Here is a 54673-nt window from a genome sequence, read left to right on the forward strand (position 1 = left end):
CCCGTGGTGCAGTGCATGGCCTGGATGTCGATCATCGTGAAGCTGTCGTCGATCGACACGCCGGAGCCCTTGTTCTTCGGCAGGTGGTGGTCCGGGTGGGCCTGGCCGATGGTGAAGGTCTTCCACATGCTGCCCTTGCGGTCATACGACACGGTGCGCGGCACGGTGAAGGTCTGCGCATCCATGTAGTGCACGCGCTTGGACAGTGGGTGGCTGCCGTCCACCGGCACCGATTCCACCTCGTAGACCTTGCGCAGCTGCCAGGTGATGTTGGGGAAACAGCCGCCCTGACCGCCGAACGCCACCACCTGGTAACCGTCGCTGTCCTTGTGCGTTTCGCTGTCCAGCGTCAGGTCGTTGTGGTTGTAGAACGGCATCAGCATGAAGCGGGTGCCCTTGTAGCTCCACTGCATGTCGGAAATACGCCCGTTGTAGCCCTCGAAGTCCTCGATCATCAAGTCGGAGCCGAGGAAGGCATCGGTCACCTGGCCGGTGGCCAGGCGCCGCACGCGGCGCTGGAAGCCCAGGTACAACCAGGAGTTGTCGCGCTTGAGGTCGTCCTCGGCGCGATGGATCAGCAGCTGGGTGTTGCGCACGTCATAGGGCTCCTGCGCCTTGACGTAGATGCCGCGGAACAGCTGCGACGGGTTGGGGGTGATCGCCGGCGTGGGCTCTTGGTTGACCCGGCGGGTGAAGTTGAGGAAGTGGAAGTCGAACTTGATGGTGCGTTCCAGCTTGCCCGTGTTCATGTCGCGGAACTTCCAGTAGAACGGCGAGATGGCGGCGCTGTCGCCCCAGTTGTAGCCGTACTTGTAGTTCCAGGCGAGCTTCTCGCCGGCGCGCGGGTCGTTCGCGTCCGGCTCCTGGGGGAACGGCCGGCCGGCCACGGCGCCACTGATCTCGCCGGGCTTCGCGCCGAGTTTGACCGTGTCCATGTGCTGGCGGGTAGCCTCGACATAGTTGGGGTGCAGGTCGAAGGAGGTGGTGTCGCCGACCTTCAGCTCCACCCAACCTTTCTCGATAAAGCCGTAGAAGGCCGGGTCGAGAATCTCCTTGAACTGGGCGACGTTGCCCTTGTTGATGGTCATGCCGGCGCTCAGACCGGCGAAGCTCGGCTTGTCGTTCTGGTAGGGGTAGAAGGACTGCTGGATCACCGCCTCGTCGGCGGCGTGCACGCCGCTGGTCGCGCCCAGCGTCAACAGGGCCAGCGCCAGGGCGCGGCTCTGCCGGGATTTCTTGTTGTTCATGGCTATTCCTCGTGATTGATCAGAAGCTGTAACGCAGGGTCAGTTGCAGTTCGTCTTCCTTCTGCGCCATGCCGATGGGGCCGGCGCGGAAGCGGCCCAGCGGCTCGTAGCCGCTCAGACCGGCGGTTACGCCCTCCGGCAGGCCAAAGCTGGTGAAGGGGTCCCAGGGGTTGCAGCTACGGCAGTCGTCGAACTCGCGAGCACCACGGCCGACCTTGAAGTTGGCGCCGGCGATGATCTTCAGGTTGTCGCTGAACAGGTACTGCACGCTCGGCGCGATGGCCGTGGCATGGGCCTTGAGGTCGTGGGCCACTAGCACCTGCGGGCTCAGCCGGTCGTTCATCCACCAGCCCTTGACCAGCAGGGTGCCGATCCAGTTCTGCTCCCAGTCCGGCATGCCGGCCTTGCCCAGTGGGCGATCCTCAAGCTGGTGCTCGCGGATGTGCTGGCCGAACAACTGGCCGGAGAAGAGGAAGGCGCGGCCGGGGTTGAGGAAGGGGATGAAGATGTTCTTGTCCGCACCGATCACGTAACGGGTGACGTCGGACTCGGAGAACAGCCGTGATTGCAGGGTGTTGGCAAACTCCTCGCCCTCGGTGTGCGCGACTTCGACGCGGAACACCGTGTCGATCGCTTGCGAGTAGTAGTCCATCGAACCGCCGATCAGGTTGACCCGCGGGAAATGGATATCGAAGGCGATCAGGGCCGGCCATACCGCGGTTTCACCGGTGAAGGGGTTCTGCGCCGGGATGCCGCCACGCAGCGAGGGCAGTTGCGAGCGGTAGGTCAGGGCGTTCAGCGAGAAGCCGAAATCGCCATAGACGCCTTCCAGCTTGATGCCGAACTGGCTGTTGGACAGGCTCCAGGACGGCATGTGCGCCTTGCGGATACCGATCTGGCCGGGGCCGAAGTCGGTGGCGATGTTGCCGCCGGCGAAGTTGGCCACGGTGCTGCCGTTTTCCCACAGGTTGTTCATGCCGCGGAAGAAACAGCCGGCATCCAGGGCCGAGTTCGGCGTGCCGCACTGGCCGAGGTTGTGCGGGCGGAACTTGTCGAAGTTCCACACGAACGACAGGTTGAGGTCGTCGAACACCTCGTTGGCGCCCATGCGCCAGTCGGCCTTGGCGATCCACATCGGGATGCGGATGTCCTCCAGTTCGTCGTAGATGTTGTTGCGCGAGAAGTCGATCGGGTTGATCACGTCGAGCACGCGGAACAGGTCGGTGCGGCCCCAGATCACCTGCTGCTTGCCCAGGCGCCAGCTCAGGATGTCGCCGTTGGGCAGCTCGTTGTCGAAGTCGACGTAGAGCTCGCGGATGAAGTCCAGGCGTTCGTTGAACTCGGGGTAGCGCAGGTCGTTGCTGCTGTAGTCGAGGTAGTCGTCGATGCAGCCGCGGCTGTCCTTGTCGCAGGGCCGTACCGGCACGCCGAAGGCCGCGCCGCCACGGGTTTTGTGCAGGTTTTCGCCGAGCACGATCATCCCCTCGTTGGGGTTGCGCGCGTCGTTGACGCCAAAGAAGGTGCCTGGCGGACGCATGCCGCCGCCGTGCGGCACAGTCGAGCCCGCGCCGGCGATGTTGTTCTCCAGGTTGACCGCGCCGCCCGCGCCACTGCCGTACTCGCTGCTGTTGAGGTCGTAGACCCCGTCGTAGGTAGCGCGGAATGTGCCGTGGAAGGCCACGTTGTTGAAGTTCAGCTGGCCCAGGGTGCCGAATTTCTTGTCCGCGTTGACCTGCACGGTGTTGCGGAATTTCGACAATCCGGCGCTATCGCGAACGAAGGTGGCATTCTCGTAGAAACCGGTGAACTGCATTTCTTCCTCGGCCATGACCGAAGTCAGTGGCGTCAGAGCAAGGCTTGAGCCGCCCAGCAGGGCCAGACTCCAGTGTCGCAGGCCCATTTTTGTTGTTGTCGGCATGACAGGTCCTCGTGCGGTTTAAGTGTGGGAAGGCATCCGGTTCAGGCCGGATGGCGTTCCCCTTGCGGCAGCCCGCCGGTCGCCACGCTGGGCGCGACCGGCAGGGATTCGGCAGAGGCGGGCACGGCAGCGTCGGCGTGCAGAATGCCGTCTGCGTCGGCATAGGCCCCGGTGATGAACTTCGGTTTGAACACCAGCACCCAGGCGGGTACCAGCAACATGGCGGCGATGGCGTTGATGACGATCATCACGCACAGCAGCAGGGCGGCATCGGACTGGAAACGCAGGTCCGAGAGGATCACCCACATGATGATCCCGGCCATCAGGGTCAGTGCGGTGAAGCTGATGGCCATGCCGGTGGTGGCGATGGCCTGGCGCACCGCGTCGGTGAGACGGCCAAACTTGACCATTTCCTCGCGGATGCGATCCATCATGTAGATTGAGTAGTCGATGCCCACGCCAATGCCGACGGCGATCACCGGCACCGTGTTGATGTCGATACCCATGCCGGCCAGGCCCATATAGGCGTAGGTCAGCGCGGTGGCGAAGGCCATCGCCAGGAGCATCATCAAGCCGGCATGCCAGGAGGTGTAGAACAGCATGACGAAGACGAAGATCAGCAGGAACACCAGCGGCAGCACCACCAGGTTGGTCTCGAATGCCGACTCGTTCATCGCCGCGGCCACGCCGAGGGTACCGCCAGCCAGGCGGATGCTCAGCCCCGGCACTGCATCGCCGTGCTGCTCGATCCACTGCTTGGCCATGTGGATGGCGCGGCGGATGGTTTCGCCCTGACGATCCTTGTAATAGAACACCAGGTTGGCGACGCGGTCGTCGGTGTCGGTGTACTCGTTGAGCGCCCCGGGGATCGGGCTGGAGGCCATGTAGGTGAACATCAGCCCGCCGACGTAATTGGCGTCGTGGGGAATCTGCAGCCAGCGCGGATCGTCGTTGTGCATCAGCCGGTTGACCTGGGTGATCAGGTCCGGCAAGCCCTTGCTGCCGCCGACCGAGGGGTCGCTGAGCATGTGGTTTTGCAGCGATTGCAGGGCGCGCAGCACCTCGGGTTTCTTGATTCCGCCTTTCTCGGCATGCTCGGCGACGATGTACAGCTCTTCCGAGCCGGGGAAGCGCTGGTTGATCTCCTTGGACGAGACGTTGTAGTCGTGTTCCGGGTAGAGGATCGGCGAACCGGGCTCGGAGTCGCCGATGCGCACCTGGGAGGAGACCCACAGGCTGGCGAGGATGGCCAGCGCGGCCAGGCCCAGCGCCTTGCGCGCGGCGCTCGGGTTGGCCACCGTCCGCGCACAGATCGCGCCGATGTGGCGCAGCGCGGTCTCGCGCATCTCCGGGTTCTTCGGCTTGGGCAGGATCGACAGCAGCAGCGGCACGCCGATCAGCACGCTGAAGATCACCGTGGTCGCCCACAGCGAGGCATAGATGCCCAGCTTGGTGTTCAGGGCGATTGAGCCGATGGCGATCAGCAGCAGGCCGATGGCGTCCGAGACAATGCCCAGGGTGCCGGGGCGGAACAGGCTGTCGAAGGTGGCGCGCGCGGCCAGCGGGCCGTCGCCGAGCAGTTTGACCTCGGCGTAATAGCGTTCGACCAGTTGCACTCCGTGGCTCATGGCCCGGGCGGCGATCAGGAAGGGAATCACCAGGCCCAACGGGTCGAGGTTGTAGCCCAGCAGGCTGATGATGCCGAGGCCCCAGATGGTCGATATCATTACCCCGCCGAGTGGGATCAGCACGCCATAGGCCTTGCGGAAATGCATCACCAGCAGCGCCAGCATGATCAGCACGGTGCAGATGAAGATCTGCAAAATCTGGCTCATGTAGGTGTAGGCCCAGCCCACCAGCACCGGCTGGCCGGTGGCGTAGAGGGTCACCCCGTCGATCTTCTCGGCATCGCGCAGCGCCTGGATCTGCGCGAAGGTTTTGGCGTAGTCGAGCTGGCCCTCGATCAGTTGCGCCTTGACCAGCGCCACTTGCAGGTCCGGCGACACCAATGGGCCATAGACCCGCGGGTTGGCCACCACGTCGGCTTTCATCGCGTCCAACTGCGCGGCGGAGAGCTGGCCAAACTCGGGTTGGTAGTAAGGCTCGGAGTTGATGCTGCCGACCTCGGTCAGCCAGACCTTGCGCGAGTTGCGGTGGGTCAGGCTGCTGACCAGGTTGTGGTTGACTCCGGGTAGGCTGTCCACCGCCTGGGTGACCCGATCGATCAAGGCCAGGCGCTCGTTGCTGAACAGGTCGCCTTTGTCGAAGGCCACGCCGATGACCAGCACGTTGGCGCCGCCGAAGCTGTCCTTGATGCTGTTGTGCAGCTGGATGTACGGGTGTTCCTGCGGCAGCAGATCGGAGAAGTCGGTGTAGACCTTCAGCCCGGGAATGCGCAGGGCGAAGAACAGGGTCAGCACCGCGATGATCGCCAGCACGGTGCGCGGGTGGTCGAACAGCCAGACCTTGGCCTGAGCCAACTTATGGCTAAACGGATGCAGTATCGGCATGGTGACGGGTCTCAGTCGGTCGTGGTGGCAACGGCGGGCGTAGCGCTGGGCGCAGTGTCGAGGGTCAGCAGCAGGCCGCGGCCGCCGGCAACGATCAGGCGTTGCGCGCTATCCGCGGTGATGGCGCGCAAGTAGACCGGCGCATCGGGCGTCGGCAGCGTTTGCCACTGTTCACCGGCCAGTTGCAGCACGCTGCTGTGGTCGCCGACGGCGAACAGGCCGTTGTCGCTCGCTAGAAAGCCGAAGATCGGCGCGCTGCTCGGCGTGCTCTGGCGTTGCCAGCTCTGCCCGGCATCCGTGGTGTGGTAGATGAAGCCGTTGAGGCCACCGACCCAGCCCTCCTCGAGGCTGCGGAAGTAGCTGGCGTGCGGGTAGAACTCGTCCGGCAGGGTGCCGGCCAGCTGCCAATTGGCGCCGCCGTCCTGGCTGGCGAAGAGCATGCCGAACTCAGCCACGGCCACCGCATGATCGCGGTCGATGAACTGCAGGTTGGTCAGCATGGCGTCTTCGTCGAGGCTGGTTTCCTGCCAGTTGGCCCCCAGGTCAGTGCTGCCGAGCAACGTGCTTAGGCCGCCGGCGACCCACCAGGCTCCGCTTGGCGAACAGGCCGCCGTTAGCATCTGCTCTTGGGTCGGCAACTGGATCTCGCGCCAGCTCTTGCCCTGATCGTGGCTATGCCACAGATAGTTGTCGAAACTGAGCGCGATGAAGCTGCCATCGGCGCAGGCATCCAGATCAATCAGGCTGCGACCATTTGCGATGATCTGACGCGACCAGTTCTTGCCCTGATCGAGACTGCTCAACAGCACGCCATTGTTACCGGCCAGCAGAGTGACGCCTGGTGTACTGGCCATGGCCTGGTAAAAATCGGTGCGCTGAACGGCCTTGGAGCTGCTGGCCTCTACGCCAGAGAGATTTAGCTGCGCTTCGCAACCAACCAAGAAAGCAGGTAGGAGTATTGCGCTAAGCAAACAGGGTGCACGGCGGTAGGCACTCAACGGCCAACGGCCATCGAGAGAGTTTCGCGTTTTCATCACGTCTCACCACTTGTGATTGTTGTTGTCTTGAAGCGGTTGATGACGCTAAAGCAACGCCTGTGCCAGCAGTTAATCTGCGGCTTTAATCACGATATAAACCGTTGATATATATTGATTTTTATTGCCTCACCGATACTCCACCGAAGGGCTCGCACCTCAGTTCGTAGGCGGTAGAGTTGAGCAAATAATCAAACCGATGAAAGGGTTGTCCATTTGGTGAAGTACAGACGCAAGGATCCGCCAGCGAATGGATTTTGAAGGGCCCCAGGTCAGCCATGGCATGCGCTCAATGGCCAGCACTGCTCCCAACGGACACGGCTGGGATCCTGAACAGCCATCCGATTCAAAAAACCTCAGCCCTACATAACCGCAATGACATCACCACCAAGCAAAGCACGGCCGACACCACCGAAGTTGGGATCGAGCGGCGCCAGATAGCGGTCGTTCTTGTGCCGGTAGCGGCCACCGGCGTTGGCCTGCCACATTTCCACCAGGGTGTGCGGGATCGGCTTGCCGTACTGATCCATCACCCGCCCGGAAACGATGATGCGCTCGCCGATGGGCAGGCCACCGTTGTTGAAGTTGAGCAGCAGGTCGTTGTCGTGCTCACCACGCTTGAGGTGCGAGAAGTCCGGGCCGGTGGTTTCGGAAATCGACTGCGGGATGCTTACCAACGCCTGACGCGGCGAGCGGGCGATGGAGGTCTTGTAATCGGGCGTCAGGGCTTTGGGGTGCCAGTTGCGGTCACGAATGACGAAACGGCGATTGTCCTCGGCAGGCATGGTGCGCTCCTGTTGTGAGTATTGTGGAGTCGACCTGGGATCAGGCTGAAACACAGTTTCCGACAAAGCAGACGCGGGGAATATTGAAAAGACGCCGCCTATCCATAACCAAATGGTTATTAAAAAAGCCCTTCGCGGTAGGCTTCGGCCACCTCACGCAGCGCCGCGCAGAATTGCTCGGCGGCCAGCGGCAGGGCCAGCGCGCTGTTGCGGCAGATACCCACCGAGCCACCCGGTTCCTGCACACCCAACTGCAGCTCGACCAGCTCGCCACGCTGTACGTCCAGGCACACCGCGTCCTGCGGCGCCACCCACAGCGCATCGCCGGACAGCACGTAGCGCCGACTCAGCGCCGGCGACAGGGTTTCCAGGCGCTGCCGCGAGGGCGTCACCCCGCACTGCACGAACAGGCTGTCGGCATGCTTGCGGATGGTGGTACCTGCCGTCGGCAGCACCAGCGGGTAATCGCCAAGCTGTCCCAGCGCGGCGGCGCCGGCGGCCAGTAGCGGGTGACCGGGGCGCACCACCAGGCTCATCGACTCGCTGTACAGGTGCTCGAAGGTCAGGCCCTGGATGTCCGGGCTGTCGGTCATGCGCCCGACCACCAGGTCCAGCTCGCCAACGCGCAACTGACCAAGCAGGTAGGCGCCCGGCCCGGTAGCAACACTGACCACCAGCGCCGAGTGGCGCTGATGCAGGCGCCGCACCACCTCGGGAATCAGCAGGCTCTCGACGGTAGAGAGCACGCCCACGCGCACCTGCCCAGCCTCGTGCTCGCCTTCGCGCAGGCTATTCACGCCATCCCGCAGCGCCTGCACGCAGGGGTCGGCGTAACGCATGAAGGCCACCCCAGCAGCGGTCAGACTCACCCCGTTCCTGCCCCGCTCGAACAGGCTGGCCTCGAGGATCTCCTCCAGCTCCTTGAGCGTCTTGGAGATCGCCGGCTGGCTGACCGCAAGGGCATCGGCTGCCTTGGCGAAACTGCGCTGGCGGGCGATCTCGAGAAAGCACAGCAGGTGACGGAATTTGATACGGGTGTCGATGTTCATCGCGGGTACCGAATACAGGTGCTGCGATGATGCCGCAAAGCATAGGCCTGGCACAGACGACAATTGGCAGGTTCGTCACTTTAGTCGCACTTGGCTGACCGTTGGGTCAGCTCTATGCTGCACCTTTTTTGTGCGAGCCTGCCCGATGTCCCTGCCTGATCTGCTGCTGTTGGCCCTCGCCGGTTTCGCCGCTGGGGGCATGAATGCCCTGGCTGGCGGCGGTACCTTCTTTTCCTTCCCCGCCCTGCTCGCCGCCGGCCTGCCGCCGGTGACGGCCAACGCCACCAACGCCGTGGCATTGTGGCCGGCCAGCCTGGCTGGTGCCTGGGCAGCGCGCGCCTCGTTGCGGCCGCTGGGTCGTTATCTGCTTCCACTGCTGCTGGCCGGCCTGGCCGGCGGCCTGCTCGGCGGTCTGTTGCTGCTGGCAGGCGGCGACGATGTGTTCCGCGTGCTGATCCCGTGGCTGTTGCTGGCCGCCACCGCGCTGTTCGCCGCCAGCCCCTGGCTGGGGCGCGCTCTGGCCGCGCGGCGCAAGGCCGCCGGGCATCCGCCGCACACGCCGTTGTCGCTGGGTGCACACATCGGCGTGTCGATCTACGGCGGCTACTTCGGCGCCGGTATGGGCATCCTGCAGCTGGCCGCGTTTTCCATCGAAGGCCACCCGCTGGCCCGCGCCAACGCACTGAAAAACCTGATCTCGGCAGTGATCTACAGCATCGCCACGCTGACCTTCGTGATCGCCGGCCGGGTCAGCTGGTACGAGCTAGCGATCCTGCTCACCGGTGCCACCATCGGCGGTTATGCCGGTGGTGCACTGGGCGAGAAGCTGCCGCCGGCACTGCTGCGCAGCTTCGTCATCCTGGTCGGCAGCACGATGACCCTGTACTACTTCTGGAGCACCTACTTCTCCGCGTAAAAACCAGCCCTGCGAAAAATAGACCGGACAGTGTCCGAGCACGCCTGATGCCACTCAGTCAGGCGTCAACGTATCGAATGTGTAGGAGCGGCGCCCCGCCGCGAATCAAGGCGCCGCGCATTTGAAAAGCTTCGCCCCGAGGCGGGGCTCCTACGAACGATCGCGTTGAATCGACATTCCCCAGGCGCGCGGCTCTGCGCCTCCAAAACCCGCTGATTTGCCCGAGAAGCGCGGCTCTGCTAGTGTCGCGCCCGATTCTACGCTTCCCGAGACCAGCCACCATGGCCCGCAAGAAAGCCGCCCCCGACTTCGAACACTCCCTCGCCGAACTGCAGACGCTGGTCGAGCGCCTGGAGAGCGGCGAGCTGTCGCTGGAAGACTCGCTGACTGCTTTCGAGCAGGGCATCGGCCTGACCCGTGAATGTCAGGCCGCCCTGGCCCAGGCCGAGCAGAAGGTGCAGATTCTGCTCGAGCGCGACGGTGAGTTGCAGCCCGCCCCCTTCGACACGGACGAGCCCGCATGATTGCGGCGTATCAGAAGCGCTGCCAGAGTCGCGTCGACACTGCACTGGAAGCGCTGTTTCAAGCTCCGCGCTCGGAGCTCGAGCGCCTCTACCAGGCCATGCGCTACAGCGTGATGAACGGCGGCAAGCGCGTGCGCCCGCTGCTGGTCTATGCCGCTTGCGAGGCTCTCGAAGGTGATCTCGAACGTGCCGATGGCGCTGCCTGTGCGGTGGAGCTGATCCATGCCTACTCGCTGGTGCACGACGATCTGCCGGCGATGGACGATGACGACCTGCGTCGCGGTCAGCCGACCACCCACAAGGCCTTCGACGAAGCCAGTGCCATCCTTGCTGGCGATGGTCTGCAAAGCCTGGCCTTCGAAGTGCTCGCCGACCACCGGCGCAATCCGCAGGATGCCGAGACGCGCCTGCAGATGATCGAGTTGCTGAGCCAGGCTGCAGGCCCGGCCGGCATGGTCGGCGGTCAGGCCATCGACCTTGGCTCGGTCGGCCGGAGGCTCGACCAGCAGGCGCTGGAAGTGATGCACCGGCACAAGACCGGCGCGCTGATCGAAGCCAGCGTGGCGCTCGGCGCCCTGGCCAGTGGCAACATCGACGAGCTCGCGCACAAGGCCCTGTTGCAATACGCCCGCGCCATCGGCCTGGCCTTCCAGGTACAGGACGACATCCTCGACGTGGAGAGCGATACCGCCACCCTGGGCAAGACCCAGGGCAAGGACGAAGCCCACGACAAGCCCACCTACCCCGCCCTGCTTGGCCTCGACGCGGCCAAGGACTACGCACTGGAGCTGCGCGACCAGGCCCTGCACGTGCTGCGCCCGTTCGGCAACAGCGCCGAACCGCTGCGCGAGCTGGCGCGCTACATCGTCGAGCGACGCAGCTAGGCCGCTCTTGAGGGAGCGGCTTCAGCCGCGAAAGCCACGCGCTATCATCATTTGCATCTATGTCGGCATGATCGCCGCATAAGGCTTGCTTTACCCCTGCGGCCAGCCTCCTAAGATGGCTCCATAACGACATGACGTCCGGAGCCGCCATGCCATTCCCCGCCCTGCTGATCGCCAACCGCGGCGAGATCGCCATCCGTATCGCCCAGGCCTGCGCCGACCTCGGTATTCGCAGCGTGGCGGTATATGCCGAAGATGACGGAACCTGCCTGCACACACGCAAGGCCGACCAGGCCGTTGCGCTGGCTGGACGCGGCCTCAATGCGGCGCCGCGTCCGACCCGGCGCGACGGTAAGAAACGTCCCTTCGTCGACACCTGGTAAGGAATTGGCTATATCCGCGTTAGCTGTTGCCAAGCAGTTCCGGGGAAGGTTCGGAGCCTTGTAGGGAGCGCCGCCCGGCCCACCCTACGGCCCTTTACCCCCCCCCAACACTTAACTCAGACATAGCCAAGGAATTATCCATGCACATCGACCATCGCCTGCTCGCCGTTAACGGCATCGAACTGAGCCTGTACAGCGCCGGGCTCGAGCACGGCAAGCCGGTGTGGCTGCTGCATGGTTTCCCGGAATGCTGGTACGCCTGGCATCCACAGATCGAGGCTCTGGCCGCCGCTGGCTATCGCGTGTTCGCCCCGGAAATGCGTGGCTACGGCGCCAGCAGCGCGCCGGCTGATCCGGCGGCCTATGACCTGCTCACCCTGTGCGGCGATATCCAGGCGGCGATGGACAAGCTCGACCAGCGCGAGGTAGCGGTGGTCGGCCACGACTGGGGCGCACCGGTGGCCTGGCATCTGGCACTGCTGGAGCCGCAGCGGGTCAAGGCGCTCGGCGCACTGTCGGTGCCCTTCGGCGGCCGGCCGAAACGCCCGGCCATCGAGATAATGCGCGAGGCCTATGCCGGGCGCTTCCACTACATCCTGTATTTCCAGCAACCGGGCGTGGCCGAGGCCGAGCTGGACGAAGACATCGGCCGCAGCCTGCGCCTGCTGCTCGGCGGCCTCGGCGATGCCCTGCTGGCAACGGACAAACCAGCCGATGCGCGACTGTTCGACGGCATGCCGGATGACCTGCCACTGCCGCCCTGGTGCAACGAGGCGATGTTCGCCCACTACCTGCGCACCTTCGAGCGCCACGGCTTTCGCGGCGCGCTGAACTGGTACCGCAACTTCGAACGCAACTGGCAACGTACCGAGGCCCTGGCCGGGCTTCAGGTGGAGCAGCCGACGCTGTTCCTGCTCGGAGAAAATGACCCGGTCGGCCGCTTCGAGGCACCGACGCTGAAACGCATGGGCGACAAGGTGCCGCACCTGGAGCACCACGACCTGCCCGGCGCGGGCCACTGGCTACAAGCCGAATGCGGCGAACAGGTCAGCGCCCTGCTGCTGGATTTCCTGCTTAGGCACTACCGGTAACGGCGATATGGACAGCGGATTGGGCTGTTTTCCTGGCATCAGGTAAACTGCCGCATCTTTTACACCTATAACGATTCGCCTGATGCCGACCACTTTCCACGAGATCCCCCGCGAGCGCCCGTTGACGCCGCTGCTCGACAGCGCCAACACGCCCGACGAACTGCGCCGCCTGGCCGAAGCGGACCTGGAAACCCTCGCCGACGAACTGCGCCAATACCTGCTCTATAGCGTTGGCCAGAGCGGCGGGCACTTCGGTGCCGGGCTCGGCGTGATCGAGCTGACCATCGCCCTGCATTACGTCTTCGACACCCCCGATGACCGCCTGGTGTGGGACGTCGGCCATCAGGCCTACCCGCACAAGATCCTCACCGGTCGCCGCGAGCGCATGGGAAGCCTGCGCCAGAAGGACGGCCTGGCCGCCTTCCCGCGCCGTAGCGAGAGCGAGTACGACACCTTCGGCGTCGGCCACTCCAGCACCAGCATCAGCGCGGCGCTGGGCATGGCCATCGCCGCCCGCCTGAAGGGCGAGAAGCGCAAGAGCGTGGCGGTGATCGGTGACGGCGCACTGACCGCCGGCATGGCCTTCGAGGCGCTGAATCACGCCACCGACGTCGGCGCCAACATGCTGGTGATCCTCAACGACAACGACATGTCGATCTCCAAGAATGTCGGCGGCCTGTCCAACTACCTGGCCAAGATCATCTCCAGCCGCACCTACGCCAGCATGCGCGAGGGCAGCAAGAAGATCCTCTCGCGCCTGCCCGGCGCCTGGGAAATCGCGCGCAAGGTCGAGGAACACGCCAAGGGCATGCTGGTGCCCGGCACCCTGTTCGAGGAGCTGGGCTGGAACTACGTTGGCCCCATCGACGGCCACGACCTGCCGACCCTGCTCGCCACCCTGCGCAATATGCGCGACCTCGACGGCCCGCAGTTCCTGCATGTGGTGACCAAGAAGGGCAAGGGCTTCGCCCCGGCCGAGGCTGACCCCATCGGCTATCACGCCATCACCAAGCTGGAACCGGTGCCCCCGGTAGCCGCTCCGAAGAAGCCAAGCGGCCCGAAATACTCCAACGTATTCGGCCAGTGGCTGTGCGACATGGCCGCCGCTGACAACCGCCTGGTGGGCATCACCCCGGCGATGAAGGAAGGCTCGGATCTGGTGGCGTTCAGCGAGCGCTTCCCCGAGCGCTACTTCGACGTGGCGATTGCCGAGCAGCACGCCGTGACCCTGGCCGCCGGCATGGCCTGCGAAGGTGCCAAGCCGGTGGTGGCGATCTACTCCACCTTCCTCCAGCGCGCCTATGACCAGTTGATCCACGACGTCGCCGTGCAGCACCTCGACGTGCTGTTCGCCATCGACCGCGCCGGCCTGGTCGGCGAAGACGGCCCGACTCACGCAGGCAGCTTCGACCTGTCCTACCTGCGCTGCATCCCCGGCATGCTGGTGATGACGCCGAGCGACGAGAACGAGCTGCGCCGCATGCTCACCACCGGCCACCTGTTCGACGGCCCGGCGGCGGTGCGCTATCCACGCGGCACCGGCCCTAACGCGCCGCTCGATGCCGGCCTGGAGCCGCTGGAAATTGGCAAGGCGGTGGTACGCCGCCAGGGCAAGGGCGTCGCCCTGCTGGCCTTCGGCGTGCAACTGGCCGAAGCCCTGCGCGTGGGTGAAACGCTGGATGCCACGGTGGTCGACATGCGCTTCGTCAAACCGCTGGACGAAGCCCTGCTGCGCGAACTGGCAGGCAGCCACGAGCTGCTGGTGACCATCGAAGAAAACAGCATCATGGGCGGCGCCGGTAGCGCGGTCAGCGAATTCTTCGCCGCCGAGAACATCCAGCTGCCGCTGCTGCACCTGGGCCTGCCCGACTATTACGTCGAGCACGCCAAGCCCAGCCAGATGCTCGCCGAATGCGGCCTCGACGAGGCCGGCATCGAATCGGCGGTGCGCGAGCGCCTGGCGCGGCTGTAGAACCCTGTGGGAGCGGACTTGTCCGCGAATAAAACGAGCGGAAAAGCTTCGCGGACAAGTCCGCTCCCACGCCCGCCCCGGCCTTGTGCTTTGGCCCCCCGCGCATTATGGTGCGCGGCGTTTTGCTGTACCGAGGTTCGCCCGATTCTGGGCGTTAAACGGGAAGCAGGTGAAAGACCTGCGCTGCCCCCGCAACGGTAAACCGACCGCAATCCCCGCGATTGCACGCTGTCTCGACAGACCACTGGGCAAGCGCCCGGGAAGGTGAGACCAGCGCGAGTCGGCAGCCCGGAGACCGGCCTTGGTGCGTTGTGACAGGTGTTGCGGAGGGCAGCACCGTCAAGCGCTGCCCTGCGTCGCGCTTGCGCCTGCCCTCCTCGAAAGTCTGTCGACCTTTGAGGAAAAATAATTAATGAAACTGTCCCGCCTTGCCCTGGCCATCGCCCTGGCGCCGAGCCTGACCCTGGGCGCCACCGATCAAGCCCGCGAAAGCGCTCTGGAACTGCCACCCCAGGTAATCACCCGCGCCACACCGATCCAGCAGACCACCCCGGCCAGCGTCGCCGTCATCGACCGCCAACAGATCGACGACAGCGCCGCCACCTCGCTGCTCGACCTGCTGCGCAGCCAGGCCGGCGTGCAGATCCGCGACATCATGGGCGACGGCAACCGCGCCGTCATCAGCCTGCGCGGCTTCGGTGACAATGCCATAAACAACATCCTGGTACTGGTCGATGGCCGTCGCCTCAACCAGCCAAACCTGTCCGGCCCGGCACTGAACAGCGTGGCGCTGGCCAATATCGAGCGCATCGAGATCGTCCGTGGCGCCGGCACCGTGCTGTATGGCGACCAGGCGGTCGGCGGCGTCATCAACATCGTCACGCGCACGCCGCAAAGCCGCGAAGCCTACCTGGAAGCCAGCCGTGGCAGTCACGACCTGGAGGCCTATCGCGGGCATATCTTCCAGCCCCTGGGCGCCGGCTTCTCACTCTATGCCAGCGGCGAAACACGCAACCGCGACAACTACCGCGACCACAACCATGCCAACTACAGCAGCGCCTTCACCCGCCTGCGTTACGATCACGACAGCGGCCACGCCCTCTACGAATACCAGAGCATCGACGACTAACTGCTCTACCCCGATGCCCTGAGCCTGGCTCAGCGCCGCGCGGATCGTCGCCAGAGCGTTTCCAGCGCCTGGAACGACAGCAAGACCCAGGTACACCGCCTGGCCCTCGAGCAGCAACTGGGATCGATCTGGACCGCCAACCTCGACTACAGCCACAGCGACCAGGACGGCGTCGGCAGCTTCGGCGTGGGGCGTTACGACCAGGACACCCGCATCGAAAGCGTCAGCCCGCGTCTGACCGGACGCTTCGACACGCCGCTGGGCAGCAGCACCCTGCTGCTGGGCCACGACCGTATCGTCAGCGATTACCAGACCAGTTGGGGCAGCGATGCCGAGCAGACCCTCAAGGACTGGTACGGCCAATACAGCCAGCAACTGGGCAGCGATCTGACCCTGACCCTGGGCTACCGCAGCAGCAAGGTGGAAGATAGCGACCATGCCGCCAACCGCCGGCACGACGACCGCGAAGGCAGCAGCAGTATCGGCCTGAGCTGGCAGGCCAACGAACAGACCCGCCTGTTCCTCAAACGCGAAGATGTCCTGCGCTGGGCCAACGTCGAGGAAAACGGCTTCGTCCTGCCAGACGTGACCTTCCTCAAGCCGCAGACCGGCAGCTCCTGGGAAAGCGGCATCGAATGGCGCGACGCGATCCAGAGCTACCAGGCCACCCTGTACCGCCTGGACCTGAACGACGAACTGATGTACGACTCGGCCATCGCCAATCCCATGCCCTGGGACCCGCTGGCCACCGGCGCCAATATCAACCTGGACAAGACCCGCCGCGACGGCCTGCTGCTGGAAGCACGCCGCCAGTTGAGCGACAGGCTGGCTATCGGCGGCCAGTACAGCTTCACCGATTCCGAATACCGCGCCGGCAGCTTCAGGGGCAACGAAGTGCCCTGGGTGGCCCGCCACACCGCCAGCGCCAACCTCAACTACCTGATACTGCCGGGCCTCACGGGTTATCTCGAAGCGGTCTACACCGGTGCCCGCTACCTCGCCAGCGACGACGCCCAGCAGCTCCCGCGCGAAGGCGGCCACACCCTGTTCAACGCGGCGCTGAGCTACGAGCGGCAAGGCTTCGTCGGCAAGCTGCGGGTCAACAACCTCACCGGCAAACGCTACGACAGCTACGCCACCTACAGCCAGTGGACGCCCGGCAACAAGGGCCTGTACCCCGCCGCCCGCGAGGATGTCCAGCTCAGCATCGGCTATCGCTTCTAAGGCACAACGGCTGACGTTGCTAGTAGGGCGGGTGCAACCCGCCATTGATCGCGCTGGCGGGTTGCACCCGCCCTACCCGATCAAGCACCGCGCAGGAGGCCTATCGCGCAGTCTTCATCAGCTCGCACAACCGCTCGACAGCCCCCAGTATCTGCCGGCTGGGCCGCTCCAGGCCCTTGTCCGGCACCGCCCAGACCTGGCCCTGGCGCACCGCGTGCAACTGCGGCCAGGCCTGCCAGCCCATCAGCTCGGCATTGCTGCCGCCGAGTATCACATCCGGGTCGCGCGCCAGCACCGCCTCGACGCTGACCTGCGGCGCCGGCTGCGGTAGATCATCGAACAGGTTGCGCGCCCCACAGACCTGCAAGGCATCGCCGATCAGTTGCTCGCCACCTATGGTGTACAGCGGCTGATGCCAGACCTGATAGAACACCGCCAAGGGATGCTCGCGCCGATAGCGATGGCGCAACGCGCGCAGCTCGGCGCGAAATTCGGCAGCCAGCCGCTCGCCTTGCTGCACGCGGCCAATTCGCTGAGCAATGCGCACGTAAGCATCACCGAGCTGATCAAGACGCCGCGGTTCGACGCTCAGCAACTCGATACCGAAACGCTGCAACTGCGCCTGTTGCGCCGGCGGTACGCTACCGGGCGCAATCAGGATCAGATCCGGCGCCAGCTGCAACAGTCGCTCGAATTCCAGCTGACCATAACGACCAACAGTGGGCAGGTGCGCCAGCGCGGCGGGACGCTCATCGCCTTCGAGCACGCCGACCAGCAGGTCAGCAGCATCCAGGTCGAGCATGATTTCGCTGAGCGAAGGCGCCAGGCTGATCACCCGTTCGGCGGCAGCCAACGGCAGCGCCAACAGGCACAGGGCGAGCAGCCACGTACGCATCTCAGCCGAGTTGACGAGGTATGCGGTAGAGGCTGTGCAGAACGATGGAGGACAGCGCCAGCAGCACCAGCGGTATCGCCTCCAGGCCAACCAGCACGGCCAGTGCGGCGATCCAGGCTGGCAGGGCCGCGCCGAGCAAGGCGCGCAAACGCACACGATCCAGCTCCAGCCAGGCGGCTGGTTCGTCGTCGCTGTCGAGGGCCTTATCGGTGGCGATCAGGGCGCGCTTGTAGGCGGAGAACAACGGCAGGCTGACGAACATCGAGGCCAGGCCGGCAATGAACAGCGGCATGCTCAGAACCGTGGCGTTACCTCCGCCGAACAACAGGTTGAACATGAACAGAGGCGCCAGCGCCACAGCCAGCTGACGCCACCAGGCCAGGGCCAGGCGGCGCTTGACCTGAGCACGGGTCACAGACTGCCCTCGGTCTCGCCCTGATGCTGATTGCCCAGCATATGACCGAGCTTGCCGGCCTTGGTGGCGAGGTAACGCTTGTTGTAGGGGTTGTGCGCGATCTGCAACGGCACGCGATGATCCACGGTGATGCCCATCTCGCCCAGCGCCTTGACCTTGCGCGGGTTGTTGGTCATCAGCTTGAGGCTATCGATGCCCAGGTGTTCGAGCATCGGCCGGCAGATGGCATAGTCGCGCTGATCGGCGCCGAAGCCCAGGCGCTCGTTGGCTTCCACGGTATCGGCACCGCCGTCCTGCAGTTCATAGGCGCGGATCTTGTTCAACAGACCAATACCACGGCCTTCCTGACGCAGATACAGCAGCACGCCGCGGCCTTCGTTGGCAATGGCCTGCAGCGCCGCCTGCAGCTGGGCACCACAGTCGCAACGCAGGCTGAACAGCGCGTCGCCGGTCAGGCATTCGGAATGCAGACGCCCCAGCACCGGTGCACCGTCGGCGACGTTGCCGAAGGTCAGGGCGACATGTTCCTTGCCGGTAGCCTCATCGAGAAAACCGTGCATGGTGAACACACCGAAGGGCGTGGGCAGTTGGGAGGCGGCGACGAACACGACGGACACCGGATACTCCTAGCAATGAGTACGAAACAGGGCCGGCATTGTATCAGTAGCCCCCGCTGGCGGGTCAGTCAGAATTGCCGATCATCAGTATCGAAACGGTCAATGGCAACCTCAAAGCTTGGATTCGAGCACCAGCATGCCTTGTTCTTCGCGCCAGCCCACCCGCCCCATGAAGCTCATGCCGAGCAATGCTTCGGCGGGCGCGCCACCCTCCAACACCACGGCCTCGACACCAAGCACCTCGATATCGCCGACCTTGACCCGATCCAGGCGGACCCGCCAGCCCCGCGCCGTGCCACTGGCCGTGCTGACCGTGAGCGGTTGCCCACTGACGCGAAAGTCGATGCCTAGGCGGCGCGCCTGGGCTTCGTTGAGAGCAACCGACGTGGCACCAGTATCCACTAGGAATGGCACACTTTGGCCGTTGACCGAACCGGTGATCCAGTAGTGACCACCTGGCCCCTTGGCGATGCTCAGACGCTTCCTTACCGGCTCGGCGAAACCGGCACTGTATTCACGACTCAGTGGATAGGCGCGCTCGACACCCTCGACACGCAGCACCGCGCCCTGCTTGTCGACGCTGACTACCTCTACCCCACCCGGACCGGTCTGGCCGACCCGCACCAGCTTGCGCTGGCCATCGACATTGACCACTGCGGCACCGGGGAACAGCCCAACCACCTGAACCTGAGAAGCAGCGCAGACAACACTCGACCCCAACAGCGCCAACACGGCGAGACAGTGACGAAACTGCATGTAGGACGGCCTCCCGGCTCAATCGAAGGGATAAGGCTGCTGCCAGCGCGCGAAGATTGGCCGTAACGTCCCGGCCTTGACCAGCAGCGCCATGCGCTGATCGAACAGCTCGGCCAGGGCGCGCCCTCTGACGTTATCGGCAAAACCGATGTAAAGCGGCAACCAGGTCAGCTCGACCAACTGATAGCGGCCGCGTCGCGCAACATTCGCCAGCAGCAGCTCGAGTTCCGAATGGGAGTCGATATGGAAATCGGCATGCCCCTGATCAAGCATGCCAAGAATATCGCTATGCTGCCGAACTTCCCGGTAATGCCGCACATTCGGCAGATAGCGCTGGTATTCGTAACCGCGCTTCCAGGCCAGATGCAGCTCACCGAGCGACTCCAGCGTGGGGGCCGGCTTGCCGCGCAGACCGAGTGCACTGACGCGCTCGCCGTCGTAATGCCAGCGCGGATACAGCACACCTTCATCTATTTCATCGCGGTAGGAACCCACCCAGGCATCGGCACTGCCACGCTGAACCAGACCTACCGCACGGGTGTAAGGCACGCTCTGCACATGCAAGCGCACCCCGACCGGCTCGAACACCTCACGCAGGATACCCCAGGCCATGCCCGGGCCGTCGGCATTGGTGTGCCCTTCCCAGACTTCGCTGGCCACCTGAATCTCGTCCGGCGGCTGCAGTTCGGCATGCGCCGTCAGGATTACGCTCATGCCCAGCAGCAATGCCAACAGCCTCGCAGCCATCTTTGCTTGCCTCTCTAAAAGCCCAACAGCGCTGCATAACGATCCCAACCCCACACCAGCCCCTGCATCGCCAGCCAGGCGAATACCCCGGCGATCACGTCATCGAGCATGATGCCGACTCCGCCATGCACATGCCGGTCAACCCAGTGGATGGGCCAGGGTTTGACGATGTCGAACAGACGGAACATCAGAAAGCCTAGCAGCAACCAGACCCAACCTTCAGGTACCAGCCAAAGGGTGATCCACATGCCGACCATTTCGTCCCAGACGATGCCTTCATGGTCGTGCACGCGCAGGTCGTCGGCGACCTTGCCGCACAGCCAGAAGCCGAACAGCATGGTCACCCCGAGCATCAGCCAATACCCCCAGTCCGGCAGCATCTGCCACAACGGCACGAAGGGCAGTGCCACCAGCGAGCCCCAGGTGCCTGGCGCCTTGGGCAGAGTGCCGGAGCCGAAACCGAAAGCGATGAAATGCCAGGGGTTGCGCCACACCGAAGGCGGTACGTATTCGGCGGGAACCTGGTTGGGGTGATCGGTCACACGTATTCCGTCCTGTCAGAAATGTTGGTAGCCGCCGGTTGGCGGATCGATAGGCTGGCCAGCGGCATCCAGCAACTGTACCCCAGCGCCTGCCTGAACGCGGCCGATAACACACACTTCGGGCCAATCGGCTTGCAGCTGCGCGAGCCGGGCTGGGGGCAGGGTAAAGGCCAGACGGTAGTCGTCGCCACCACCCAGGGCACAGAGCCGCGCCTGCTCTTCGCCAGCGAACGCAAGCAGCGGCGCAGACAGCGGAACCTGTTCCAGTTCGATCTGCAGGGCGACCTGTGAAGCCTTGGCGATATGCCCGCAGTCGGCGAGCAGACCATCGGAAATATCCAGGGCAGACGTGGCGAGGCCGCGCAGCGCCTGGCCCAGGGCCAACTGCGGTTGTGGCGACCAGTAACGAGCCAGCAAAGGCTCGGCGACTTCAGGCGTTGCATCACGCTGGGCCAATACCAGTGGCAGGGCGCCAGCAGCGTCACCCAGCTCGCCACCCACGCACAGCAGATCACCCACCTGCGCACCGCTGCGCAACAGTGCCTGCCCGGCCGGCACACGGCCGAACACGGTCAGCGTCAGGCTCAGCGGGCCACGCGTGGTGTCGCCACCGACCAGCGCCAGCGAGCAGTTCTCGGCCATCTGCTGCAGGCCACGCGCGAACTCGGCCAGCCAGGTTTCACTGGCGCTCGGCAAGGTCAGCGCGAGGGTAAAGGCCAGCGGCGTAGCGCCCATGGCTGCCAGGTCACTGGCGGAGACGGCCAGCGCACGCTGACCGAGGAGAAAGGCATCGCAGGATTCGGGGAAGTGCACCCCGGCAACCAAGGTGTCGGTGGAAACCGCCAGCTGTTCACCGGCGGGCAACGCCAGCAGCGCGCAGTCATCGCCGATACCGCGAACCACGCCGTCACCACCCTGCGCACAGGGGGCAGCGGCGAAATAGCGACGGATCAGCTCGAACTCACCCATGAGCCGGCAACGATCTGCCGTGGGCCGGCCCTGCACAGTTCAGGCAGGGCACGGGAGCGCAGGATCGTGAATCGAGCATCCCCGCGGGCCTCAGCGCTTGTTGGCGCTTACTTCAGTAGCGCGCAGCGTCGGCGCTAGCTTGTCGAGGATGCCGTTGACGAACTTGTGCCCGTCAGTGGCACCGAACACCTTGGCCAGCTCGATACCTTCGTTGATCACCACCTTGTAGGGTACATCGACGCGGTTCTTCAGCTCGTAGGTGGACAGCCGCAGAATGGCCAGTTCGACCGGATCGATCTCTTCCAGTGGGCGATCGAGCAGCGGGGCGAAGGCGCCGTCGAGTTCGGTCTTCTGCCGCGGCACACCGTGCAGGATCTCGTGGAAGTAGGCGCCATCGACCTTGCTGAAATCGTTGTCGACGCGAAACTGCGCTTCGATCTCGTTCAGCGGCTGCCCGGCGATATGCCAGGAGTACAGGGCCTGCATGGCCAGGGTACGGGCTTCGCGGCGCGCGAGGATCTTGCCGCTGGGGCCCTTCTTGGCCGGCTGGCCGTTACCGGAGTTGCTCACTTGGCCTCCAACTGCGCCAGCAGGCTGACCATTTCCAGGGCAGACAGCGCAGCTTCGGCACCCTTGTTACCCGCCTTGGTGCCGGAACGTTCGATGGCTTGTTCGATGGAGTCGACGGTCAGGACGCCGAAGGCGACCGGTACGCCGTATTCCATGGAGACCTGGGCCAGGCCCTTGGTGCACTCGCCAGCGACGTATTCGAAGTGCGGAGTGCCGCCACGAATGACCGCACCGAGGGCGATGATCGCCGCGTATTCGCCACGCTGGGCGACCTTCTGGGTGACCAGCGGAATCTCGAAGGCACCCGGCGCACGGATGATGGTGATGTCGCTTTCCTGCACGCCATGGCGCACCAAGGCGTCGATGGCGCCGCTGACCAGGCTCTCGACGACGAAGCTGTTGAAACGGCCTACCACCAGGGCGTATTTGCCCTGCGGGGCGATGAAGGTACCTTCGATGGTCTTCAGGGTCATGACGGGTCTCACATGGGTTAAAGAGCCGGGGCGTCGTGCGCCCCGAAAATAAAATTCGTGCTCCCGGGGGAGCGGGCTTTGCTCCCCTCTCCCACTTGTGGGAGAGGGGCCGGGGGAGAGGGTTCGGCGTTGGCCACAATTCCCTCTCCCACCCTTCGGGCACCCTCTCCCGGAGGGAGAGGGTCATCAGATGCGGCTCTGTCGAGCCGCTTCTTATTTAGAAGGCAGGTATTCTACAACCTCGAGGTCGAAGCCGGATATCGCGTTGAACTTCATCGGCGAGCTCATCAGGCGCATCTTGCGTACGCCGAGGTCGCGCAGAATCTGCGAGCCGGCGCCCACGGTGCTGTAAGTCGCAGGGTTGGCCGGTTGCTGGCGGCTGATCAGCGCCAGCAGCTCCGGCCCGGTCAGCGGGTTGCCCAGCAGCAGCACCACGCCGCTACCAGCCTTGGCCACTTCGGCCATGGCCGCACGCATGCTCCAGCGCCCCGGCTGGTTGACCAGGAACAGGTCGCGCAGCGGGTCCATGTTGTGCACGCGCACCAGGGTCGGCTCTTCGGCGCAGATGGTGCCCAGGGTCAGCGCCATGTGTGCGGTGTCCTCGACGCCGTCCCGGTAGGTCACCAGATTGAACTGACCCAGCTCAGTGTCCAGCGGCTGCTCGCTAATGCGCTCGACGGTACGCTCGTGGATCAGGCGGTAGTGGATCAGGTCGGCGATGGTGCCGATCTTCAGGCCGTGCTCTTCGGCGAACTTCTCCAGCTCCGGGCGACGGGCCATGGTGCCGTCGTCGTTCATGATCTCGCAGATCACCCCGCTCGGTTCGAAACCGCCCATACGCGCCAGGTCGCAGGCCGCTTCGGTGTGGCCGGCACGGGCCAGCACGCCGCCGGGCTGGGCCATCAGCGGGAAGATGTGGCCGGGGCTGACGATATCCTCGGCCACCGCATTGCGCGCCACGGCAGCCTGTACGGTGCGTGCGCGGTCGGCAGCGGAGATGCCGGTGGTCACGCCTTCGGCCGCCTCGATGGAGACGGTGAACTTGGTGCCAAAGCCGGAACCGTTGCGCGGCGCCATCAGCGGCAGCTTGAGCAGCTCGCAACGCTCGCGGGTCATCGGCATGCAGATCAGGCCACGGGCGAAACGGGCCATGAAGTTGATGTGCTCGGCGGTGACGCATTCGGAGGCGATGATAATGTCGCCTTCGTTCTCGCGATCCTCGTCATCCATAAGGATGACCATCTTGCCGGCGCGGATGTCTTCGATCAGTTCTTCAGCGGTATTGAGCGCCATCGGGGCGTCTCCTCAATTCTTCAGGTAGCCGTGTTCGGCGAGAAAGCTTTCGGTCAGGCCTGAGGCCTTGGGTTCTGCGGCCTTGTCACCGAGCAGCAGGCGCTCAAGGTAACGTGCCAGCAGGTCGACCTCGAGGTTGACCTTACGCCCGGCCTGGTAGTCGACCATGATGGTCTCGGCCAGGGTATGCGGCACGATGGTCAGCTCGAATTCGGCGCCATCGACCGCGTTGACGGTCAGGCTGGTGCCGTCGACGGTGATCGAACCCTTATGCGCGATGTACTTGGCCAGCTCACGCGGCGCGCGCACCTTGAACTGCACGGCGCGGGCGTTATCGGCACGCGAGACGATCTCGCCGACGCCGTCGACGTGACCGCTGACCAGATGGCCGCCGAGGCGACTGGTGGGCGTCAGGGCCTTTTCCAGATTGACGGCGCTGCCGGGTTTGAGGTCGACGAAGGCGGTACGCGCCAGCGTCTCGCGACTGACATCGGCCCAGAAGCCGTCGCCTGGCAGTTCCACGGCGGTCAGGCAGATGCCGTTGACGGCGATACTGTCGCCGAGCTTGACGTCGCCCAGGTCGAGTTTTCCGGTGGCCACGTAAACGCGCACGTCGCCACCTTTCGGCGTCATGGCGCGGATACTGCCGATGGCTTCGATTATGCCGGTGAACATGCGCCCTCCGGTTTCACGTTGAAGGTATTGCTGAACAGCATGGACGAACTCCTGTTTTGGTCAAAAACAGGGCAATGCCGATCGATAGGGATTTCGCGGACACGCACGAGGCGCCCGTGGAGGGAATCCCGCTCTCTCTTTATCCGGACTATACCGTCGGCCCCGGAATCACACCGGGTCTGCTGGACCTCGCCTGGCAGGTGCCGTGGCGAGCGCTCGCGGGCTAGGTTCTACGAACCATTACCGCCGGTGGGGAATTTCGCCCCGCCCTGAGAACGTTGCGGCCATATGAATGGCCGCGTGGCGTTTTACCATATTTATCGCTGTGGCGCATGGCTTGTAGGGTGCGCTGCGCGCAGCAGGGTCAACCGCCGATCGGCCAGGCCCGCTCGAGTGGTTGCCACCAGACAAGGGGGACTCAGAGAGAACTGCGACGCACCCTACCTGGCCTTGGGCACCGCGGTGATCTGCCAGTCGTCGCCCACGGCGCGGATATCGACAATCTGCAACTCCGGCGCCTCGGCCATACGGTTGAGCGGCAGCTCGAACAACGGCCGAGCACTGGAACCCAGCAGCTTGGGCGCAACGAAGATGCGGTACTCGTCCACCAACCCGGCGCGGGCGAAGGCGCCGGCCAGACGCGGCCCGGCCTCTACCAGCACCTCGTTGACGCCACGGCCGGCCAGCTCCAGCAGCAACTTGCGCAAATCGACGTGACCATTGCTGCCCGGTACGGCAAGCAGTTCGTGGCCGTCGGCCAGATAGCGGTCGCGCGCGGCAGCGGCCGCACAGGTGGCCACCAGAGCCGGGCCGACTTGGAAGAAGGATTTGCTCAGCGGTACCCGCAGCCGGCCATCAACCAGCACCCGCAGCGGCGGCCGCGAGGCGGCCATGAAGGTGGCTTCGACACCCAATCCCAGCTCGTCAGGACGCACGGTCAGCCGGGCGTCGTCGGCCAGCACGGTGTCGGCGCCGCTGAGCACCACGCTGGACTGCGCACGCAAACGCTGCACCTCGGCACGCGCCGCCGGGCCGGTGATCCACTGGCTTTCGCCACTGGCCATGGCCGTGCGGCCATCGAGACTCATCGCCGATTTGACCCGCACCAACGGCAGCCCGCTCTCCATGCGCTTGATGAAACCGGCATTGAGCGCTCGCGCCTCGGCCTCCAGCACGCCGGACAGCACTTCGATACCGGCACTGGCCAGGCGTAACAAACCTCGACCCGCGACCTGCGGGTTGGGGTCCTGCATCGCCGCAACCACGCGACCGACACCGGCGGCGACCAGCGCATCGGCGCAGGGCGGCGTACGCCCGTGGTGGCTACAGGGTTCCAGAGTCACGTAGGCGGTGGCACCGCGTGCCCGTTCTCCCGCCTGACGCAGGGCGTGCACCTCGGCGTGCGGTTCGCCGGCACGAGCATGCCAGCCCTCGCCGACGATCTCGCCGTCACGCACGATGACGCAGCCGACACGCGGATTGGGATGGGTGGAGTAGAGGCCTTTACGCGCCAGCCGCAGGGCGCGCGCCATGAACAAGTGGTCGCGCTCGCTCATCGGCTTTTCGACGGCTCGCGGGCCAGGCGCTCGATCTCTTCGCGGAACTCGTTGAGGTCCTGGAAGCGTCGGTACACCGAGGCGAAACGGATGTAGGCCACCTCGTCGAGCTTGCTCAGTTCGGTCATCACCAACTCACCGAGCACCAGCGATTTCACCTCGCGTTCGCCGGTGGCACGCAGTTGCTGCTTGATGCGGGCGATGGCCTCTTCCAGGCGCTCGACGCTTACCGGGCGTTTTTCCAGCGCACGCTGCATGCCGGCGCGCAGCTTCTCTTCATCGAAAGGCTGACGGCTGCCGTCCTGCTTGATCAGGCGCGGCATCACCAGTTCGGCGGTTTCGAAGGTGGTGAAACGTTCGCCGCAGGCCACGCATTCGCGGCGGCGGCGCACCTGATCGCCCTCGGCGACCAGACGGGAATCGATGACTTTGGTGTCGTTGGCGGCGCAGAAGGGACAATGCATGGCAGGCGCTGACTGATTGGCGGCAAAGGCATCATGGTAGCGCATAGCACGCCGTTGAAAAATGTAAGGAGCCTTGAGAAGGCCTGCTTGGCAGGCACAAGACAAATTAAGCTATGGGCAAGCACCTCCAAGAGCAGTACATGCCATGAACCGATACCTGCCCCTTCTGCCACTGGCCCTGAGCAGCCTGCTTGTCGCCTGCGCCGGCGAGCCAACCACCACCGTGCCGCCCCCCATGCCGGCACCTGCACCGGCAGAACCCAACACTGCGCCGATCCAGGGCCCTGGCCTGCGTGGCGAGTTGCTTGGCGTCGCGGCAGGCGCCGATGTCGACCTGGCACTGTTGGGCGTGGATATGCGCGGCAGGCCGCGCGCGCTGCTCGGCCAGGTTCATCTGCGTGGCAACGGCGAAGCGCTGCCGTTTCATCTGCCGCTGAACATGCAGCAGGTGCCGCAGGATCTGCGCCTGGAACTGCGTGGCCGGGTCAGTCACTCCGGGCGCCTGGTGCAACGCTTGCCGGCACGCACCATCGTCGAGCTGCGCGATCAGGACCTTGGCGCCCTGCAACTGGTGCCGGCGCCATGAGGCCACCCGAAGCGCTGCAGCAGGCACTGAGCGAACTGCTCGGCGATGCCCGCCTGGTGGCCGAAACGCTGCCGGGTACCGATATCGCCCTGTGGCTGATCGACGCCAGCAATATGGATCGCGCGTTCAACCCCGAGGAAACCCGGCGCATCCTCGAAGAGCCGCCCTACTGGTGCTTCTGCTGGGCCAGCGGCCTGGTGCTCGCCCGCTGGCTGGCCGAACGCCCCGAGTGGGTACGCGGCAAACGCGTGCTGGATTTCGGCGCAGGCTCCGGCGTGGCTGCCATCGCCGCAGCCAAGGCGGGTGCCGCCGACGTGGTGGCCTGCGACCTCGACCCCGTGGCGCTGGCCGCCAGCCGCGCCAATGCCGAGCTCAACGGCGTGACGCTGAACTACTCGGAAGATTTCTTCGCCGAAGCCGACCGCTACGACCTGATTCTGGTCGCCGACGTGCTTTACGATCGCGCCAACCTGCCGCTGCTCGATCATTTTCTCAGCCGCGGCCGTCAGGCGCTGGTGGCCGATTCGCGGGTCAAGGATTTCCAACATCCGCTCTACCAGCGCCTGGCGTTGCTGGATGGCTGCACCTGGCCGGACCTGGCCGAACCGGCGGAATTCCGCGAAGTCAGCCTGTATCACGCCGCGCGCCCCTTGTAACCGCGCCACGCTGCCCGCATTAATAGGCTATTGCCCTGCTTTTTCGAGACCGACCATGAGCGACTCCCCTTACATCTTCGACATCTCCGGCGCCGCCAACTTCGAGCAACTGGTGATCGAGAACTCCTTTCACAAACCTGTGCTGGTGGACTTCTGGGCCGAATGGTGCGCGCCGTGCAAGGCGCTGATGCCAATGCTGGCGAAGATCACCGAGGAATATGCCGGTGAGTTGCTGCTGGCCAAGGTCAACTGCGATATCGAGCAGGACATCGTCATGCGTTTCGGCATTCGCAGCCTGCCCACCGTGGTGTTGTTCAAGGACGGCCAGCCGGTGGATGGCTTCGCCGGCGCCCAGCCGGAAGCGGCGATCCGCGAGATGCTCAAACCCCATGTCGCCGAACCGGCTCCTGCCGCTGCCGACCCGATGGAGACCGCCCAGGCGCTGTTCGCCGAAGGCCGTTTTGCCGACACCGAAACACTGCTCAAGCAGGTGCTGACCGAAAACAACGAAAATGCTGCCGCGCTGATCCTCTACGCGCGTTGCCTGGCCGAGCGCGGCGAGCTGGGCGAAGCCCAGGTGGCACTCGATGCGGTCAAGGGTGACGAACACAAGCAGGCGCTCGCCGGCGCCAGGGCGCAACTGACCTTTCTGCGCCAGGCCGCCGATCTGCCGGACGCTGCCACGCTGAAAAGCCGCCTGGCACAGAATGCCGAGGACGACGAAGCGCTGTATCAACTGGCCGTGCAACAACTGGCGCGCCAGCAGTACGAAGCGGCGCTGGACGGCCTGCTCAAGCTGTTCGTGCGCAATCGCAGCTACAGTGACGGCTTGCCACACAAGACCCTGCTGCAAGTGTTCGATCTGCTCGGCGGCGACCACCCGCTGGTCACCACATACCGCCGCAAGCTGTATCAGGCGATCTACTGATCCCAGCGTTGGATCGCGCTAGCCGTAGGGCGGATCGGAACGCCGGCCGCTCGTAGCGAAGCGAACAGTCCGCCGGGCCGTGCCAAGTTCTGCACCGCAACTCACGTCCAACACTCCCCTCAACGGCGTACTGCTTCCGAGCGTCCGGCGCCCCGGTACGCCCTACGACCCTCGCCTTGTGGTGCGCACCAGCGATGGCGGCGCTAGCGCCTCGTTGCGCGCTGCATGGCAGCGCGCGACACCCTACCAGCCTGAGCGACTACTCCTGCCAGTGATAGATCGGCGCATCCGCGCCGGTTTCCATGCGGATCTGCTCGCAATGACGTAGACGCACCAGCAAGCGCTTGCCTGCAGCTTCGCCACCAGCCAGCGCAGCCAGCTGCGCCATCAGCCGTGGCCCTTCGACCTGCCCCGCCTCACGCACCAGCTGCAATGCGGTCTGCCATAACGCATCACCTGCATCCGCCATGGGAGTCGGTGCCACCACATTGGCAACCGGCGTAACCGCCACGTGCTGCGCCAGTTGCGCCCAGTCCTCGGCATCCAGCTCCAGCGTCAGATCCACCGGCCAGTCGCCAATGCGCCCACGTATTCGCACCATGTTCAGCCTCCAGTCAGGAATTCACATGCTCCCACGGCAGCGCCAGGCTGGCCAGTTCGCCACGAAAGTTGTTATAACGTAACAATCAAATCGCACCTACGCTGGAGATAACCATGCGCCACCTGCTGCTCGCCCTGCCCTTCGCCCTGTTGCCCCTGGTCGCTGCCCAGGCTCATGAGCACGGCCATGATCACGACCACGAACATTCCCACGACAGCCTTGGAGCCCACGAGCATGGTGTCGCCAGCCTCAATGCCGCGCTGGACGGCAACCTGCTGGAGCTGCAATTCGAAAGCCCGGCGATGAACCTGGTCGGCTTCGAACATGCAGCCAAAAGCGATGCCGACAAGGCCAAGGTCGCGGCCGCCAAGCGCGAGCTGGAGCAACCCATCAGCCTGTTCGCCCTGACCAGCGGCGACTGCAAGGCCACCGAGGTCGAACTGCAAAGCCCCCTGTTCGCTGGTAAGGCGCACGACCACAAGCATGACCATCACGATCACAAGCACGAAGGCGAACACAGCGACATTCATGCGCACTACCGCTTCGAATGCGCCAAGGCCAACGAATTGAAACAACTGGATCTGGCCGAGCTGTTCAAACGCTTCCCCGCCACCGAGAAGATTCAGGTACAACTGATCGGCCCGAACGGCCAACAGGGCGTGGAACTGACTCCAGCCCAGCCACGTCTGTCTTTCTGATGCCGTAGGGTGGATCGGGGCGCGTAGCTGACGCTCTTTTCATCCACCCCATCAGTTTTGTGGGAGGACCAGCTGGTGACCCGTTTTAGCCGCGAAAAAGCTCGCCGCTAAAGCTCCTCCCACAAACCTGCTCCGCAGGTGTGAATGCCATCCGCGAGCTCGGCTCAGACGATCAGGCCACCATGCCCGGCTTTTCATGAACGACGATTCGAAGAAACCATGACCCAACCTCTGATCGAACTCGCCGATCTCGGCTTCGCCTGGCCTGGCCAGGCGCAGTTGCTGGATATTCCCCATTTCACCCTGGCGCGCGGCGAAACCCTGTTTCTCAAGGGCCCCAGCGGCAGCGGCAAAACCACCCTGCTCGGCCTGCTCGGTGGCGTACAAAGGGCGCAAAGCGGCCATATCCGCCTGCTTGGCCAGGACCTGGGCCAGCTCTCGGCCGGTGCCCGTGATCGCTTCCGTGTCGATCACACCGGCTACATCTTCCAGCAGTTCAACCTGCTGCCGTTTCTCTCAGTGCGCGAGAACGTCGAGCTGCCCTGCCGCTTCTCGCGCCTGCGTGCCGAACGCGCGCGCCAGCGCCACGGCAGCATCGATGCAGCCGCCGCTGCGCTGCTCGATCACCTCGGCCTGCGCGCCGAGCTGCTCGGCCGCCGTGCCGACGAATTGTCCATCGGCCAGCAACAACGCGTTGCTGCCGCGCGAGCGCTGATCGGCCAGCCGGAACTGGTGATCGCCGACGAACCCACCTCGGCGCTGGACTTCGACGCCCGCGAAGCTTTCCTGCAACTATTGTTCGCCGAATGCCGCGCCGCCGGCGCCAGCCTGCTGTTCGTCAGCCACGACCAGAGTCTGGCCCCGCTGTTCGACCGCAGCTTGTCGCTGGGCGAACTGAACCGCGCCACGCGCGCCCAGGAGGCCTGAGATGCACCTGATCCGCATCGCCCTGGCCAGCCTGGCCAACCGTCGTTTCACCGCCCTGCTCACGGTGTTCGCCATCGCCCTGTCGGTGTGCCTGCTGCTGGCCGTCGAGCGCGTGCGCACCGAGGCGCGCGCCAGCTTCGCCAACACCATCAGCGGCACCGACCTGATCGTCGGCGCCCGCTCCGGCAGCGTGAACCTGCTGCTCTACTCGGTGTTCCGCATCGGCAACGCCACCAACAACATCCGCTGGGACAGTTTCGAGCACTTCGCCAACCACCGTCAGGTGAAGTGGGCCATCCCCATTTCCCTCGGTGACTCGCACCGCGGCTATCGAGTCATGGGCACCAGCACCGCCTATTTCGAGCACTACCGCTACGCCCGCAGCCAGGCGCTGAAGTTGGCCCAGGGCCGCGAGTTTGCCGACGACCCGTTCGAGGTAGTACTCGGCGCGGAAGTGGCCCAGGCGCTGGGCTACGGCCTCGGCGAGAACATCGTTCTGGCCCACGGCGTCGCCACCATCAGCCTGGTCAAGCATGACGACAAGCCGTTCACCGTGGTCGGCATCCTCGAACGCACCGGCACGCCAGTGGACCGCACGCTGCACATCTCCCTGGCGGGCATAGAGGCGCTGCACATCGACTGGCAAAACGGCATGCCGGCACGCGGCGCGGCGCAGATCAGCGCGGATCAGGTGCGAGAGTGGGCAAGCGCCTGTTCACAAGCGTCGCGAGCGCAGACGAGACAAGGCGAAAGCGGGCGAGAAAGCGCAGTTGAGTCGAATCTCAATGAGCATTCCGAGCCCGCTTTCAACGCAGCAGCGTCAAGCGCAGTAGCTTGTGGACAGGCGCTGCAGCCCAAGCAGATCACCGCCTTCATGTTGGGCCTCAACAGCAAGATCGCCACCTTCAGCCTGCAACGCGAGATCAACGAGTTTCGTGGCGAGCCGCTGCTGGCGATCCTGCCGGGGGTTGCCCTGCAGGAGCTGTGGAGCCTGATGGGCACGGCCGAGCAGGCGCTGTTCGTGGTCTCGCTGTTCGTCGTGCTGACCGGCCTGATCGGCATGCTCACGGCGATTCTCACCAGCCTCAACGAGCGCCGCCGGGAGATGGCCATCCTGCGCTCGGTAGGCGCCCGTCCCTGGCATATCGCCAGCCTGCTGGTGCTGGAAGCCTTCACCCTGGCACTGGCCGGAGTAGCCTTCGGCGTCGCGCTGCTCTATCTGGGCATCGCCGCCAGCCAGGGCTTCGTGCAGGCCAACTACGGCCTGTATCTGGCGCTCAATGCCCCATCCGGCTACGAGTGGAAACTGCTTGGCGGCATTCTCGCCGCCGCCGTGGCGATGGGCAGCGTACCGGCCTGGCGGGCCTATCGGCAGTCACTCGCCGATGGCCTGTCGATACGCCTGTAAGGTGCGATGCGCCTGTACACTGTGCAGGCGAATCACTGCACAGAGGTAATCCATGTTCCGCCCCCTGCTCGCCAGCCTGTTGCTGACGCTGGCCCTGCCGCTGGCCGCCGCCGATGTGCGCGAAATCACCTGGTCGGAGCTGATCCCGCCGGATGCTCCGCCGCAGGTTATCAACCCCGCGCCGATCCACGACCTGTCGCAATTGGCCGACGCCCTTGCCGAATCCGGCCCGGCCGCCATGCAGCAATCGCCGGCCGCCCCGGTGGTCAAGGAGCTCAATGGCCAGCAGGTGAAACTGCCCGGCTATATCGTGCCGCTGGATGTGACAGACGAAGGCCGGGTGGTGGAGTTTTTGCTGGTGCCCTACTTCGGCGCCTGCATCCACGTGCCGCCACCGCCGTCGAACCAGATCGTGCATGTCACCAGCGAACTCGGCGTGCTGCTCGATGCGCTGTACCAGCCCTTCTGGGTGGAAGGCCCGCTGAAAACCGAGCATGTCAGCAGCGAGCTGGCCGAGGTCGGTTACCAGATGGCAGCGGACAAGATCTACGCCTACGAATTGCCCGACAGCTGAGCCTGTAGGAGCCCCGCCTCGGGGCGAAGCGGTCGCGGTCATCCAGAAACATCTGCGGTGTTAGCACCATTCGCCGCGAGGCGCGTCTCCTACACAAGCGCCTACCGATACGCCCCCAAGAAAAAGCCAGACATCGCGTCTGGCTTTTTCATATCCGGCATCGCCATCGTCAGTTACGGCTGGCGACCCGGTTCTCCCGCTCGAAACGCAGCTCGCTTTCCGCCCACTGCCGCCAGGAGCGCACCTTGCCGCGCTCGGCGCCACCACGCTCGGCACGCGCCAGCGCATCCAGGCCAGCCTGCCAGCGCGACTGTTCCAGTTCCAACTGGGCGACGTACAGCCAGTGTTTGCCATTGCCGCTGCGTTCGGCCAACGGACGCAGCACGCGCACCGCAGCCGCACGATCACGCGCCTGCCACCAGAACAGGCCCAGGCGCTCCTGACGTGCGGCGGTGTTGGCCAGCAGGCCACTGTCGAGCATGCCGGCGAGCAGCTTGGCGCCCTGCCAGGGCTGATCGGCAGCACCGGCCAGGAGCACCAGGTTGTCCAGCTCCGCTTCGCTGAAACGCAGGCCCTTGCTGTGCGCCGCACGCAGGGTCGCCAACGCCTTGTCGTTGCTGCCGGCCATCTGCTGCAGGGCGGCCAGCTGACGCCAGCCCTTGGCATCGTTCGGCTGGCGCGCCAGCAACTGGCGCTGCCAACGCTCGGCCTGGGCATAACGTTTCAGATCGGCGTTGGCCCCCACCAGAAACTGCAGCCAGATGTCGGCGGCGTTGGGATTGGCCTGCACGTATCGCTCGGCCAAAGGCAACGCCTTGGCCGGCTGGTTCATGCCCTGATAGGCCTGCACCAGCATTTGCAGCACCTCCTCGGAGGCAGTGCCCTGATTCGGCGCCAGCAACTCGACGACCTTGGCGTAGCGGCGCTCGCCAAGGTTGAGCTTGGCCAGATTGAGGCGTTCGCCGGCGAGCATCTGTTCGTCGAGCTTGCCGCTGCGTACGGCCTTGTCCAGCCAGTCGATGGCCTGGCCGTTGTTGCCGGCCGACCAGGCCACGTAGGCCTTGCTGCGCCAGACCAGTGCCTCTTCGAGGCTGCCGCTCTTGGCCTGGACGTCATCCAGCGCACGTCGTGCGGCGGCATAGTTGCCCTTCTGCTGCGCAACCTGCGCCGTGTTCAGGGCCTTGAACACGGCCGGGTCGACAGTCTGCTGGGCCATGCCAGGCACGGCCGCAGCACTGAGCATCACGAGCAACAACCAACGGTACATGGTCAGCTCCTTTCCAGACGGAAGTAGAGGGTCTTCACCGCTTCGCGGTCCACCGCCAGGCCACCTTCGGTACGTGGCGCGAAGCGCCAGCGTGCCGCGGCGCGGCGTGCTTCGCGCTCGAAGACGTTACGCGGGTTGGCTTCCAGCACGCGGATGTTCTCCACATTGCCGGAGCGATTGATGGTGAAAGCCAGTTTGACGAAACCTTCGATGCCACGCTGCAGCGCATAACGCGGGTATTCCGGGCGCACGTCGTTGAGCGGCATGACTTCGCTCTCCATCCCGCCCATCTGCCCACCGGACTCGGCGGCCTGGCTCGGCGGTGTCGGCGCTGGAACCCCCGGTGCAAGACCGGACAAGCTCGGTGCCGGCGCGCTGTTGACGGCGATACCACTGGCCAGGCTTGGCAGTTGGATGTCCAGCGCCGGCAGGTTGGCGCTGGGCGTGGCGGTTTGCGGTGTCGGCGGCGTGGGTGGCTGCGGCGTTTGCGGCTGAGGTGGCTGCGGTGCCTGCTGACGGGTGCGGCTGGCGGTTTCGCTGGCGTTACCGTCCATGCGCACGAAGTTGGCCACGCTGACCGGGTCCTGGCTCACCTTGGCACTCGGCGGCGCGACCATGTACAGCATCAGGGCGAACAACCCCAGGGCCATCAGGCAGGCGCCGAGAAAAGACAGCGGCAGGCGCATCAGTTGACTCCGCTACCGGCGGCCAGGGCAACATCCTGCACGCCGGCCAGACGTGCCTGATCCATCACCTGAACCACCAGGCCGGTACGCGCATCCTGGTCGGCCTGCACCACCACCGCGCCCTCCGGCTGGTCGACGCGCATGCGCTCGACATGCGCCCGTACGCTGCGGATGTCCACCGGCTGCTTATCCATCCAGATCTGCCCGTCAGCGGTGACGGCGATGAGGATATTGCCCTTGTCCTGCGGGCTGGCGGTTTCCGCCTGCGGACGCTGCACCTCGACGCCGGACTCACGAATGAAGGAGCTGGTGACGATGAAGAAGATCAGCATGATGAAGACCACGTCGAGCATCGGCGTAAGGTCGATACCGGTGTCTTCGTCCTGCTGGTGGTGACGACGCATTCTCATGTTGGGCGATCTCAGTCGTGACGCAGCTGGTCGGCCAGCCGCTCGATGGCCTGGCTGGCTTCGCGTTCGAGGCGCGCCAGGCTGAACAATCCGGGGATGGCCAGGACCATGCCGGCCATGGTCGGCAGGGTCGCCTGCCACACGCCTGCGGCCATGCCGCGTGGGTTACCGGTGCCGTTGAGGGCGAGCACATCGAACACGGCGATCATGCCGAGCACGGTGCCAAGCAGGCCCAGTAGCGGATACAGCGCCACCAGGGTCTTGCCCAGGCGCAGCGGCGCCGCCAGTTGCTGGCGCGCCTGCGCCAGCCAGGCCAGGCGCACGGCGCGCTGCCAGTTGCCGTTGTCGTCGGCCAGCACCTGTTGCCAGGTCTCTCGACGTTCCTGCACCCAGCGCGGAAAGATCCGCCGCATGTACCAGAAGCGCTCGAACACCAAGGTCCAGAACACCACGCAGAGCACCGCCAGCGCCCACATCACCACGCCGCCGGCGCTCATGAAGTCGAGCAGTGCATGGGCACTGTCGACCGCACGCAGCCAGAAGGCGAACAGATCAGTCACGGCGTGGCGCTCCCGACAGGTGCAGGGCGATCAGGCCAGCGCTCTGCTGTTCCAGAATCTGGATCAGGCCCTTGCTGCGACTGGCCAGCAGGCTGTGCAGGAACAGCAGCGGGATGGCCACCACCAGGCCGAGCACGGTGGTCACCAGCGCCTGGGAGATACCATCGGCCATCAGCCGCGAGTCGCCGCCACCGCTCTGGGTGATGGCCTGGAAGGTCACGATCATGCCGGTCACAGTGCCCAGCAGGCCGAGCAGCGGTGCCACGGCGGCCAGCAGCTTGAGCAGGCCCTGGCCTTTTTCCAACGGCGGGGTTTCCTGCAGGATCGCTTCGTCGAGCTTCAGCTCCAGGGTCTCCAGGTCTGCCAGTTGCGGCTTGGCGCCCAGTACGCCGATCACACGGCCCAGCGGGTTGTCATCACGCGGCACGCTGAGGTTGTGCATCTGCGCCTTGACCAGACGGCCGACGCGGCTCAGGTAAATCATCCGCCACAGCGCCAGGAGCAGACCAAAGGTTCCCAGCACGGCGATCACCCAACCGACCAGACCACCCTGCTGCAGACGGTCCCACAGGGTCGGCTGCTGCTGCAGCTGCGCCAGCAGGCTGCCACGGCTCGGATCGATGGGCAGCGTGGCGAGCGCATCGGTGCTGCTCAGGTAGTCCTTGACCTGGCCCAGGCCGGACGGCTGACGCGGCGGCGCCAGCAGTTGCCCGGCATCGGCGTCGTAACGCAGGAAGGCATCCTCGCCATACACGGCGAAGGCACCGACTCGTAGCACCTGCTGCTCCTGGCGCGAACCATCGGCATTCACAACCGGCAGTTGCAGGCGTTCGATACGGCCGCTGGCAGCCAGGTCTTCGAGCAGCAGCATCCAGTAGCCGTCAAGGTCTTCGGCGGAGGGCAGCGAGCGGCTCTCAGCCAGTGCCTTGAGGCGCTTCAGACGCTCCGGGTACTGGGCGTTGAGCAGGCTGTCCTGCCATTGCCCGGCAACGTCACCGGCGCTCTGGCGCACCACGCCAAACAGCTCGCCAAGGTGACCGACACGCTGCGCCAGCAGTTTTTCCTGCTCGGCCAGCTCGGCCTCCTGACGGTCGAATTCGGCCTTGAGGCGCTCGCTTTCGGCTTTCTGGGTATTCAGCGCGGAACGCGCGGCAGCCAGCAACTGAGCCTGCTCGCTACGCTTGGCGAGAAATGCCTGTTCGCGCTCCTGCATGGCGCTGACTTCGGCAGCGCGCTCGCTGCGGATGCGCTGCAGCAGTTGATCGGGGTTGAGGGTTTCGGCCACGGCGGCCAGTGCCGGCAACAGGCTGAGCGCCAGTACGGCTACAACACGACGACTCATTGTGCGGCCTCCTCGGCCAGGGTCTTGATCGGCAGGGACAGCACGGCAGGCGCCTGTTGCTGACGGGCGATGGCGATGGCCTGGGTCAACGGACGACGTGCGCTGCCGTCGAGCACTTCCCAGGCCTTGGTCTGCGGGTTCCACCAGCCGCTCTCGTGGGCATCGAGGGTCTGGTAATAGAGCATGCTGCGGCCCAGGCGCAGGAATTCGACGCTGCGCGAGCCAGCGTCGCCCTGGTTCAGTTCACCCCGCCAAGCTTCCAGAGTACGGCCATAGTCGCTCTCGATCTGATAGGCCTCGAGGATGCGGCGATATTTGTCGGCCAGGCTGACATCGGCGCGCGGCAGCAGATCCTGCAGCTGAGCCAGACGGTCTTCACGCTCCTCGGGCAGGAAGGGTAGATCGGCGGCGATGAACTCACCCAGCACTTCGACCATCTTGACCATCTGCGGACTTACCGCTTCCTGGGTACGTTCGATGCCATCGAGCTGCTTCTGATAACTGGCCAGCTCCTGACGCTGGGCTTCGACCAGGTCACGAAGCTGACTGTTATAACCTTTCAAAGCCTCAGCCTGCTGCAGGGCATTGCGGTACTCGGTGAGCATCTCGCGGCTGGCGTCATCCAGTTGCTCGATACGACCCTGCGAGGCTTTTGCCTCGGCAGCCAGGCGCTGGCTTTCATCCAGCGCGGCATCCAGCGGCGCAGCAGCCAACGAGCCGCTGGCCAACATCAGGGCCACAGCCAGGGAACGGAGGGGGAAGCGATTCATGCGCAGAGGATCCTCGACAGACGGGCTTGCTTCAAAAAGAGAAACATTATCATCTAGAGATGCATTTGAGGCAATGGACAAAACACCGCAGCAGAGCCCATCGATCTATTGAGCCAGGTCAAAAAGTGAATTGTTGCTTGGCTTAGCATTGATTTCAGCCAAGACACACAACCGACTCGAACTGGAGCTCGCTATGTACAAGTCACTGTTCACTGCCTCACTGCTGGCCCTGGCCATCGCTTCCCCCATCGCCCAGGCTCACCAGGCTGGCGATATCATCGTCCGTGCCGGCGCGATCACCGTCGATCCGCACGAAGACAGCTCAAACGTCAAGATCGGCGGCGTGAAGGCTGCAGGTACCGCAGCGACGCTCGACAGCGATACCCAGCTGGGTCTGAACTTCGCCTACATGCTTACCGACCAGCTCGGTGTCGAACTGCTGGCTGCCACTCCTTTCAGCCATGACATCGGCACCAAAGGCCTCGGCGGTCTGAAACTGGGTTCGGTCAAGCACCTGCCGCCGACCCTGAGCCTGGTTTACTACCCGCTCGACAGCAAATCGGCCTTTCAGCCTTATGTCGGTGCGGGCATCAACTACACCTGGTTCTTCGACGACAAGCTCAGCAACGAAGCCGAAGGGGCAGGCTTCCGTGGCCTGGACCTGAAAGATTCCTGGGGCTTGGCCGCACAGATCGGCGCAGACTACATGCTGACCGACAACCTGATGATCAACGCTCAGGTGCGTTACATCGATATCGAGACCACCGGCACCACCTATCTGAACGGTGACAAGGTCAAGGTCGATGTGGATGTCGACCCCTTCGTCTACATGGTCGGCCTGGGCTATAAGTTCTGACAGCCCTCGCAGAACGAAAAAGCCGGCGAAAGCCCAATGCCGATCAGATAAGCTTGCCAAAGCGGTCTTTCGTAGGAGCCCCGCCCCGGGGCGAAGCTTTTCAATCGCGTATCGCCCTGGTTCGCGGCGGGGCGCCGCTCCTACCCATTGGCAGCGTCGACGCTTAACTGACAGGCATTAGGCGAATGCCGGCTTTTTCATGGGCTCGATTCACAGCCCGAGCAGCTGACGCAACCCTTCACGCAGCGACGTCTGCTGCGGCATGCGGTAATGAGCTTGCAACCGCGCATTGTCGGCACGTGAATGACGGATATCGCCAGCTCGCGCCGGTAAGTGCGTCACCTGCGGCAGGCCGCCGCAAAGCGCACCGATTTCCGCCAGCAACTGGTTGAGGCTGACCGCCTGGTTCCAGCCAACATTCACCGCAGGCTCGACGAACTCACCCAGCAAGCCCTGCATCAACAGCACGACCAGATCACCGACATAAAAGAAATCGCGAGTCTGCTCACCATCACCGAAGACGCTGATCGGCAGCCCCTGCTGCGCGCGCTGGGTGAAGATGCTGATCACCCCGGAGTACGGCGATGATGGATCCTGGCGCGGCCCGAAGATATTGAAGAAACGAAACACCGCCGGCTCCAGAGCATGCTGGCGGCGGTAGAAATCCAGGTAGTGCTCGCCGGCCAGCTTGTCGGCCGCATAGGGCGTCAGCGGCGCCTTGGCGGTCGCTTCGTCGATGGCCACGCCCTCGCCGTTATTGCCATAGATGGCCGCGCTGGAGGCATAGACCACGCGTCGCACGCCATGCTGGCGCATGGCCTCGCAGACATTCAGGGTGCCGATGAAATTGCTCTGGTGCGTGGACACCGGATCATCCACCGAAGCCTGCACCGACGCTACCGCTGCCAGATGCGCCACACCTGCGCAACCAGCGACCGCCTGCGCGACCACCTCGGCATCGGCGACGTCGCCCTCTATGAAGCGCAAACGCGGGTTGTCCAGCGGCAGGTTGCTGCGCTTGCCCATGGACAGATTGTCCAGCACGCGCACTCCGTGCCCAGCGGCCAGCAAGGCGTCGACCAGGTTTGAACCGATAAAGCCCGCACCACCCGTTACGAGAAATTCAGCCATGGCGATAGTAACGATCCAGTAAGCTCGGCAGAGCAGAGCGCCAAGCGCGCGGCTTGATGCCGAAGGTGTGAAGAATCTTCTTGCAGGCCAGCACGGCGTGCTGCGGTTCATCGACTGCATCCGGACGAGCGGCGTGCGCTTGCGGCGCGATATCCTCGACCAGATTGCTGCGATAGTGACGCGCCTCACTCAGTACCGCCTGCCCCAGGCTCAGCGACGTACTCGCTTCATGGCCTCCGTAATGATAGGTGCCCCACAGGGGCGACTCGCAATCGAGCTGCTTGAGCACGGCCAGAATCACCCGCGCCGCATCGTCCACCGGGGTGGGATTACCGCGCCGGTCATCGGCGAGATACAGCACCTCGTCACGCTCGGCGCGCGCCAGAAAACGCCCCAGGCGTCCTTCACGGCTGTCATCGAGCAACCAGCCGAAGCGCAGCAGCACATGCCGCGGACAGATCGCTCGCACGCTCTGCTCCAGACGCCATAACGCCTGGCCACGCAGCCCGAGGGGGATCGGCTCTTCCTTTTCACTGTAAGCAGTAACCCGCGAACCATCGAAGACCCGATAGCTGGACGGCTGCAGTAACACGATGGAATGGTGCTGGCACAGCTCTGCCAGACGCTCCACCGCGCGCTCCTGCGTATGCAGGCGCGACTCGACCACCGACTCGGCCTGGAACCAGTCGAAGTAGTAGGCCAGGTTGATCAGTGCATCCGGGCGGGTCTCGTCGAGCAGCTCGGTCAGACTGGCGGCGTCCCAACCGTCTTCCGGCGGGCGTGGCGCGAGGAAGCCGATATCTTCCTCGGCGCCAAGACGGATCAGCGCTTGCCCCAGGGCGCTACCGCCGCCCAGCAGCATCAGGCGCATTCGCATGGTGGCTCGGGTGACTCCAGAATTGTTCTGCCAGCCGGTGTGGCGGCGATGATGGCCGATATTCTGCTGGTTTTACCCGGTGTCGTCACCCTGCAATCACGCGCTGCAGTGGATCGGTAGCAGGTTCGCCGGCCTGATCGAAGGCTTGCTGCGCCCGGGCGATCTCGGCGACATTGCGCTCCACCCAGTGGTCGATGGCGCGAATCGGCTCGCTGAGCGAATGCCCCAGCGGCGTCAACGAGTACTCCACGCGCGGTGGCACCTCGGCGTAGGCCTGGCGTGCGACTAGACCAAAGCGCTCCAGGCGGCGAATCGTCTGAATCAGCATCTTCTCCGAGATGCCCTCGACACGCCGACGCAACTCGGCGGTACGCAAGGTGCCGCCATGCGCCAGCGCGTGGATCAGCAGCAGCGACCACTTGTCAGCGATCACTGCGAGCACATGGCGCGCTGGGCAAACGCCACTGAATACATTGCCGAGGCGGACGTCATCGGGCATCGCAGTGACTCCAATACTTACCAGTAGGTGGGTACTTGCTCAAAAGAAAGCAAAGAGTAAGCTCTTTCGCGCCCACCCTCCACCCATGAACACAAGGAATCTCGCATGAAGCTTTACTACAAAGCCGGCGCCTGCTCACTCTCGCCACACATCGCCCTGCGCGAAGCCGGTATCGAATTCGAGATGGAAGCGGTTGACCTTCAAACCAAGCGCACCGAGTCGGGCGCCGATTTCACCCAGATCAACGCCAAGGGTTATATCCCCGCCCTGGTACTGGACAACGGCAAGGTACTGACCGAAGGAGCGGCTATCGCGCAGTACATCGCCGACCTCAAGCCTGAAAGCGGCCTGGCGCCAGCCAATGGCAGCGAAGCGCGCTACCAGTTGCAGAGCTGGCTGAGCTTCATCTCCACAGAACTGCACAAACCGATGGGCAGCCTGTTCAATCCGACCCAGAGCGAAGACTGGAAAGCCGCAGCAAAGACGCTGCTGAGCAAGCGTCTGAACTGGCTCGTGATGGAGATGGGGGAGCGCGAATACCTGCTGGGTGAGCATTTCACCGTAGCCGATGGCTATCTGTTCACCGTACTGGGTTGGGCCGCTCCGGTCGGATTCTCACTCGAGCCGTGGCCAAGCTTGCAGGCTTACCGTGCGCGCATCGCTGCACGCCCGAAAGTGGTCGAGGCGCTCAAGGCAGAAGGCCTGATCTGAGGCCTTAAAGAAAAACCCCGAGGTTAGCCTCGGGGTTTTCGTATCAGCTCGGTATCACACGTCAGAACGGGATATCGTCATCAAAGCTGTCGTAGTCAGGCGCTGGCTGGGCCTGCTGCGGAGCAGGACGCTCCTGGCGCGGGGCCTGCTGCGGCTCGCGCTGCGGGGCCGGACGCGATTGACGCGGAGCGCCGCCTTCATCACCGCTCGGACGACCGCCCAGCAGCTGCATGGTGCCCTGCATGTCGACGATGATCTCGGTGGTGTAGCGCTTGATGCCGTCCTTTTCCCACTCGCGGGTCTGCAGCTTGCCTTCGATGTACACCTGCGAACCCTTGCGCAGGTACTCGCCGGCGATCTCGGCGACCTTGCCGAACAGGGCGACGCGGTGCCATTCGGTCTTCTCGACCTTCTGCCCGGTCTGCTTGTCGGTCCACTGCTCGCTGGTGGCCAGGCTCAGGTTGGTGACCGCGTTGCCGCTGGGCAGGTAGCGTGTTTCCGGGTCCTGGCCGCAGGTACCGACCAGAATGACTTTGTTAACCCCACGGGCCATAACGTTCTCCTAGACTCGGCACGCCGCTGGTGCCGATATGATCAGGCTTTCCAGCGTCGCGCGATCCACTTGTTGGGTATCGACTTTGATATAGATGGCCGCTTCGTCGACCACCACCACGGCGTCCGCCACTCCCGGCGTTGCCTTGAGGCGTTCGACCAGTCCGACATCGGCCAGTGCCGCGGCATCGAGCGGCAGGCGCAAACTGGTCACGTACGGCGGTTCGCGCATAGTAACAGCAATAGCCAGCCAAATTGCACAGAGCGCGGCGCAGCCGATGAACACACCGCCCAGGCCAACGTGCTGGTAAAGCCAGCCGCCGAGAATGCCGCCCAGGGCTGCGCCGAGGAACTGGCTGGTGGAATAGACGCCCATCGCAGTGCCCTTGCCGCCTGCCGGCGCCACCTTGCTGACCAGCGACGGCAGCGAGGCTTCGAGCAGATTGAAGGCGGTGAAGAACACCACGATACCCACTACCAGCGCCCGCAGGCTGCTGCCGAAGAAGGCGAAGAAGAGCTCGCAGGCCAGCAACACGCTGACGGCACCGAGCAGCACGCGCTTCATCTGGCGTTTTTTCTCGCCATAGATGATGAACGGCACCATGCCGAAGAAACCGATCAACAGCGCGGTGAGATACACCCACCAGTGCTCTTCCTTGACCAACCCGCCCTGCTCCACCAGCGCCAGCGGCAAGGCGACGAAACTGGCCATGAGCACCGCATGCAGGGCCAGGATGGCGAAGTCCAGACGCAGCAGGTCGCCATGTTTGAGGGTCGGCCACAGCGCCTGTGCCGCCACGCCGGATTCGCGATGCTGCAGCGGGCCGGCGTCTTTCGGCACGATGCCGGCGACGATCAGGATGCCAAGCAACGCCATCGCCGCCGTCGCCCAGAACAGCCCGGACAGGCCAAACGCACGAGTCAGCAGCGGGCCGACCACCATGGCTACGGCGAACGACAGACCGATGCTCATGCCAATCATGGCCATGGCCTTGGTGCGATGCTGTTCGCGAGTCAGATCCGACAACAACGCCATCACCGCCGCAGAGATCGCTCCAGCCCCCTGCAGCACACGCCCGGCGATCACGCCCCAGATCGAATCGGCATTGGCCGCCAGCACGCTGCCTGCAGCAAAAATCAGCAAGCCAGCGTAGATCACCGGGCGTCGGCCGATACGGTCACTGAGCATGCCGAAGGGTATTTGCAGCACAGCCTGGGTCAAACCATAGGCACCGATGGCCAGGCCGATCAGCGCCGGTGTGCTGCCCGCCAGATCCATGCCGTAGGTCGCCAACACCGGCAGCACCATGAACATACCCAGCATACGAAACGCGAACACCATAGCCAGGCCGCCGGCCGCGCGGGTCTCGCTACTACTCATGCGCTCGCTGTGCGGATCGTGCATCGAATGACCCCTGAGGAAATCGGTCGGCGATTCTAGCAGCCGCCGCCGTTTCGGCACAGGCGCACACTTTGCCGCAGGGCAGCAGCAAGCCCTATACTCGACCGTTTTCCGCCCGCCCAGCGAGGCCGTTGTAGGGAGCCTGTAAAAGCGTTAGCGAGGCAGCTAGCGCAAGGCGAAAGTAGGCGAAGAATGCACTGGGCCCGCATGCGGGTTTACGAGCTGTAAATGAGCATTCTGAGCCGGCTTTCAACGCAGCGCTTGCAACGCAGATAGCTTTTTTGAGGTTCCCTAAGTGGACAAGATTCTGATTCGTGGGGCTCGCACCCACAACCTGAAGAACATCGACCTGACCCTGCCGCGTGACAAGCTGATCGTGATCACCGGTCTGTCCGGTTCCGGCAAATCTTCCCTGGCCTTCGACACGCTGTACGCCGAAGGCCAGCGCCGTTACGTCGAGTCGCTGTCGGCTTACGCCCGGCAGTTCCTGTCGATGATGGAAAAGCCCGATGTCGACACCATCGAAGGCTTGTCACCGGCAATTTCCATCGAACAGAAATCCACCTCGCACAACCCGCGCTCGACCGTCGGCACCATCACCGAAATCTACGATTACCTGCGCCTGCTGTATGCCCGCGCCGGTATTCCGCGCTGCCCGGACCATGACGTGCCGCTCGAGGCGCAAACCGTCAGCCAGATGGTCGACCAGGTGTTGGCGCTGCCGGAAGGCCGCAAGCTGATGCTGCTGGCGCCGGTGGTCCGCGAGCGTAAGGGCGAACATCTGTCGGTGTTCGAGGAACTGCGCGCCCAGGGCTTCGTCCGCGCACGGGTCAACGGCAAGCTGCATGAGCTGGACGAGCTGCCCAAGCTGGACAAGCAGAAGAAGCACTCCATCGACGTGGTGGTGGACCGCTTCAAGGTCCGTGAGGATCTGCAGCAGCGTCTGGCCGAGTCTTTCGAGACCGCCCTCGGCCTGGCCGACGGCATCGCCCTGATTGCTCCCATGGATGATGAGCCGGGCGAAGAGATCATCTTCTCCGCGCGCTTCGCCTGCCCGCACTGCGGCCACTCGATCAGCGAGCTGGAACCCAAGCTGTTCTCCTTCAACAACCCGGCCGGCGCCTGCCCGACCTGCGACGGCCTGGGCGTGAAGCAGTTCTTCGACGCCAAGCGCCTGGTCAATGGCGAGCTGACCCTGGCCGAAGGCGCCATACGCGGCTGGGACCGGCGCAACGTCTACTACTTCCAGATGCTCGGCTCGCTGGCCGCACACTATGGTTTCAGCCTCGAAGAGCCCTTCGACGACCTGGCCGCCGAACACCAGAAAGTCATTCTGTTCGGCAGCGCTACGCAGAGCGTCGACTTCAAGTACCTCAACGACCGCGGCGACATCGTCAAACGTTCGCACCCCTTCGAGGGCATCATTCCCAACCTCGAACGCCGCTACCGCGAGACCGAGTCGACCAGCGTGCGCGAGGAGCTGGCCAAGTTCCTCAGCACCCAGCCCTGCCCCGATTGCCGTGGCACGCGCCTGCGCCGCGAAGCGCGACATGTCTGGGTCGGCGAGAAGACCCTGCCGGCGGTGACCGGCCTGCCGGTCGGCGATGCCTGCGATTACGTCGCCAACCTGCACCTGACCGGGCGGCGCGGCGAGATCGCCGAGAAGATCCTCAAGGAAATCCGCGAACGTCTGCAGTTCCTGGTCAACGTCGGCCTCGATTATCTGACCCTGGATCGCAGCGCCGACACCCTGTCCGGCGGCGAAGCGCAGCGCATCCGCCTGGCCAGCCAGATCGGCGCCGGCCTGGTGGGCGTGATGTACATCCTCGATGAGCCCTCCATCGGCCTGCACCAGCGCGACAACGAGCGCCTGCTGGGCACCCTTAACCACCTGCGCAACCTGGGCAATACGGTGATCGTGGTCGAGCACGACGAGGACGCCATCCGCATGGCCGATTACGTGGTCGATATCGGTCCGGGCGCCGGTGTGCATGGCGGCCGCATCGTCGCCGAAGGCACGCCGGACGAGGTGATGAATCACCCCGACTCGCTGACCGGCAAATACCTGTCAGGCCGCGAGAAGATCCGCTATCCGGCGCAGCGCACACCGCGCGACAAGAAGAAACTGCTCAAGCTCAAGGGCGCACGCGGCAACAACCTGCGCAATGTCGACCTGGAAATTCCAGTGGGCTTGCTCACCTGCGTCACCGGCGTGTCTGGTTCGGGTAAATCGACACTGATCAACAACACCCTGTTCCCACTGACCGCCACCGCGCTGAACGGTGCCACCACCCTGGAAGCGGCGCCGCACGATTCCTTCGACGGCCTGCAACACCTGGACAAGGTGGTCGACATCGACCAGAGCCCGATCGGTCGCACCCCGCGCTCCAACCCGGCCACCTACACCGGCCTGTTCACGCCGATCCGCGAGCTGTTCGCCGGCGTGCCGGAATCGCGCTCGCGCGGTTATGGCCCGGGCCGTTTCAGCTTCAACGTCAAGGGCGGGCGCTGCGAGGCGTGCCAGGGCGACGGCGTGATCAAGGTGGAGATGCACTTTTTGCCGGACATCTACGTGCCCTGCGACGTGTGCAAGGGCAAGCGCTACAACCGCGAAACCCTGGAAGTGAAGTACAAGGGCAAGAGCATCACCGAGGTGCTGGACATGACCATCGAGGAAGCCCGCGCCTTCTTCGACGCCGTGCCGGCCATCGCCCGCAAGCTGCAGACGCTGATGGACGTCGGCCTGTCCTATATCAAGCTGGGGCAGAGCGCGACCACCCTGTCCGGCGGCGAGGCGCAGCGGGTCAAGCTGAGTCGCGAGCTGAGCAAGCGCGACACCGGCAAGACCCTGTACATCCTCGACGAGCCGACCACCGGCCTGCACTTTGCCGATATCCAGCAACTGCTCGACGTGCTGCACCGTCTGCGCGACCACGGCAACACCGTGGTGGTGATCGAGCACAACCTGGACGTGATCAAGACCGCCGACTGGCTGGTCGATCTCGGCCCCGAGGGCGGCTCCAAGGGTGGGATGATCATCGCCACCGGCACACCGGAAGAGGTGGCCGCCAACCCGGCCTCGCATACCGGGCACTTCCTCAAGCCGCTGCTGGAACGCGACCGCGCCTGAAACGAAAGAGCCCCGCACATGCGGGTAATGCTGTTCACTTAAGGTTGCACACGTTTGGCTCCCCTCTCCCATTTATGGGAGAGGGGCTGGGGGAGAGGGCAGAAAACACCGCAAAACTGCCAGTTTCCCCCTCTCCCTAACCCTCTCCCCAGAGGGGCGAGGGGACTGATCGAGCTCAACCGTTTCTTAAGTGAACAGCATTACCGCACATGCGGGGCTCTTTTTGGGCAAGTCAGCTTACATCTGGCTTTGCAGGTACTTCTCCAGCCCCAGCTTGTCGATTAGCTGCAACTGAATCTCCAGCCAATAGGCGTGGTCTTCCTCGGTATCCTTGAGCTGTGCCAGGAGGATGTCGCGAGTCTGGTAATCCTGATGCTTCTCGCACAGTTCGATACCCTTGCTCAGGGCCGCGCGCACTTCGTACTCCAGCGCCAGATCCAGCTTCAGCGCCTCAGGCACGGTCTGCCCGAAGGAGAAGGCGTTGGGCACCATATCCGGCACACCCTCGAGGAAGATGATGCGCTTGAGCAGCGCGTCGGCGTGCTGGGTTTCCTCTTCCATCTCGTGGTTGATGCGCTCGTAGAGCTTGCTGAAACCCCAGTCCTCATACAGCCGCGAATGGATGAAATACTGGTCACGAGCGGCCAGCTCACCTTTGAGCAGATGCTTGAGATAGTCGACGACTTCGGTATGGCCTTTCATGCCGGGCATTCCTTGTAGCATTCATGAACAAGTGGCAATGCTCCGCCTGACGCGGGGTTCGGTCAAGCAAAAGCACAACGCCTCCGCGAGGGAGGCGTTGCGTTACCGCTCAGTGAAGCGTCAGGCCAGATCGAAACGATCCAGGTTCATCACCTTGGTCCAGGCCGCGACGAAGTCCTTGATGAACTTCTGCTGGCCGCCGTCCTGGGCATACACCTCGGCATAGGCGCGCAGCACCGAGTTGGAACCGAACACCAGGTCGGCACGGCTGGCCGTGTACTTCTTCGCCCCGGTCTTGCGCTCCAGCACATCGAAGCCCTCGCCACTGGGTTTCCACTCCAGGTCCATGCTCAGCACATTGACGAAGAAGTCATTGCTCAGCACGCCCACCTTGTCGGTGAACACACCCCGCAGGCTGCCATCCCAGTTGGCGCCCAGCACACGCAGGCCACCGAGCAGCGCGGTCATCTCCGGCGCGGTCAGCGTCAGCTGCTGAGCCTTGTCGATCAGCAGCACCTCGTCGCCGATATCGATACCATCGGCCTTCCAGTTACGGAAGCCATCGGCCGGGCCACGCAGGTATTCAACGCTGTGCACGTCGGTCTGCTCCTGCGAGGCATCGACGCGACCAGCGGCGAACGGCACCTCGATCGACGTACCGGCAGCACTAGCGGCCTGCTCGACGCCGAGATTACCGGCCAGGACGATCAGGTCGGCCAGAGACAGGCGAGTCGAAGCCTGGATGCCCTCGATCTTGGCCAGCGCGGCAACCGCGATCTTGTTCACCGCCCAGCCGCGCTGCGGTTGCAGCGCCAGGCGCGCACCGTTGGCACCGCCGCGCTTGTCGCCACCCCGGAAGGTGGCCGCCGAGGCCCAAGCCAGGGAAACCAGTTCGGATACGCTCAGGCCCAGCGCCGCGATCTTCGCTTTGGCATCGGCAATGTCGGCAGCAGACGGCAGCGGGCCGGCTGGCGGCAGCGGGTCTTGCCAGATCAGGTCTTCCTTCGGCACTTCCGGGCCGAGGTAGCGAGCCTTTGGCCCCATGTCGCGGTGGGTCAGCTTGAACCAGGCGCGGGCGAAGGCTTCGCTGAACGCCTGCGGGTCGTTGAGGAAACGCCGCGAGATTTTCTCGAAGGCCGGATCGAAACGCAGGGTCAGGTCGGTGGTGAGCATGGTCGGCTTGTGCTTGACCGCCGGATCGAAAGGATCAGGGATGATCTCCGGGGCATCCTTGGCCACCCACTGGATCGCGCCGGCCGGCGACCTGACTTGCTCCCATTCGTACTGGAACAGGTTCTCAAAGAAGTAGTTGCTCCACTGGGTCGGCGTTTGCGTCCAGGTGACTTCGATCCCCGAGGTAATGGCGTCCTTACCCTTGCCACTGCCATAGCCGCTGAACCAGCCCAGGCCCTGCTGCTCGATGGGAGCGGCTTCCGGGTCGGGACCGATCTTGTCGCCCGGCACCGCGCCGTGCGTCTTGCCCAGGGTGTGGCCACCGGCGATCAGGGCGACGATTTCCTCGTCGTCCATCGCCATGTTGCCGAAGGTGGCACGGATGAACGGCGCCGCCGACAGCGGATCGCCACTGGCTTCCGGGCCTTCCGGGTTGACGTAGATCAGGCCCATTTCGGTGGCCGCCAGAGGGCTGTCTTTCAGCGCCTCGCTACGACGGTGCTTGAGCCATTCCTTTTCCGTGCCCCAGTTGACGTCGTTATCCGGCTCCCAGGTGTCCGCGCGCCCGGCAGCGAAGCCGAAGGTACGGAAACCCGAAGACTCCAGGGCAACGTTGCCGGCCAGCATGAACAGGTCGGCCCAGCTGATCTTCTGTCCATACTTCTGCTTCACCGGCCACAGCAGGCGACGAGCCTTGTCCAGGTTGGCGTTGTCCGGCCAGGCGCCCAGCGGCGCAAAACGCTGCTGACCACGACCCGCACCACCCCGGCCATCAACCAGACGGTACGTGCCGGCGCCATGCCAGGCCATGCGGATGAACAGACCGACGTAGCTGCCCCAGTCGGCCGGCCACCACTCCTGCGAATCGGTGAGTACCTTGCGGATGTCACCCTTGAGGGCGGAATAGTCGATCTTCTTAAATTCTTCGGCGTAGTTGAATGTCTCGCCCAGCGGGTTGGAGCGCTCGGAATGCTGGTTCAGCAGATCCACACGCAACTGATTCGGCCACCAATCCAGATTGGTCGTCCCCTGGCCTGCGACATGATACGGGCATTTACCTGTGTTCGACATGCTTCTCTCCTTCTCCTCATCGTGTCGGTTCCAACGGCTGTGGCCGACAATGAAAGAAGAGTAGTCCTGCACTTACGGAAGAGCCAATATATGAAACACAACGACAAGATAGTCATTTTCTTTCGATAGACGCCCGGACGCGTCCAAACCGAGCACCACCGCAACAGGAGAAAAGCCAGGATTTTTCCGCCGCAAAAACAAACGCCCCAACACTGTTGGGGCGTTTGTCGTTGCCTTGGCCTGAACTGGCTGCTTGACGCAGGCCGGCTCGGCGTAGGGAACAGAGACTTACTCGGCAGCTTCTACCGAACCGCCGACCGGACGGTCGACCAGTTCAACGTAAGCCATCGGAGCGTTGTCGCCAGCGCGGAAGCCGCACTTGAGGATGCGCAGGTAGCCGCCGTTACGGGTGGCGTAGCGCTTGCCCAGATCGTTGAACAGCTTGCCGACGATGGCTTTCGAACGGGTACGATCGAAGGCCAGACGACGATTGGCAACGCTGTCTTCCTTGGCCAGGGTGATCAGCGGCTCGGCAACGCGACGCAGTTCCTTGGCTTTCGGCAGGGTAGTTTTGATCAGCTCGTGCTCGAACAGCGAGACCGCCATGTTCTGGAACATGGCCTTGCGGTGAGCGCTGGTGCGGCTGAGGTGACGGCCACTTTTACGATGACGCATGGTTCAATTCCTTACCAAACTTGTTCGTTCGGTGATGATGACGATCAGGCAGTGGCCTTATCGTCTTTCTTCAGACTTGCCGGCGGCCAGTTGTCGAGGCGCATACCGAGGGACAGACCGCGAGAAGCCAGAACATCCTTGATTTCGGTCAGGGATTTCTTGCCCAGGTTCGGGGTTTTGAGCAGCTCTACTTCGGTGCGCTGAATCAGATCACCGATGTAGTAGATGTTCTCTGCCTTGAGGCAGTTGGCCGAACGTACGGTCAGTTCCAGGTCATCGACAGGACGCAGCAGGATCGGATCGATCTCGTCTTCCTGCTCGACCACCACTGGCTCACTGTCACCTTTGAGGTCGACGAACGCGGCCAGCTGCTGCTGCAGGATGGTCGCGGCACGACGGATAGCCTCTTCAGGGTCCAGGGTACCGTTGGTTTCCAGGTCGATAACCAGTTTGTCCAGGTTGGTGCGCTGCTCGACACGGGCGTTTTCCACCACGTAAGCAACCCGACGCACAGGGCTGAACGAAGCATCCAGCTGCAAGCGACCAATGCTGCGGCTTTCATCTTCGTCGCTCTGACGCGCGTCAGCCGGCTCATAGCCGCGACCACGAGCCACGGTGAGCTTCATGTTCAGCGCGCCATTGGAAGCCAGGTTGGCGATAACGTGGTCGCCATTGACGATTTCGACATCGTGATCCAGCTGAATATCGGCAGCGGTAACTACGCCCGGGCCCTTCTTAGCCAGAGTCAGGGTCACTTCGTCACGGCCGTGCAGCTTGATAGCCAGACCTTTCAGGTTGAGCAGGATCTCGATGACATCTTCCTGCACACCTTCGATCGCGGAGTACTCATGGAGTACGCCATCGATCTCGGCCTCGACTACTGCACAGCCAGGCATGGAGGACAACAGGATGCGACGCAGCGCGTTGCCCAGGGTATGGCCAAAGCCACGCTCGAGAGGCTCGAGGGTGATCTTGGCGCGGGTCGGACTGACCTCCTGCACATCAATGTGACGGGGGGTCAGGAACTCATTTACCGAAATCTGCATGGATGCACCTATTTTCTAGCCCTTACTTGGAGTAGAGCTCGACAATCAGGCTCTCGTTGATGTCAGCGGACAGATCGCTACGAGCCGGTACGTTCTTGAACACACCAGACTTCTTCTCAGCGTCTACTTCTACCCACTCAACACGGCCGCGCTGGGCGCAGAGCTCAAGAGCCTGAGCGATGCGCAGCTGGTTCTTCGATTTCTCGCGAACAGCAACGACGTCGCCAGCTTTAACCTGGTAGGACGGTACGTTTACGGTCTGACCGTTGACGCTGATTGCTTTGTGCGAAACCAGCTGACGGGATTCGGCACGGGTAGCACCAAAGCCCATACGGTAAACCACGTTATCCAGACGGCACTCCAGCAGTTGCAGCAGGTTTTCGCCGGTGGCGCCCTTCTGGCTGGCAGCTTGCTTGTAGTAACCGCTGAACTGACGCTCCAGAACGCCGTAGATACGACGGACCTTTTGCTTTTCACGCAGCTGGGTGCCGTAGTCGGACTGGCGACCGCGACGCTGACCGTGAATACCGGGAGCTGCTTCGATGTTGCACTTAGATTCAAGCGCGCGAACACCACTCTTCAGGAAGAGATCGGTGCCTTCACGGCGAGACAGTTTGCACTTGGGACCAATGTAACGAGCCATTTCTCACTGTCTCCTGTTTACACGCGACGCTTCTTCGGCGGACGGCACCCGTTGTGCGGGATAGGCGTCACGTCGGTGATGCTGGCGATTTTGTAGCCGCAGGCGTTCAGAGCACGCACGGCAGATTCGCGACCCGGACCTGGGCCCTTGACGTTGACGTCGAGGTTCTTCAGGCCATACTCCAGCGCAGCCTGACCAGCGCGCTCGGCGGCGATCTGAGCAGCGAACGGAGTGGACTTACGCGAACCGCGGAAACCCGAACCACCAGAGGTAGCCCAGGACAGGGCGTTACCCTGACGGTCGGTAATGGTCACGATAGTGTTGTTGAAAGACGCGTGGATGTGGGCGATGCCATCAACCACCGTCTTTTTGACTTTTTTACGAGTACGAGCAGCAGGTTTTGCCATGACTAAATTCCTGTCGATTCGCGAATGCGATTACTTGCGGATCGGCTTACGCGGGCCCTTACGGGTGCGAGCGTTGGTCTTGGTGCGCTGACCGCGAACCGGCAGACCTTTACGATGACGCAGGCCGCGGTAGCAACCCAGATCCATCAAGCGCTTGATCTTCATATTCACTTCACGACGCAGGTCGCCTTCGGTATTCACCTTGGCTACTTCGCCACGCAGCTGTTCGATCTGCTCGTCAGTCAGATCCTTGATTTTCGCAGCCGGATTTACACCGGTAGCGGCACAGATTTTCTGTGCAGTGGTGCGACCAACACCGTAGATGTAGGTCAGCGAGATAACAGTGTGCTTGTTATCCGGAATGTTAACGCCTGCAATACGGGCCATTCAGTGGAACTCCAATTGACAGCTACCTACGCCCCGGAAGCCAAGAAATAGGGCGCGAGATATTAACGCTGTAAAAACAAATAATCAACCCGGCAGCGCACTAGCTGCCGGGCTTATCACGCGTGGTTCACACTCAGCCTTGGCGCTGCTTGTGACGCGGCTCTGCGCTGCAGATCACCCGCACGACACCTTCGCGACGGATAATTTTGCAGTTACGGCACAGCTTTTTCACCGATGCACGAACTTTCATTACCAACTCCTCGAACCTTACGGGTGGATCAGCGGAGCATGCCGCTGCCATAGCCCTTCAGGTTGGCTTTCTTCATCAGGGAATCGTACTGGTGAGACACGAGGTGCGATTGCACTTGGGACATGAAGTCCATTACAACCACGACCACGATCAGCAACGAGGTCCCGCCAAGGTAGAACGGAACGTTGGCCGCCACCACCAGGAACTGGGGCAGCAGGCACACGGCCGTCATGTACAGAGCACCGAACATGGTCAAGCGGGTCAGAACGCCATCGATATAGCGCGCCGACTGCTCGCCCGGACGAATGCCCGGAATAAAGGCACCGGACTTCTTCAGGTTTTCCGCTACGTCTTTCGGGTTGAACATCAGCGCTGTATAGAAGAAGCAGAAGAAAATGATCCCTGCACTAAACAGCAGAATGTTCAACGGCTGACCAGGAGCGATAGCCTGCGAAATGTCCTGCAGCCAGCCCAAACCCTCGGACTGACCGAACCAGGCACCCAGCGAGGCCGGGAACAGCAGAAGGCTGCTGGCGAAGATGGCCGGGATTACGCCCGCCATGTTCACCTTCAACGGCAGGTGGCTGGTCTGCGCAGCGAAGACCTTGCGGCCCTGCTGACGCTTGGCATAGTGCACCGCAATGCGACGCTGACCACGCTCGATGAACACCACGAAACCGATGATCGCTACTGCCAGCAGGCCGATGGCGATCAGAGCGAAGATGTTGATATCGCCCTGACGAGCAGACTCGAAAGACTGCCCGATTGCCGACGGCAGACCGGCCACGATGCCTGCAAAAATCAGCATCGAGATACCGTTGCCGACACCGCGCTCGGTGATTTGCTCGCCCAGCCACATCATGAACATCGCGCCCGCCACGAAGGTGGTGATCGCCACGAAGTGGAAGCCGAAATCGCCCGAGAACGCTACGCCCTGGCTCGCCAGACCAACGGACATGCCGATGGCCTGAACGAATGCCAGGACGAGAGTGCCGTAGCGGGTGTACTGGCTGATCTTGCGACGGCCAGCTTCACCTTCCTTCTTCAACTGCTCCAGCTGCGGGCTGACGGCAGTCATCAGCTGCATGATGATCGATGCCGAGATGTACG

At 63.7% G+C, this 54673-nt stretch carries 56 protein-coding genes, 2 pseudogenes and 2 riboswitches (1 of these 60 cut by a window edge); of the genes and pseudogenes, 18 read left to right on the forward strand and 40 right to left on the reverse strand.

Annotated features, from left to right (window positions below; translation table 11 throughout):
- The 6 genes and pseudogenes from DBO86_RS11235 to pcaQ form a co-directional block, all read right to left on the reverse strand.
- On the reverse strand, window positions 1-1247 hold a 1247-nt coding region (locus tag DBO86_RS11235), incomplete at its 3' end, for a DUF1329 domain-containing protein (RefSeq protein ID WP_108233710.1).
- A 19-nt stretch (window positions 1248-1266) separates the two neighbouring features.
- Window positions 1267-3165 (reverse strand): DUF1302 family protein, encoded by a 1899-nt coding sequence (locus DBO86_RS11240; protein WP_108233711.1) that lies wholly within the window; start codon window positions 3163-3165, stop codon window positions 1267-1269.
- Window positions 3166-3206: 41 nt separating this feature from the next.
- A complete protein-coding gene (locus tag DBO86_RS11245) occupies window positions 3207-5675 on the reverse strand; it encodes an efflux RND transporter permease subunit (RefSeq protein ID WP_108233712.1) in 2469 nt (822 codons plus the stop codon).
- Between the two features lie 11 nt (window positions 5676-5686).
- Window positions 5687-6529: a WD40/YVTN/BNR-like repeat-containing protein gene (locus DBO86_RS11250; RefSeq protein ID WP_208600922.1), complete on the reverse strand. Its 843-nt coding sequence runs from the start codon at window positions 6527-6529 to the stop codon at window positions 5687-5689.
- A 572-nt stretch (window positions 6530-7101) separates the two neighbouring features.
- A pseudogene (locus DBO86_RS11255) lies at window positions 7102-7494 on the reverse strand (dioxygenase family protein); the annotation flags it as partial.
- A gap of 119 nt (window positions 7495-7613) precedes the next feature.
- The gene (pcaQ, locus tag DBO86_RS11260) at window positions 7614-8543 is read right to left on the reverse strand and encodes a pca operon transcription factor PcaQ (protein ID WP_108233713.1); all 930 of its coding nucleotides are present in this window, start codon (window positions 8541-8543) and stop codon (window positions 7614-7616) included.
- Window positions 8544-8688: 145 nt separating this feature from the next.
- Between pcaQ and DBO86_RS11265 the strand changes: the two genes are divergently transcribed.
- The 8 genes and pseudogenes from DBO86_RS11265 (at window position 8689) to DBO86_RS26670 (ending at window position 16666) form a co-directional block, all read left to right on the forward strand.
- Window positions 8689-9459 carry a sulfite exporter TauE/SafE family protein gene (locus DBO86_RS11265; protein WP_108233714.1) on the forward strand — a complete coding sequence of 257 codons (771 nt, stop codon included), beginning with the start codon at window positions 8689-8691 and terminating at the stop codon, window positions 9457-9459.
- Window positions 9460-9740: 281 nt separating this feature from the next.
- Complete coding sequence (locus DBO86_RS11275; protein ID WP_003463176.1) at window positions 9741-9983, forward strand: exodeoxyribonuclease VII small subunit; 243 nt, start codon at window positions 9741-9743, stop codon at window positions 9981-9983.
- Window positions 9980-10867, forward strand: coding sequence for a polyprenyl synthetase family protein (locus DBO86_RS11280; RefSeq protein ID WP_108233715.1), 888 nt, complete (start codon window positions 9980-9982; stop codon window positions 10865-10867). Before DBO86_RS11275 ends, DBO86_RS11280 begins: the two co-directional genes overlap by 4 nt.
- Window positions 10868-11016: 149 nt before the next feature.
- Window positions 11017-11193, forward strand: a pseudogene (locus tag DBO86_RS11285) (biotin carboxylase N-terminal domain-containing protein); the annotation flags it as partial.
- 197 nt (window positions 11194-11390) lie between these two features.
- Complete coding sequence (locus DBO86_RS11290; RefSeq protein WP_108233716.1) at window positions 11391-12341, forward strand: alpha/beta fold hydrolase; 951 nt, start codon at window positions 11391-11393, stop codon at window positions 12339-12341.
- 82 nt (window positions 12342-12423) lie between these two features.
- On the forward strand, window positions 12424-14313 hold the full coding sequence (gene dxs / locus DBO86_RS11295; protein ID WP_108233717.1) for a 1-deoxy-D-xylulose-5-phosphate synthase: 1890 nt from the start codon (window positions 12424-12426) through the stop codon (window positions 14311-14313).
- 116 nt (window positions 14314-14429) lie between these two features.
- Window positions 14430-14631: riboswitch (cobalamin riboswitch) on the forward strand.
- Between the two features lie 94 nt (window positions 14632-14725).
- Window positions 14726-15442, forward strand: a complete 717-nt coding sequence (locus DBO86_RS26665) for a TonB-dependent receptor plug domain-containing protein (protein WP_244185540.1) — start codon at window positions 14726-14728, stop codon at window positions 15440-15442.
- A 24-nt stretch (window positions 15443-15466) separates the two neighbouring features.
- On the forward strand, window positions 15467-16666 hold the full coding sequence (locus DBO86_RS26670; RefSeq protein WP_279630272.1) for a TonB-dependent receptor domain-containing protein: 1200 nt from the start codon (window positions 15467-15469) through the stop codon (window positions 16664-16666).
- 100 nt (window positions 16667-16766) lie between these two features.
- On the opposite strand, the gene DBO86_RS11305 is transcribed toward DBO86_RS26670, so the two are convergent.
- The 13 genes from DBO86_RS11305 to nrdR form a co-directional block, all read right to left on the reverse strand.
- A complete protein-coding gene (locus tag DBO86_RS11305) occupies window positions 16767-17561 on the reverse strand; it encodes a cobalamin-binding protein (RefSeq protein ID WP_108233718.1) in 795 nt (264 codons plus the stop codon).
- A gap of 1 nt (window position 17562) precedes the next feature.
- Entirely contained in the window at window positions 17563-17976 is a 414-nt protein-coding gene (locus DBO86_RS11310; protein ID WP_074858134.1) for an MFS transporter, read from the reverse strand.
- Window positions 17973-18593 (reverse strand): GTP cyclohydrolase II, encoded by a 621-nt coding sequence (gene ribA / locus DBO86_RS11315; RefSeq protein WP_108233719.1) that lies wholly within the window; start codon window positions 18591-18593, stop codon window positions 17973-17975. The genes DBO86_RS11310 and ribA overlap by 4 nt, the downstream gene beginning before the upstream one ends.
- Window positions 18594-18704: 111 nt before the next feature.
- The gene (locus DBO86_RS11320; protein WP_003463199.1) at window positions 18705-19349 is read right to left on the reverse strand and encodes a TIGR02281 family clan AA aspartic protease; all 645 of its coding nucleotides are present in this window, start codon (window positions 19347-19349) and stop codon (window positions 18705-18707) included.
- Between the two features lie 18 nt (window positions 19350-19367).
- A complete protein-coding gene (locus DBO86_RS11325) occupies window positions 19368-20096 on the reverse strand; it encodes a substrate-binding periplasmic protein (protein WP_003463202.1) in 729 nt (242 codons plus the stop codon).
- A gap of 14 nt (window positions 20097-20110) precedes the next feature.
- A complete protein-coding gene (locus DBO86_RS11330) occupies window positions 20111-20638 on the reverse strand; it encodes a phosphatidylglycerophosphatase A family protein (RefSeq protein WP_090337659.1) in 528 nt (175 codons plus the stop codon).
- Window positions 20639-20653: 15 nt separating this feature from the next.
- Window positions 20654-21607 (reverse strand): thiamine-phosphate kinase, encoded by a 954-nt coding sequence (gene thiL, locus DBO86_RS11335; RefSeq protein ID WP_090337657.1) that lies wholly within the window; start codon window positions 21605-21607, stop codon window positions 20654-20656.
- A gap of 90 nt (window positions 21608-21697) precedes the next feature.
- Complete coding sequence (nusB, locus tag DBO86_RS11340; protein ID WP_108233720.1) at window positions 21698-22177, reverse strand: transcription antitermination factor NusB; 480 nt, start codon at window positions 22175-22177, stop codon at window positions 21698-21700.
- On the reverse strand, window positions 22174-22650 hold the full coding sequence (gene ribH, locus DBO86_RS11345) for a 6,7-dimethyl-8-ribityllumazine synthase (protein WP_074858119.1): 477 nt from the start codon (window positions 22648-22650) through the stop codon (window positions 22174-22176). The genes nusB and ribH overlap by 4 nt, the downstream gene beginning before the upstream one ends.
- Before the next feature lie 213 nt (window positions 22651-22863).
- Window positions 22864-23943 (reverse strand): bifunctional 3,4-dihydroxy-2-butanone-4-phosphate synthase/GTP cyclohydrolase II, encoded by a 1080-nt coding sequence (ribBA, locus tag DBO86_RS11350; RefSeq protein ID WP_108233721.1) that lies wholly within the window; start codon window positions 23941-23943, stop codon window positions 22864-22866.
- Window positions 23944-23955: 12 nt separating this feature from the next.
- On the reverse strand, window positions 23956-24618 hold the full coding sequence (locus DBO86_RS11355; RefSeq protein WP_003463215.1) for a riboflavin synthase: 663 nt from the start codon (window positions 24616-24618) through the stop codon (window positions 23956-23958).
- 126 nt (window positions 24619-24744) lie between these two features.
- A riboswitch (FMN riboswitch) is annotated at window positions 24745-24899 on the reverse strand.
- A 159-nt stretch (window positions 24900-25058) separates the two neighbouring features.
- Window positions 25059-26174: a bifunctional diaminohydroxyphosphoribosylaminopyrimidine deaminase/5-amino-6-(5-phosphoribosylamino)uracil reductase RibD gene (gene ribD / locus DBO86_RS11360; RefSeq protein ID WP_108233722.1), complete on the reverse strand. Its 1116-nt coding sequence runs from the start codon at window positions 26172-26174 to the stop codon at window positions 25059-25061.
- Window positions 26171-26638, reverse strand: coding sequence for a transcriptional regulator NrdR (nrdR, locus tag DBO86_RS11365; RefSeq protein ID WP_003243991.1), 468 nt, complete (start codon window positions 26636-26638; stop codon window positions 26171-26173). The genes ribD and nrdR overlap by 4 nt, the downstream gene beginning before the upstream one ends.
- Before the next feature lie 145 nt (window positions 26639-26783).
- Between nrdR and DBO86_RS11370 the strand changes: the two genes are divergently transcribed.
- The 3 genes from DBO86_RS11370 to trxA are packed head-to-tail and all read left to right on the forward strand — an operon-like array spanning window position 26784 to window position 28808.
- Window positions 26784-27224: a hypothetical protein gene (locus tag DBO86_RS11370; RefSeq protein WP_108233723.1), complete on the forward strand. Its 441-nt coding sequence runs from the start codon at window positions 26784-26786 to the stop codon at window positions 27222-27224.
- Window positions 27221-27880, forward strand: coding sequence for a class I SAM-dependent methyltransferase (locus tag DBO86_RS11375; RefSeq protein ID WP_075749969.1), 660 nt, complete (start codon window positions 27221-27223; stop codon window positions 27878-27880). The genes DBO86_RS11370 and DBO86_RS11375 overlap by 4 nt, the downstream gene beginning before the upstream one ends.
- 55 nt (window positions 27881-27935) lie before the next feature.
- Window positions 27936-28808 carry a thioredoxin gene (gene trxA, locus DBO86_RS11380; protein ID WP_108233724.1) on the forward strand — a complete coding sequence of 291 codons (873 nt, stop codon included), beginning with the start codon at window positions 27936-27938 and terminating at the stop codon, window positions 28806-28808.
- 259 nt (window positions 28809-29067) lie between these two features.
- Here the strand turns inward: trxA and DBO86_RS11385 are convergent, their stop codons facing one another.
- Window positions 29068-29409 carry a hypothetical protein gene (locus DBO86_RS11385; protein WP_017675590.1) on the reverse strand — a complete coding sequence of 114 codons (342 nt, stop codon included), beginning with the start codon at window positions 29407-29409 and terminating at the stop codon, window positions 29068-29070.
- 113 nt (window positions 29410-29522) lie between these two features.
- Here DBO86_RS11385 and DBO86_RS11390 point away from each other — a divergent pair, with 113 nt between their 5' ends.
- From DBO86_RS11390 to DBO86_RS11405, 4 genes are all read left to right on the forward strand, one after another.
- On the forward strand, window positions 29523-30107 hold the full coding sequence (locus tag DBO86_RS11390) for a DUF2796 domain-containing protein (RefSeq protein ID WP_017675591.1): 585 nt from the start codon (window positions 29523-29525) through the stop codon (window positions 30105-30107).
- Window positions 30108-30326: 219 nt separating this feature from the next.
- Entirely contained in the window at window positions 30327-31034 is a 708-nt protein-coding gene (locus tag DBO86_RS11395; protein ID WP_108233725.1) for an ABC transporter ATP-binding protein, read from the forward strand.
- Window position 31035: 1 nt separating this feature from the next.
- A complete protein-coding gene (locus tag DBO86_RS11400; protein WP_108233726.1) occupies window positions 31036-32442 on the forward strand; it encodes an ABC transporter permease in 1407 nt (468 codons plus the stop codon).
- Between the two features lie 52 nt (window positions 32443-32494).
- Window positions 32495-33016, forward strand: coding sequence for a DUF3299 domain-containing protein (locus DBO86_RS11405; RefSeq protein WP_108233727.1), 522 nt, complete (start codon window positions 32495-32497; stop codon window positions 33014-33016).
- Window positions 33017-33185: 169 nt separating this feature from the next.
- On the opposite strand, the gene DBO86_RS11410 is transcribed toward DBO86_RS11405, so the two are convergent.
- From DBO86_RS11410 to DBO86_RS11435, 6 genes are read right to left on the reverse strand one after another with little or no spacing between them, the layout of a single operon-like run.
- On the reverse strand, window positions 33186-34283 hold the full coding sequence (locus DBO86_RS11410) for a tetratricopeptide repeat protein (RefSeq protein WP_108233728.1): 1098 nt from the start codon (window positions 34281-34283) through the stop codon (window positions 33186-33188).
- A gap of 2 nt (window positions 34284-34285) precedes the next feature.
- Window positions 34286-34969, reverse strand: a complete 684-nt coding sequence (locus DBO86_RS11415; protein WP_108233729.1) for a TonB family protein — start codon at window positions 34967-34969, stop codon at window positions 34286-34288.
- On the reverse strand, window positions 34969-35379 hold the full coding sequence (locus DBO86_RS11420) for an ExbD/TolR family protein (protein ID WP_021489595.1): 411 nt from the start codon (window positions 35377-35379) through the stop codon (window positions 34969-34971). Before DBO86_RS11420 ends, DBO86_RS11415 begins: the two co-directional genes overlap by 1 nt.
- An 11-nt stretch (window positions 35380-35390) precedes the next feature.
- Entirely contained in the window at window positions 35391-35939 is a 549-nt protein-coding gene (locus tag DBO86_RS11425) for a MotA/TolQ/ExbB proton channel family protein (RefSeq protein ID WP_108233730.1), read from the reverse strand.
- Window positions 35932-37281, reverse strand: coding sequence for a MotA/TolQ/ExbB proton channel family protein (locus tag DBO86_RS11430; RefSeq protein ID WP_108233731.1), 1350 nt, complete (start codon window positions 37279-37281; stop codon window positions 35932-35934). Before DBO86_RS11430 ends, DBO86_RS11425 begins: the two co-directional genes overlap by 8 nt.
- Entirely contained in the window at window positions 37278-38051 is a 774-nt protein-coding gene (locus DBO86_RS11435) for a DUF3450 domain-containing protein (RefSeq protein WP_108233732.1), read from the reverse strand. The genes DBO86_RS11430 and DBO86_RS11435 overlap by 4 nt, the downstream gene beginning before the upstream one ends.
- Window positions 38052-38244: 193 nt before the next feature.
- Between DBO86_RS11435 and DBO86_RS11440 the strand changes: the two genes are divergently transcribed.
- Window positions 38245-38907 carry an OmpW/AlkL family protein gene (locus tag DBO86_RS11440; protein WP_108233733.1) on the forward strand — a complete coding sequence of 221 codons (663 nt, stop codon included), beginning with the start codon at window positions 38245-38247 and terminating at the stop codon, window positions 38905-38907.
- A gap of 210 nt (window positions 38908-39117) precedes the next feature.
- On the opposite strand, the gene DBO86_RS11450 is transcribed toward DBO86_RS11440, so the two are convergent.
- The 3 genes from DBO86_RS11450 to DBO86_RS11460 all read right to left on the reverse strand — a co-directional run bounded on the left by DBO86_RS11450 (window position 39118) and on the right by DBO86_RS11460 (window position 41414).
- Entirely contained in the window at window positions 39118-40038 is a 921-nt protein-coding gene (locus tag DBO86_RS11450) for an NAD-dependent epimerase/dehydratase family protein (protein WP_108233734.1), read from the reverse strand.
- Window positions 40031-40915, reverse strand: coding sequence for a sugar nucleotide-binding protein (locus DBO86_RS11455; RefSeq protein WP_108233735.1), 885 nt, complete (start codon window positions 40913-40915; stop codon window positions 40031-40033). Before DBO86_RS11455 ends, DBO86_RS11450 begins: the two co-directional genes overlap by 8 nt.
- An 85-nt stretch (window positions 40916-41000) precedes the next feature.
- Window positions 41001-41414 carry a winged helix-turn-helix transcriptional regulator gene (locus tag DBO86_RS11460; RefSeq protein WP_108233736.1) on the reverse strand — a complete coding sequence of 138 codons (414 nt, stop codon included), beginning with the start codon at window positions 41412-41414 and terminating at the stop codon, window positions 41001-41003.
- A 105-nt stretch (window positions 41415-41519) separates the two neighbouring features.
- Between DBO86_RS11460 and gstA the strand changes: the two genes are divergently transcribed.
- The gene (gene gstA, locus DBO86_RS11465) at window positions 41520-42125 is read left to right on the forward strand and encodes a glutathione transferase GstA (RefSeq protein ID WP_074858063.1); all 606 of its coding nucleotides are present in this window, start codon (window positions 41520-41522) and stop codon (window positions 42123-42125) included.
- Between the two features lie 61 nt (window positions 42126-42186).
- On the opposite strand, the gene DBO86_RS11470 is transcribed toward gstA, so the two are convergent.
- Both DBO86_RS11470 and DBO86_RS11475 read right to left on the reverse strand, forming a co-directional pair.
- Window positions 42187-42678, reverse strand: coding sequence for a single-stranded DNA-binding protein (locus DBO86_RS11470; RefSeq protein WP_003463262.1), 492 nt, complete (start codon window positions 42676-42678; stop codon window positions 42187-42189).
- 9 nt (window positions 42679-42687) lie between these two features.
- The gene (locus tag DBO86_RS11475) at window positions 42688-44082 is read right to left on the reverse strand and encodes an MFS transporter (RefSeq protein WP_108233737.1); all 1395 of its coding nucleotides are present in this window, start codon (window positions 44080-44082) and stop codon (window positions 42688-42690) included.
- Window positions 44083-44374: 292 nt separating this feature from the next.
- Here DBO86_RS11475 and uvrA point away from each other — a divergent pair, with 292 nt between their 5' ends.
- Complete coding sequence (uvrA, locus tag DBO86_RS11480) at window positions 44375-47209, forward strand: excinuclease ABC subunit UvrA (protein ID WP_108233738.1); 2835 nt, start codon at window positions 44375-44377, stop codon at window positions 47207-47209.
- 237 nt (window positions 47210-47446) lie between these two features.
- On the opposite strand, the gene bfr is transcribed toward uvrA, so the two are convergent.
- From bfr to secY, 9 genes are all read right to left on the reverse strand, one after another.
- A complete protein-coding gene (gene bfr, locus DBO86_RS11485) occupies window positions 47447-47911 on the reverse strand; it encodes a bacterioferritin (protein WP_074858054.1) in 465 nt (154 codons plus the stop codon).
- 120 nt (window positions 47912-48031) lie between these two features.
- Window positions 48032-50155, reverse strand: coding sequence for a catalase/peroxidase HPI (gene katG / locus DBO86_RS11490; RefSeq protein ID WP_074858052.1), 2124 nt, complete (start codon window positions 50153-50155; stop codon window positions 48032-48034).
- Between the two features lie 288 nt (window positions 50156-50443).
- Window positions 50444-50830, reverse strand: coding sequence for a 50S ribosomal protein L17 (gene rplQ, locus DBO86_RS11495; protein WP_003243945.1), 387 nt, complete (start codon window positions 50828-50830; stop codon window positions 50444-50446).
- A gap of 44 nt (window positions 50831-50874) precedes the next feature.
- Window positions 50875-51876 carry a DNA-directed RNA polymerase subunit alpha gene (locus DBO86_RS11500; RefSeq protein ID WP_003463273.1) on the reverse strand — a complete coding sequence of 334 codons (1002 nt, stop codon included), beginning with the start codon at window positions 51874-51876 and terminating at the stop codon, window positions 50875-50877.
- A 22-nt stretch (window positions 51877-51898) separates the two neighbouring features.
- Entirely contained in the window at window positions 51899-52519 is a 621-nt protein-coding gene (gene rpsD, locus DBO86_RS11505) for a 30S ribosomal protein S4 (protein ID WP_024309654.1), read from the reverse strand.
- A gap of 17 nt (window positions 52520-52536) precedes the next feature.
- Window positions 52537-52926 carry a 30S ribosomal protein S11 gene (gene rpsK, locus DBO86_RS11510; RefSeq protein ID WP_003243933.1) on the reverse strand — a complete coding sequence of 130 codons (390 nt, stop codon included), beginning with the start codon at window positions 52924-52926 and terminating at the stop codon, window positions 52537-52539.
- A gap of 30 nt (window positions 52927-52956) precedes the next feature.
- Window positions 52957-53313 carry a 30S ribosomal protein S13 gene (rpsM, locus tag DBO86_RS11515; protein ID WP_012019780.1) on the reverse strand — a complete coding sequence of 119 codons (357 nt, stop codon included), beginning with the start codon at window positions 53311-53313 and terminating at the stop codon, window positions 52957-52959.
- 133 nt (window positions 53314-53446) lie between these two features.
- Window positions 53447-53563, reverse strand: a complete 117-nt coding sequence (gene rpmJ, locus DBO86_RS11520; RefSeq protein ID WP_002555468.1) for a 50S ribosomal protein L36 — start codon at window positions 53561-53563, stop codon at window positions 53447-53449.
- Window positions 53564-53591: 28 nt separating this feature from the next.
- Window positions 53592-54673: the 3' portion of a preprotein translocase subunit SecY gene (gene secY / locus DBO86_RS11525; protein WP_017675609.1), read on the reverse strand. It continues 247 nt past the right edge of the window; only the last 1082 of its 1329 coding nucleotides appear in the window; its start codon lies off the right edge, out of view; the stop codon is at window positions 53592-53594.

This window comes from Ectopseudomonas oleovorans (assembly GCF_003052605.1).
Lineage (GTDB): Bacteria > Pseudomonadota > Gammaproteobacteria > Pseudomonadales > Pseudomonadaceae > Aquipseudomonas > Aquipseudomonas oleovorans_A.

Coding starts and splice junctions, on each gene's coding strand:
- DBO86_RS11265 (WP_108233714.1), top strand. CDS start 8,689: ATGTCCCTGCCTGATCTGCTGCTGTTGGCCCTCGCCGGTTTCGCCGCT.
- katG (WP_074858052.1), bottom strand. CDS start 50,155: ATGTCGAACACAGGTAAATGCCCGTATCATGTCGCAGGCCAGGGGACG.
- DBO86_RS11500 (WP_003463273.1), bottom strand. CDS start 51,876: ATGCAGATTTCGGTAAATGAGTTCCTGACCCCCCGTCACATTGATGTG.
- DBO86_RS11400 (WP_108233726.1), top strand. CDS start 31,036: ATGCACCTGATCCGCATCGCCCTGGCCAGCCTGGCCAACCGTCGTTTC.
- DBO86_RS11455 (WP_108233735.1), bottom strand. CDS start 40,915: ATGCGAATGCGCCTGATGCTGCTGGGCGGCGGTAGCGCCCTGGGGCAA.
- bfr (WP_074858054.1), bottom strand. CDS start 47,911: ATGAAAGGCCATACCGAAGTCGTCGACTATCTCAAGCATCTGCTCAAA.
- DBO86_RS11320 (WP_003463199.1), bottom strand. CDS start 19,349: ATGCAGTTTCGTCACTGTCTCGCCGTGTTGGCGCTGTTGGGGTCGAGT.
- rpsK (WP_003243933.1), bottom strand. CDS start 52,926: ATGGCAAAACCTGCTGCTCGTACTCGTAAAAAAGTCAAAAAGACGGTG.
- DBO86_RS11450 (WP_108233734.1), bottom strand. CDS start 40,038: ATGGCTGAATTTCTCGTAACGGGTGGTGCGGGCTTTATCGGTTCAAAC.
- gstA (WP_074858063.1), top strand. CDS start 41,520: ATGAAGCTTTACTACAAAGCCGGCGCCTGCTCACTCTCGCCACACATC.
- DBO86_RS11280 (WP_108233715.1), top strand. CDS start 9,980: ATGATTGCGGCGTATCAGAAGCGCTGCCAGAGTCGCGTCGACACTGCA.
- DBO86_RS11440 (WP_108233733.1), top strand. CDS start 38,245: ATGTACAAGTCACTGTTCACTGCCTCACTGCTGGCCCTGGCCATCGCT.
- DBO86_RS11355 (WP_003463215.1), bottom strand. CDS start 24,618: ATGTTCACCGGCATAATCGAAGCCATCGGCAGTATCCGCGCCATGACG.
- trxA (WP_108233724.1), top strand. CDS start 27,936: ATGAGCGACTCCCCTTACATCTTCGACATCTCCGGCGCCGCCAACTTC.
- pcaQ (WP_108233713.1), bottom strand. CDS start 8,543: ATGAACATCGACACCCGTATCAAATTCCGTCACCTGCTGTGCTTTCTC.
- DBO86_RS11420 (WP_021489595.1), bottom strand. CDS start 35,379: ATGAGAATGCGTCGTCACCACCAGCAGGACGAAGACACCGGTATCGAC.
- DBO86_RS11275 (WP_003463176.1), top strand. CDS start 9,741: ATGGCCCGCAAGAAAGCCGCCCCCGACTTCGAACACTCCCTCGCCGAA.
- DBO86_RS11390 (WP_017675591.1), top strand. CDS start 29,523: ATGCGCCACCTGCTGCTCGCCCTGCCCTTCGCCCTGTTGCCCCTGGTC.
- DBO86_RS11470 (WP_003463262.1), bottom strand. CDS start 42,678: ATGGCCCGTGGGGTTAACAAAGTCATTCTGGTCGGTACCTGCGGCCAG.
- ribBA (WP_108233721.1), bottom strand. CDS start 23,943: ATGGCGCTCAATACCGCTGAAGAACTGATCGAAGACATCCGCGCCGGC.
- DBO86_RS11405 (WP_108233727.1), top strand. CDS start 32,495: ATGTTCCGCCCCCTGCTCGCCAGCCTGTTGCTGACGCTGGCCCTGCCG.
- DBO86_RS11370 (WP_108233723.1), top strand. CDS start 26,784: ATGAACCGATACCTGCCCCTTCTGCCACTGGCCCTGAGCAGCCTGCTT.
- DBO86_RS11415 (WP_108233729.1), bottom strand. CDS start 34,969: ATGCGCCTGCCGCTGTCTTTTCTCGGCGCCTGCCTGATGGCCCTGGGG.
- DBO86_RS11250 (WP_208600922.1), bottom strand. CDS start 6,529: ATGGCCAGTACACCAGGCGTCACTCTGCTGGCCGGTAACAATGGCGTG.
- DBO86_RS11290 (WP_108233716.1), top strand. CDS start 11,391: ATGCACATCGACCATCGCCTGCTCGCCGTTAACGGCATCGAACTGAGC.
- DBO86_RS11435 (WP_108233732.1), bottom strand. CDS start 38,051: ATGAATCGCTTCCCCCTCCGTTCCCTGGCTGTGGCCCTGATGTTGGCC.
- rplQ (WP_003243945.1), bottom strand. CDS start 50,830: ATGCGTCATCGTAAAAGTGGCCGTCACCTCAGCCGCACCAGCGCTCAC.
- dxs (WP_108233717.1), top strand. CDS start 12,424: ATGCCGACCACTTTCCACGAGATCCCCCGCGAGCGCCCGTTGACGCCG.
- DBO86_RS11395 (WP_108233725.1), top strand. CDS start 30,327: ATGACCCAACCTCTGATCGAACTCGCCGATCTCGGCTTCGCCTGGCCT.
- DBO86_RS11460 (WP_108233736.1), bottom strand. CDS start 41,414: ATGCCCGATGACGTCCGCCTCGGCAATGTATTCAGTGGCGTTTGCCCA.
- rpsD (WP_024309654.1), bottom strand. CDS start 52,519: ATGGCTCGTTACATTGGTCCCAAGTGCAAACTGTCTCGCCGTGAAGGC.
- DBO86_RS11410 (WP_108233728.1), bottom strand. CDS start 34,283: ATGTACCGTTGGTTGTTGCTCGTGATGCTCAGTGCTGCGGCCGTGCCT.
- DBO86_RS11305 (WP_108233718.1), bottom strand. CDS start 17,561: ATGCGTACGTGGCTGCTCGCCCTGTGCCTGTTGGCGCTGCCGTTGGCT.
- rpsM (WP_012019780.1), bottom strand. CDS start 53,313: ATGGCCCGTATTGCAGGCGTTAACATTCCGGATAACAAGCACACTGTT.
- ribD (WP_108233722.1), bottom strand. CDS start 26,174: ATGAGCGAGCGCGACCACTTGTTCATGGCGCGCGCCCTGCGGCTGGCG.
- DBO86_RS11430 (WP_108233731.1), bottom strand. CDS start 37,281: ATGAGTCGTCGTGTTGTAGCCGTACTGGCGCTCAGCCTGTTGCCGGCA.
- DBO86_RS11385 (WP_017675590.1), bottom strand. CDS start 29,409: ATGGTGCGAATACGTGGGCGCATTGGCGACTGGCCGGTGGATCTGACG.
- nrdR (WP_003243991.1), bottom strand. CDS start 26,638: ATGCATTGTCCCTTCTGCGCCGCCAACGACACCAAAGTCATCGATTCC.
- DBO86_RS11245 (WP_108233712.1), bottom strand. CDS start 5,675: ATGCCGATACTGCATCCGTTTAGCCATAAGTTGGCTCAGGCCAAGGTC.
- DBO86_RS11475 (WP_108233737.1), bottom strand. CDS start 44,082: ATGCACGATCCGCACAGCGAGCGCATGAGTAGTAGCGAGACCCGCGCG.
- DBO86_RS26665 (WP_244185540.1), top strand. CDS start 14,726: ATGAAACTGTCCCGCCTTGCCCTGGCCATCGCCCTGGCGCCGAGCCTG.
- thiL (WP_090337657.1), bottom strand. CDS start 21,607: ATGGGTGAGTTCGAGCTGATCCGTCGCTATTTCGCCGCTGCCCCCTGT.
- DBO86_RS11375 (WP_075749969.1), top strand. CDS start 27,221: ATGAGGCCACCCGAAGCGCTGCAGCAGGCACTGAGCGAACTGCTCGGC.
- DBO86_RS11240 (WP_108233711.1), bottom strand. CDS start 3,165: ATGCCGACAACAACAAAAATGGGCCTGCGACACTGGAGTCTGGCCCTG.
- rpmJ (WP_002555468.1), bottom strand. CDS start 53,563: ATGAAAGTTCGTGCATCGGTGAAAAAGCTGTGCCGTAACTGCAAAATT.
- ribH (WP_074858119.1), bottom strand. CDS start 22,650: ATGACCCTGAAGACCATCGAAGGTACCTTCATCGCCCCGCAGGGCAAA.
- DBO86_RS11325 (WP_003463202.1), bottom strand. CDS start 20,096: ATGGCTGCGAGGCTGTTGGCATTGCTGCTGGGCATGAGCGTAATCCTG.